This is a genomic window from Peptoniphilus sp. HCN-40583, from assembly GCF_037892835.1.
Taxonomy (GTDB): Bacteria; Bacillota; Clostridia; order Tissierellales; family Peptoniphilaceae; genus Aedoeadaptatus; species Aedoeadaptatus rachelemmaiella.
Genome location: NZ_JBBKBU010000017.1, coordinates 1 through 49,143, shown reverse-complemented (window position 1 = coordinate 49,143; position 49,143 = coordinate 1). Strand labels below are relative to the sequence as shown.

The window sequence follows — 49,143 nt, the reverse complement described above, 5'->3', positions numbered from 1 at the left end:
AGGCGCCGACTCTCGGCGCCTTCTTTATTGCTTGTATTTCCTTTTATCCATTTACTTTCACGATGCATTAAAAAGATCGACACCGTTTATAAGAATGGAAGCCGCAGTCAAAACCCACAAGGCGCGACTCAGGGTGGGCATGGTGTCCATCAGTCCGCCCCAATCACCGTCCGCCACCCGGGCGGCGCCGTCAGCGTAAAAGGCGCAGAGGGCCAGGGCCGTGAGGGATAAACTCGCCCAACGGAAGACTTCCCGTTTTTTTCCGGGCTTCCGTAAATTCATTAGGGCGAAAGCCGCGGCGCCCATGCCAAACACGAGCCACATGGCCTCAGTCCTTCCCTTCCGTCATTTGTTTCTGCGACAATTCTTCCAGGGCCTTTACGTCTCCTTCCCGCACCATCGTCTGCGGTATATCCATTGCGAAAAATTCATCTTTAGGCTTTTGTACCTCGCCCTTTTCGTTCACCCTCTTTTCCGAAGCGAGGTCGATGGCATAGGCGGTCACATTTAGGCCCTCGGCATCCATGATCTCCTGCGCCCGTTGCAACACGGCCATGGCCTCTTTCGCCGTGACCTCGTCGCCCACGCCCTCGATATCCACTTGCAGTTTAAAGGGCAGATGCTTCATGTCCACGGGCTGATCCACCGTCAAATACTCCGTGGGATCCACCTTGTCCCAATAAGACAATGTTATTACATAGGGAAAGTCGTAGGCCTTCTCCAGATCGTGGCCGTGCTCGCGAAGGGCAGCGTCAAAGCGCATCATCGTGTTGTTGATGCGCCACTTGTAAGTATCCTCCCGAAGGCGACCGAGGGCATCGAAACACAATTCAAAGGCCGAATCCTCGCTGTTCTTGTCTTGCAAATGCACCACGTACTCGGGAGCCTTAAAGTTATAAAACACCTTTTCGCGGGCCAAATCCAAATCGCCGTACTTTTCTGCGATCACCTTGTCCGCCCCGCGCTCCGCCAAGGCCTTCGAAATGGGATTGCCGAAGATCGCGTTCACCACCGCAAGAACAAGGAGAACAAAAATGGTGAGGACAATCTTTTTAACGCTTAATTACATCGCAAGCCTCCCAAAAAACTTCCCAAAAGGGCTAAGACGCCATAAATTGCCACGTAAATCAGGGCCGATTCATTGTAGAAAATCCAAATGGACGGCAAGAAACACAAACTCACCGCCGCAGGATAGAGCAGGTGAAAGCCCCGCATCCTGCCGTAAACAATCGAAATGGCGAGGCACAGGACGGGCATGGCGAAAAGCAAGACCATCATCGCCCCCACCGTGTTCCGCATGACAAGGGGCAAAAGATAAAATGTTGCGAGGATGCCCGCGAGATATGGAATCATGTTTTTAAAAACCTTCATAGCGCCTCCCAAAATTTGCACAACCATACTCTCTTTCCTTCATTATACCCGCCGGAGAAAACCAATGCTCGACCCTGCGGCATTCTTAGACGAAACACCCACATTGTAAAGAAATTGTTCCCAAGAAAAAAGGCACCGCCACCGGTGCCCCTGCCTTCATCCATTGTTCGGCGATTACTTTTCCGCCTGCGCATCCCTGTCGATGGCGGCCAATCGCATCAGCCACTTTCTTATGCACCCTTCTTCAAACATTCGGAGCAGAAAGCCCTCGCAAAACCTTTCGCCCCGCATGCTCGCCACGATGAGCGCCATAACCGCTTGCCCGTCCAGGGATTCCGGATCCGTCTCGGCCATGGCCTCCGTGCTCCTCTCGATGCCGAGATCTTCGAGGATAGCGTAGTAATTTTTGAGCCTCATCTCTTTGTGCGCGTCCACAAAAGCCATGATGTCTTTCCTAAACTTGCCTATCGCCTCAGTGTAACGCACATAGGGAAAGTGAACTTTGTTTTCATCGATAACCCACTTGCCGTAGCTCTCTTCCTTAAACACATCCAAATACTTCGTCAAACTTTCGTACATGGTGTACTCCTTTAAAATTCAGTTAAGTTACGCCACATTGCCGTTTAACGCTTTTACAATAACCGCGATGTTTACATTGAAAAGCCATTTATTAATGGCACTTCCCGGCACTGTATCTTCCCCGACCTCCACGGCAAAGAGCTTTTCAAAACGAGCCTGCTCCTCAGGGCTCAACTGATCGTAGTGGATCCCCTCTTCGGGAAATTTCAGTTTCACTTCCCGGGTGCGATAATCGACCAAATAACCATTCTTTACCTCCTCTCCCATTTCGTAAAAAAGGTGGGATCCCCGACTTCCAAGCCGAAAATATCATACGTATATCGATCCAAATCCTCCCTAGGTGTTGACGTCAGGCCCACGATCTTCGCGTCAAAGTAATCGAAAATGGTTTTGTAGCGCTCGTAAATGGAGCGATGGGCCTCGTCAATAATAATCAAATCGAAATAGCCCACGGTGAAAAAGCGCTCCTTGCCCTCTAAATGCAGGCGGTCCATGGCATTGATCATGGCGGGATAAGTAGAAAAGAGCATGCGCGCCGTGGCGAGCTCCTCAGGCCGGGTTTTCCCCTCGCCCACCGATGCAATGGACAGATCCGGCAGCAATTGTCCGAAGGTCCTCATGGCCTGCTTCACCAAAGCTACGCGATCCGCCAAAAACAAAATCCGCGTCGCCCGATTGGCCCCCATCATCATGTCCACAATGCTCGCCGCCGTGCGCGTTTTGCCCGTTCCCGTAGCCATGACCAAAAGTGCCGCCGGGTAATTGGCTTCGAAGCGCTCCATCACCGCCTTCACCGCCATAATCTGGTAGGGCCTGACGGCAATGGAAGCCTTCGGCTGATCCACCGTCAAATCTTCTGCTGGATCGATCTTGCCCCATAAAGTAATCTGATAGGGAAAGTCGTGGGCCTTCTCCAGGCCGCTACCGTTATCATGAATGGCGCGGTCAAAGCGCTCCACTCATGTTGTCGATGTGCAAGTCGTACGTATCCCTTTGCAGGCGGCCGAAGGCATCAAAACGCAATTCAAAGGCCGCATCCTCGCTGTTCTTGTCTTGCAAATGCACAACGGACTCGGGAAGCTTAAAATTATAAAACATCTTTTCGCGAGATAAATCCAAATCGCCGTACTTCTCCGCGATTACCTTGTCCGCCCGCGCTCTGCCGACGTCTTCGAAACATGATTGCTGTATAAGATGTTCAGCACAACAAGAACGGTGGCAAAGAGGATGGAGAAAGCGATCTTATCAATATGTCTTTTCATCGCAAAACTCCCCGAAAAATCCCCTAATTTACCGACAGGTTCCCGTTAAACTTAGAATTTTAATTCAGTGATTCAAAGGGGTTTGTAATCAACTATCTCTTGAACAAATTTTCGAGCTTCTTCAAGTTTTGCCTCAGTTGCTAAATCGTAGTTTTCTAATACATGATAAACCCAATCTTTCTTTTCTTTATTAACTGTTTTATCAAAACATTCCATTTCACCGACCGGAACTACAAATAGACCGGCGGATTTACACGCCGCTTCAACCTTTTCATATGCTGCAGGTTCATTACCGGTAAATCCCAACTTACCCACTTTCTTTATCTGATCCCAGGCATTATCTGCAAAACTGTTTTTTGCATTCATACTATCGTATATAATTTTCATATCTGCAGATAGTGTCACGTTCCAATCTATTCCAAAGGCAGCTGTAATTGGCTTAAAAATATTGCTGGAGTTTAATAGATCAAAATCACAAATAGCCGCTACCGGAACATTCACTGCCTTTAGTGCAATAACAACATCTTTAATGCGTGTTTTCCCTCCGCAATGAGTAAACAATATATCCGGTGCAATTTCATTTTTATGTTCATACATTGCATCTATAATTGCCTGATAAAATAAACAGTCATAGTCACTTTCGCAAACGACGACTTTTTCGTGGAACAAGCCGCTCAGTATATTAGAATATCGCAGAATAGGATTACTCCATAATTTCTTTATTTTATTGTTTTGAAGTACACTCATTCTGTTAATGTTACTATCTCGATTGATTCTTATAACTGTAACATTCTCACTATTGGCGTCGAGCAAACCTTGTAAAAAATCCTCACTGTGTGTGGATATTAGCAACTGTCTATCGGTTGGGTTATTATTGGCAAGCATCTTGCCCAGTAGCCTAGCTTGAGGCGGATGTAAAAAAGCCTCCGGTTCATCAATTAATGTAATAGAATACTCAGATGTAAATGTATCAAGTAAGATGCTGGCAAAACTACGCATACCATCCCCTTGATCTTGGAGTTTAGGCAATTCATTAACCTGACTGTAATACTCATCCTGTTCTGCAATTGTAAAAGCTGTTTTATCAGGAGCCTGTCCGGTATGCAGCGGAATTGTTTGCATATCATTTCGGTTTACAACTAAATCAGAACCAAATGCTTGACGAAAATACTCCGACAACTTCTGTGCAAGGGATTCATTCTGATTCAATTTGTAAATTGGATTTCGTTCAGGATTGTCATTTCTTCGTAAAGCATTTGATGAAGTTAATCGACGCTCTGTACTCAGCCTCTTTATGAATAATAGATGCAAACCGTTATAGAGTGTTCGATTTTTCCAGAGACTCTGTAACGTGCTTTTATCAAAAATACCGCCAAACTCGAATGTTTTATAATGTCCCTGCTGATTCACATTAAAGTGCTCTCTAAAAAATGTTGTTTCATCTATCTTTCCTAAAAAAACATGTTCAGTATCTTTTATCACAATAGTTGGAAATGAATTTGAGCCATCCAAACCTGTCTCGACATCCCTTAGTACTTGGCTCTTTCCACTATTATTAGCACCGGTAAATACAATAACGCTATTATAATTAAGCGATAATTTTGTATCGTCATTAAATGTGATGTTTTTCAAAAATACTTGGGGCTTTTGTATAGCGGTTGTTTCGTTAACTTCTAGATTCATACGCATACATTCCTCCAATGTTCTACTATTGATTCTCTATAATCCATATAACACGGAATCGACAAATTCTAATTCATCTATTTATTACTTAAAATAATCATTTCTACTCCTTTAGTTTTTTAATACCACTATCACCAATTTTTTCAAGTGATCTCAATTGTGTTATGGCAAGTTTTCTAAGTTCAATCATTCTTTCTTTTTGATTCATACCTTTACCAATAAGGACTGCATTATAACTTTCCATATTTGCAAGCACTAGTAACTCATTCAGGCTTGCATAATCTCTCATATTACCTTTTAAACCCGGATTTTCTTCACGCCACTGTTTAGCTCTTTTATTAAATAAAGCCACATTGAGCATATCTGCTTCGCTTGCGTATTTATAAGATAACTGTTCATTGGTAAGATCCTTTAAAATATACTCTTTAATTGCATCTGTATGAATTTTATAGTTGATTTTTGAAATTTCCCGATTAAGATTCCACCCCAGTGACAATCTTGAATTTTCATCTGATTTAAGTCTTTTATAATCTTGAATAATGTAAAGCTTAAATTCCGGTGAAATCCAGGAAGCAAATTCCATTGCTATATCGCTATGGGCAAACGTGCCTCCATATCGTCCTGACTTGGAAACTATACCTATTGCACTTGTCTTCTCAATCCATTTTTTTGGTGATAGTGTAAATGCATTACTACCGGCTTCATTTTTTAACCTATCGAATTCGATAGGTTTAAAATCAGGATTATGCAATGATTCCCATAAACCTAAAAATTGAATGTTATCCTTGCCCCTTAACCAGTTATTAATAACTATAAATGGTTCATCACTTTTATATCTTGCAATATCCGTTAGACTTATATAGTCGTTCTTAAAATCTTCAGTATAAATCTGAATAGCAAAGCCCTTTGCTTCAATCGTGTCTTTTTTCACCTTAGACATGTGAGTTCCTCCTTTATACTGATATATTATTTACAGCATTTATTTTCGTAATAACTGCTCTAAGCAGCACACCAACGACTCATTTTTTGATTTTATACTTTAAATGAGAAAGCGGGCATCTTTCATGTAACGGGAAAAGGCCGTGTCCCCTTCGTCGCCCTGAAGGTTTTGAATAAATGGGAAAATTTCTTCGCTGACGAGGCGATATATGTCTTGTGCCGGCAAATTTTTGAACTTACTCCAACGGTAATGCTGTTTGTCGGCGGGAAAGATGCTCTCCACTTTCATGCCGAGGAGCTCCCCATCTTCTTCTTTTGCTAATTCGATTTCGTCCAGATTTTTCATAAAGAGCAAATAGGTGATTTGTTCAATATTGGTTAAGGGATTGGTGGAGCCTTCCGTCCAAAGGGTGGTCCAAATCCCGTCGATTCTGTTGCGCGTTTCGCCTGTGAGCATGGTATTTCTCCTCTTTCCTTGATCTTTTTATCATATCACAGGATGAATACGTTTTTCCACGATCGCACCCCACAAAAAAATCCACCGGGTTTCCCCGATGGCTTTACTTCTCCCTTACCCGGTAGATGAAATCGCCGCGGTAAAAGATGTCCATATAGATTTCCAAGTCTTCGTCGCCGCGGCTCAAGAAGCCGGTGATGAAGCAGTTTTTGTAGCCGTGGTAGGTGCTCATAATGTCCATGGCTTTGAATTTTGAATGGAAGGCGTCGAGGAAGGTCGCCAGGGTCATTTTTTCGCCGACGAAGCCGCCCACATTCCCCGTCAAGACGTTTTTGTATTCCATGATATAAATATAGGAATCTTCCGGGGGCACGCCGGTGACGATGACCTCGCCGTCCACCATTTCATCGGAGGCGGTATCAACGAAGCCGTATTGGGGCACGAGGCGCAGCTCGCCGCTGTCGTAATCGACGTCCATGGCGATGATGTGGGCATCGTGAAGGCTGAAGCGATCCCCCGCTTCTTTTTCTCTCTTGTAGTCGGTCATCTGTTTTCCTTTCTCGTCCTGCGATCCATTATACATGGCTTTTTTCGGCGACTAAGCTCTATTTGCACCTGCAGACGCCGACGGCCATGTGGTGTATCATTTGTTTTCTTCCCCACGCAAAACAGCCACAGAGGCGCTCTCCGTGGCTGTGTTTTCTCTCTACAGATCCCTGACTCCCACCAGTTCCGATTTCACCAAGAGGCGTTTGTTGTTTTTCGGATAGGGGTGGCAGCTCATAAGGTAGAGCTTGGTCTTGTCTTCTTCGCGAATGAAGCGGCTCCAGTCGTTGGGCTCCACCACTTCGTCGCCCATGACTTGGTAGTAGAGGACCTGCTTGTGGGTGGTGATTTTTATTTCGTCGCCGGGTTCCAGTTTGCCGATATGCAAAAAGTAATCCAACCCTTTGCCCGAGCCGCGGTGGCCGGCCAAGACGGTGATGGTGTTTTTCGACCTGCTCGGGGGATCCGTGGTTTTCACTACGCCGGCGCCGAGGAGGAGATTTTTTTTGCTCGTGTTGTCGAAAATGGGCAGCACCACGCCGATTTTATCGATGCGGATGACACCCAGGGCGTTCTCGTAGGTGATGGCATCTTCCTGAGGGGCGTTGGCAGGCTCTTGCCCGCCTTGGGCGCTTTTTGCCGCCTGCGCGGCTTTTGCGGCTTTGTCTTTTTCCGCCGCTTTGAGCATCGCATCTTCCAGGGCCATGGCGACTTTTTTCTGCTTTTCGTTTTTGAAATGCACCTTAATGGGAATCGCCGCTCCGATAAGGAGAAGGGAAATCCCCAAAATGATTAGGAATTTCCCTTGCCTGTTTTTGTTTTTACTTGATTTCATCGACGGATTGTCTCCGCTTTTTAATGCCGATGCCGAGAACCACAGCGCCTACTGCGGCCAGGCCTGCGGCGTAGACCACGGGGCTGATGCCGTCGCCGGTCTTGGGTAATTTGCCGTTGTTGGCTTGGGTGCCTTGGCTTGTGCCTGTAGCCCGTGCGCCTGTGGCGGTGACGGGGTCGCCGTAAACGGTGATCTTGCCGTCTTTTGCGGCGACGGTATCGCCGGATTGGATCTTGCCCAGGGCGATGCTGCCGTCTCGATTCACGGCGAAGTTAAAGTCGCGGGCCAATTGATAGCCTTGGGGCGCCGTCTTCGTGTGGAAGCGGTAGCTGCCCGGTTGCAACTTCACTTTGTAGCTTGTGGTGGAAGTGGTCCAGCTTGCGACGGATTTTCCGTTTTGGAGAATTTCCACGGTGGCGCCGGAGAGTTCGACGCCGCTTTTATTGGCGATGCTGAATTCCACCCAGACGTTTTGAACCTGTGCGCTGCCTTTCGTCTTTCCTTGTCCCGGTTTGTCCGCCGGCTTGGTTTCCGGCTTCTTGTTGGGGTCTTCCACAGGTGCACCGGCCGATTCGCCGACGACGATGAGGCCGCCTTCTTTCAGCTTCACGTTTTCACCGGCTTGAACATTGTTCAGGGTGACGGTGCCGTCTGCTTTCATTTCAAAATCAAAGTCTTTGGCGACTTTGTGGCCGATGGCGGCAGAGGCTTCGTGGTATTTGTAGACGCCCGGTTCCAGTTCCAGCTTGGTGCTGTCGGATCCGCTCTTCCAAGAAGCGATTTTGATGCCGTCTTTGTAGATTTCGATTTCGTTTCCTAAAAGGGCCTTGCCCGAAACGTCCACTCGGCTGAATGTGACGACGCGCTTGGCGTTTTTGCTGACCAAAGCCAGTTCTTGATAGGGCCCGAAATCGGTATGGCCGTAGTTGGCTTTGACAATTTTTTCTTTTTCAACGGTTTTAACGGTGAAGCGAATGGGCTCTGCCGCCGTGTATCCGTAGGGCACCGTGGTTTGCGAGAATTCATAGTCTCCGTCGGGGAGGTCTTTTACAGCGATCGCTTTCCAGGTTTTTTCGCTAAACCATGTCGCTACGACCTTGCCGTGGCTGTCTTTAATCTGTAGTTCCGGCCCGAAAATATCCCTGCCGGTGCTGTCTTTCAGTTTGAAGATGATTTGTTTTTCCAGGGGATCCGCTTTTAAGAACAGGGTTTCGTTGCCGTCCTTTTTATCCAGATATTTTTCGTCTGCTTCGGCGACTTTAATTTTACCGTCTTTATCGACTTCAAATTCAATGGATTCTTTTTCAAGCTTATAGCCGTCGGGCAACTTGGTATAGGTCAGTTCATATTTGCCCTCAGGAAGTTTTTGTTCTCCCGGCGTTTTCGGAATGTTCCATATTTTTGCCGTCGTAATCTCGCCGGACTCATTTTTCTCCGGTTTTTCTACGATTTTCAGTTCTGCTCCGGCCAATTCATTGTTGTGGATATCGCGAATCCCGAAGAAAGTCTTGCTTTCTTCTTTTTTGATCGTCATGGTCAGGAGATACTTATCTTTCTTGGTTAGCTCTTCACCATTTAAAGTAACCACACCGGATTTTCCAATATTAAATTCAATGGCTGCCGGCATTTTATAACCGTCGAGTTTTTCTGCCAACTTAAATTCATAATTACCCGGCTCTAAATCCAACTCTGACTTTGCATCTTTATCGTCCCAAATTTGTTTCGGTTCAACATCTTTTCTTACAATTTGAAATTTTGCCTTAGTCAATTCTTCTTTGGATTCGTTAATTAAACTAAAGGCAAATTTAGCTTTTTTAAATTCGTCTTCAGTCTCCTTGTTTCCTTTATCGGTGCCCTCACCGCCTGTAGGTGTGTCCTGTGGATTCGGTGTCACCGGATTGGGATCGGCGCTTTGGTGATTCGCATCTTTTGGTTGCGTACCTTCGGGTTTCGGATCCGTATTCGTCTTTTTATCACTGGCCACTTCACTGCTCGTAGTGAACAGCGCCGTAAACGGAGAAGCAAGTTTCCCAAAGAATGCGCCTACCCTCGACTTCTCTTTCCTCGGCTTTTCCACAGAAACAGTCGCGGTCCTATTTCCCGATTCCTTCGCCGGCTTGGCCGCCAATGTCGGGGAGACTGTGGCTAAAACAAAAGTCATGGCTAACAGTAGGGCTGTTAATTGTCTCTTCATTTTGTCACTCCTTCTTCAATCATGTAAGGCTCAAGGACGCCGATCGCAACGGTTTTCATCTGCCGCCTGAGGCTATGTCAAGAAATGTTCCTCTCCATGGTGCACAGAAAAGAAATCCCCCATCCTTCTATTTCATCAAAGCCTTTGCTAAATTCCTTATTTAACATGTATATTATATCACGATTTATTGATCTTATGGGGAAAATTCACCGAAATAGGCGGCGATCTTTGCATCACATTTCCCTTTCGGCGGTTTTCGGGCATAAAAAAAACGCACCCTTTCAGGTGCGTCATTTGGTGGACAGTACTGGACTTGAACCAGTGGAGATATGGCTTATAAATGGCTAAAAATACACATTTACAGAGTTATCAATGGAAAAAGTGGGGAGAAAAAGCGGGGACTGTGATATAAAAAAGGCGGTTATCATTACCGCCTTTTGTGTTTATTTAAAGTATTTTTCTAACGCCCTGATAATGACGTCGCTCTTGCTCACGCCTTGTTTTGACCGTTCCACCTCGATCTTGTCATTGAGCGCTGCGGGAATATACGCGTATACTCTGACCACGCTTTCATCTTCTACGACTACGCCAAATTCGCTTTCGTAGGTCTCGGCGGGGAGATGTTCCTCCGCCCACTCCTTGGCCTCGTCGTAGGTCAAGGGCTTGATGATCGCCAAGCCCTCGCGGCTCGAGTCACCGTATTCCCGGCTGTATCGGCTTCCGGGCCCACCATCGCAAAAAAGGAAGTACTCGCCTGTTCTTTTGCGGTACAAATCCTCATCGTAGCCGTACAGCCGATCCTCGGGCTTGTAGCAGTACGAGCTTATATAAGTTGCGGTGTTGGTGTCGTAAACTTTATTCTTAATGATCTTTTTCATAATTTCCTCCTGTGGATTTTAGAAGGGGCCCGAAGACCCCGCCAAGTTTATTTTGTGAATCTTGCGAATGCGTCACCTTTTTCTATTTTTGCGATTCCTTGTTTTATTAGATAGTCGTATATTAATTCTGTATATTCGTCCCAGTACGTTGTATCCCAATCACTGCACCATGATTCCTGTATTATATCGACGTAGCCAACTGTTACATGATCCCAGCTACATTTAAATGTTGGGCTTAATGCTATCGTTTGCCCGCCGTATAAGTCTGTCGAGAGATAGACGCGTTCTTTTTCGCCGTTTCTTTCGTTTTCGTCCCAGTAGATTTTGCCGTAGTTGGTCAAGGATTTGTTTGTCATATTGTGTCTCCTTTTTTGATCCTCGGGCGTTGCCCTTATTTCTATCTTGATTACATTATATACTAGAGTTGGCGGCAAGTCAAGTCTTTTTTAAAACTTTTTTTGACTTTTTTAAAAAAATCGGGTATATTAAAAGCGTAGCGAGGCGGGTTTGTCATATTGTCTTGCCTCGTCAGGTCTAAGACCTGTGGATTTAAAAATATTTCTTAAGGACAGCGATCGGGGCTATGCCCCGCGGATTGAAACATATTTTTATACGATCGCGATCAGGGGTTTTGCCCCTGCGGATTGAAAAGTGTCTGTATGCGATTGAGATCAGGGGCGTGACCCCTGCGGATTGAAATGAGTCAATATGCGACTGTTCTAAGGCAAAAAGGGGAGCTTCGGCTCCTCTTTTTGTTTGCCCTCAACTCTTGCATTTTTTGCAATAGTTCGATTTTCTCACGATTCCGCGCCCGCGTAATCCGCGAAAATGGCCGTTTTTTGATTTTACACGCACGATTAGCTCACGATTAGCACAAAAAAAGAGGCTTACCGGGGATTACCCGATAAGCCTTTTTGTGGATTAAAGTATCGTTGTTTTTTATGGAGCGCTTTAAACTCCTCTTCCGAGAGTAGACGTTGGATCGCCGTTTTGTACTCCCGGCAGTAAGGATATTTGCCCGCATCCACGATTTGACGCACGCGCAGTGCGTCTTTTTTTGTGTGCATGTGGGCGTGTTGGTCATAGCTGCCGCCCTCGCGCTTTACGAGCCACGGGCGATCACCGCATCCGGGCTTATACAAAATGGTCAGCTGCATAAGCTATTTTTGCGCGTGATCTTTAAAGGCCTCTCTCTCTTGTGGGCTGATAATGCCCTTGTCTCCAACTCTCGAGCCGCTCTCGTAAAGCCCGACCGCCGACAGGCCGATCACGATGCCTGTCACGATATGCTCGGGAGAGATCCCCGCCACGGCGACGTACATCACCGCACCGACGAGGATCGCAACGATCGGGGAGTATTTAGCCGGGAGGCCCGCAATTTTACAGGCCTGTACGATACCCAGAGTTGCTGCCGTCAGAACAATTGCATTTTCCATTTTTTACCTCCTTGATTGCCCTTACCAACATAGCCGCCACTTCGGCGCGGGTAGCATACCGTCTCGGATAGCTTCCGTCCGTGATGCCCAAGCGTGTAGCTTCTTCCCACTCTTCCTTCGCCCAGTCGGGCGGGGTCATGTCCTTCGCCTGCTCCTCGTAAAGCTCAAATTTCTTTTCGATTTCTCGCATACTTTCCTCCGCCTCCTCGTATTGATATTTTTTCGCGGGGTCATTTTTAACCATCGCTTCCCGTCGTGCGATCTCCGCCTCTTGATCCACAGACACAGCTGTGGACGACTTGGACAGATCGACCTTTAATTTGATCGGCCCCTGGATGTCTTTTTTAAATTGCGCCCACGCTTGCCATCCGCTTTTGCGCATATGATTGGGGCACAGCTTACGGGACGCGTCATAGTGCCGCACTACCCGCTCAATCGGGATGTTAAATTTGCGCATGATGTTTTTGGCGAGTTCCACGGTGTGGTAGTACATTTTTGCATAGTTGCCGTCCGCATTGATACACATCTCAATACCAATGGAGTTGGCATTGGTGATGCCGTACCGCCCTCTCCCGTCGCCTACGTGCCAAGCGGAGAGAGAGTCGCCGACGAGCTGCACCACCTGCTTATCGTCCACAAAGTAGTGGGCAGACGCGTTGCGATTGCCCCCGTTAAAATAGCGGTAGTGCGCCATGGTATCTGCGCCCTTGCTAGCATTGCCCGTATCATGGATCACCAAATATTTAATCGCCGCACCTTTGCGCCGCGAAAAGTTGTATTTAATCGGCTTATAAATAAAGTCCATTTGCACCTCCTACCTCATGACCGCATCAAGGATCTTGTCGCTTTTGTCGTCGTGCTTATCAAGCTTTTTGCGCAGGTCTTTATTGTAAAAATCCAGCCGGCTGACCGTGTCCGCGACGATGCGGTTAGTCGTCGACAGCTCTTTTACAGTCTCGGTCAGTCCTTGCATTAGGTTTTTAAAGTCCACGTCGTTGGTTTGTAACTCGGCCAGCTTGTCCACCAGGCGGTCCATCTGCTCGGCTCGCTTTTTTTCCGACGCGATAACCAGGTAGGTAAAAAGTCCTAAAAAGACCACCACGATGGCCCCCGCCACCCCGACGGCAAGGTATAACTCCTGTATTGTTTTATATTGCATATATCACCAGTCCTTACTAATACCTGATAATGTTTACGCCCGCGTCAAAGGCTTTGTCTGCGACTGTACAGTTTTTGGGGATTTTTACCTCGATCAGTTGGTTGTAACGAAAAGCCTCGCCACCGATACTCGTAACGCTCGGGGGGATTGTTACGGCCGTAAGTTTGTTCCAGGCAAAAGCCTTGCTCTCAATGGTTGTCACGCTCGGGGGGATTTTTACCTCGATCAGTTGGTTGTAATAAAAAGCCGAGTAGCCGATGCTCGTAACGCTCGGGGGGATTGTTACGGCCGTAAGTTGCTTGTTTTGATAAGACAAATCCTCGATACTCGTCGGCTTGCCATGCACGACGGGCCACTCGCCCGCTTTTTTTGTTACAAGGCTTTCGCCCATTAAAATGTCATATAAATATTGTTTATCCAAGACCTCCGCATTTACCGCCTCAATGTTCGCCCGGATCGTTTCATAATCCTTGTTAGTCCAGTTGCGGGCGACCAGATCCGCTTTCTTCCACGCTTTCTGCTCTCCCTCTACGCCCCGCTCGATGGTAAATCCACCATCAGAGCGCGTGGAAGTCACGAGCACCGTTTCGGCATCCGCCCCACCGCCGATCACGGCGAGAGTGGGGATCTCCCCAAAGGCGGCACCGTCGGCGACGTACATCACCGCGCCGTCTTTGGCGAGATCCTCTTTTAAAAATGTATCGGGCGAGTTTGCTACGCCCGGATACATCGTCTGTAATTGTGTCATGTTATCACCGCCTTATTTGATAATTTTGTAGGAGTTTTTCGATTCTTGCATAGACACTTTCGCAATTCCGGCTGATCCGCCAATCAAAACATCGCCGTTTGAGTCTATGGCAAGTGAGTTGATGTCCCCCGTATACCCGGAAAATTCAAAAACTTTGTTCAGGTCAGAGGAGCGCTTGATGACAGTTCTTCCGATCGCATAAGCAAAAGAGCTATCGCGGCCCACGGCAAATGTATTGCTCTTTAAATTGTCTACGTAGTACTGCCAACTAGGTCCTTTTCTGAGTCCGTCCTTCGTTATTGAGCTGTTACTTCTCACCATGTACAAATAACCATCAGGACTCCAAGCAAGCGCCTTAGGCTTTATCGAATTTTTCCAAGATAACGTGCTAATTTGTTTACGATATTCGAAGCTAATTATCGCATTGTCGTCTTTTCCTGCGTAGGCAAAAGAGGAATTCTTTACCGTAACCGAATTACGCTCACCACCGAATCCAGTTTCCTTTAATAGTTCTTGGCCACTCGGAGAGATTAATCTAAAGTTTTTTGCAGAATCACCAACGTACATATATCCGTCGGAATCTACGGCAAGGGACATGACATTAGCTCCAATATTAAAACGGTTGGCATATTGACCTGTCTTTGAAATTTTAATAAGGCTACTGTATTGTCCACCAAAGTAAACGTATCCGTCTTTGCCGACATCAAGCGCATAAGTACTCCCGGAATACGGCGCGCTATATGTCCAGACCTTATTGCCGCTCGATGATATTTTGTGTATTTTTCCGGATGAATTACCACAATACACATTACCGTCGGAATCGACATCCAAGACGACGGCATCTGTCCCTGTGTATTCCCATATTTTTTTCGGCCCGGCTGACTCGCGCTCAATTACTTTTACGCTCTCCTCGGGCAGCACATCTCCGACACCGTAGCCAGTTTTAATCTTTGATATTTTATCGGCTAAAACGCCAAAACTATCGCTCTTTGTCGCATCAACGCCTTTGCCGACAATGGCGTCTGCGATAGACTTTTTGCCATTATCGGCATACGTAAAAAGCGTTTTGCCTTGCTCCGCACTTAAGGCTTTGTCAGCTCCTCCGGTGGTTAAGTCATTGATGACATCGGTTTTATCGAGCTTTTGAGATTCCAAGCGTTTTATATCCGCATCATGGACCGTCTTTACGTTATTGATGTCAGCAGTGAGTGCGTCTTTTGCCGTCTGGATGTCTTTTGCGTAATCGGTCTTTACGCTCTGCATGTCTGTCGCGTGAGCCGTCCGCACACTGTTGATGTCCGCTGCGTGATCGCTCCTGACTTTTACAATGTCGGCTTTACGCTCCTCTCTCTCTGCGGATAGATCGGTCGCCTTTGCATACGGCGTAAGATCGGGCACGGTGTCTGTGTATTTAGGATCAGGCGGGATAGCATCTACTTTCGCCTTCGCCGCGTCGGTGTAGTCGTGAGTACTTAGGCCTTTGCCGCTCACCTTATCCACCTTGCCGTCGTTAATCGCCGTAATGTTGGATCTCAGGGCCTCATAGTCCTTGTTTGTCCAATTGCGAGCCACGTTTGTGGCCTTAGCCCATGCTTGCCGTTTGCCCTCCACACCGCGGATGATGGTATACCCGCCGTCGGACTGTTTGCCCGTGATCTGCACGGTCTCCGCGAGCTCCGCTTGTCCGATCACGGCGAGAGTGGGGATCTCCCCAAAGGTGGCACCGTCCGCGACATACATCACCGTCCCGTCGATGGTCAGCCCCTCGACCAAAAAGGTGTCAGGACTGTTGGCCACACCGGGATACATTGTTTTAAGTTGTGTCATTAGTAATCACCACCTCCGCGAGAGTTTGTAAAAAGTTGTATAAAAATAGATGCGTTTATGCGTGTCAGGGCATCCGGCACGATCGCTACCGTATGCCATGTGCCGCGCTCAATTCTTCCGCTCCCGTCTTTAGAGAGATACGGGACGAGATCGACTTCGTGGCTGTAGTTATACACGCTCTTACCGTCAACTCTTAAATAACACCGGTTGGCGCGGCCGCCCTCGTAAATTCCGTTGATTTGATCGTGGGAGTGCGCGCTGATATTTATGTTGTGCGAGTGCTCCGGCACGTTGATCGTTACATCGTGTTGATGTGAGTTGATTGTAAAACTAATTGTGTGCGTGTGATCCCCGGACTCAATCCAAGTGCCGCCGTAACGCACCACGCCGTCATAAAGTCGCGCGATGTTGATCCCCGGCTCGATGCCGTGATTGTGGCCATGGCCGCCCTGGATGTAGTGATCCACACCTGTGGACTCGCTAAAGCTTTGATAGCCGCCGCTCGACGTCGATTGCGTTTTATACGTCCCTCCGCCCGAGCCTGTGCTCGTCGATACATAACCCGCAGCCTTCGCGCCGCGGGAATAGGAACGGAAGGCCTCGATCGTGTAATTGAGGATCAGTTTATTGATCCGCACCATTTCGTGGGGGATGTAAAATTTGAGCTCCAAGGGATAGCTGTACTCCGCGTTATCGGCAAAAGCGAGTTGTTGCAGATTGGTTGCGCCTTGAGAGTAAGTCTCGCTAATGCGTGTACGGCTCTGTAAGTCGCTGATGCTCCCCGTTACATCTCTCGACTTGTTGGCCACCTCAAGCTCAATGTCAAATGGATTGCCGCGGACATCTCTTTTTGAGACCTTGATGATCGGCGCGTTGAGATTGATGTTGGATTCCGTGTCCCGGATCCGTACATAATCGCCGGGGACAAAACGGGCGTACTTTTTGCTGTCCTTAACAGCAAGATCAACGGTCTTGATCTTGTACGATAAAAACGGCTGCGAGAGCTCGTCCAGCGTCTTTTGGGCGTAGGCTTTGAGTGTCTCCTCACTCTCAAAACGCCTGTCCACGAGGATTGACGACTTGAGCCCATAGGTAGACACATTTTTCTCTAAGTACGGCTTTCCGCCGTTGACTTTGCGGATGTCCAGTTGATTGTCGCCTTCGCCGTAGCCGAGGGCATAGAGACGGGTGACCAGATTCGTGGGATCTTCTTCCTTCTCGATCCCTTGCATATTTTTCTTGTACTGGATGTCGGCTTTATAATCGGCATCCAGTTTTTTTAGGCTCAAACTCCACGGGTAGGATTCCGTGTTAAAACGCCACGCGTAATCCTCCACAAAGGGATTGGCGATGGAAAATAGCGCGGCGAGGAGATTTTCATTTTCCCACTTGTACTCAAATTGTCGCTTAAAGTCGCACTCGGTGAGTTGCCAGCGTTTGGTCGTCTGTTGATCCAGCACATAACGGATGACCCGATCCGTGTATACGCCATAATTGCCGATCTGATGGTATCTAAAAAGCACGTCGTCCAACAATGTGGCTAAAACGTGCTCGCAATCAAAGACGGTGTATGATTTGTCCGCCTTGGTAAAGGTGCTTGGCATGATCCTAAAGAGTTCCACGCGCTCGCCGCCGTCAAAAAGCTCGACAAAATTATAGGGTTTGCAATGCTTAATCTTCGGGTCGTCGTTTGGCATGGTAAAGCTGCATGACCACAGCGCATTGAGCGTCAGCTCGTAGCTGATGTCGTACGCGTTTTCCAAACGCGCGAGCTCCCTCATGTTTGTGTCGTAGATCTTGATATTGTATTTCATTATAGCCACTTATCTTTCCAAAACGTATCCACGGCCACAGCGCCTGCGCCCGTCGCCTCGATTTCGATCTCATTCGCGCCGGGGAAAAAGTCGAAGAAGTCGCCGTCATTGGAGAGCAAGTGCATGACGTTTTGGCCGTTGATCGTAGCGGTGAGGGCGCAGGTGTCGATTTCCAATTGCTCGCCCGGCCGCAGCGTGATGCCGCTGAGCTCGATGTACTCCTGTCCGAGCATGGACGATACGGCCGACGCGTCAAAGACGACATCGAGCGTGACGGGATCGGGCTTTGTGATGGTGGAGTAGACAATGCTCGTATCATAATTAATCTCGGTATCCGCCGACGTTGCCCATTTGTTGACGCGGGGCACCAATTGAGAGCCAAAGACGATAGGCGAGGAGACACGTCCCGAGTATTTGTTGACGACTTGATCGCCCGCGGTGTCAATGGTGATGTCCAATGCCACGGGATCGGCAAAACGCCACATCATGACCGTGTGGGCGGACGCTTGGGCCTCCACCTCGATGGAGGATGTGCCCGTAAGCATGATTGCCGCGCCCGACTTTACGTTAAATTTGCCGCGGTTAAAGTGAGTCATGCGATCACCTACGCAATAGAGATTGTCAGATTGCCCACGTCGATGATAAATTTATTGCCTTCGGACACCGTCGTCGGCTTGTTAAATGCGCCATGGACGAGGAGATGCCCGCCCGTCGCTGCATCGCGGATGCCAAAATAGGCCACGTCGCCCCATGCCGCCGTCGCCGTGGGAAATTCCACGCGCTCGGTGTTGCTGATCGTCGCCTTGTCGGCTTGTTGCACCGGCGCGGAAAAGTTAATTTGTTGCCGTGCGTAGGCGCCGCCCGTTACTTCGGAGCCCGTGTCCGCATCCGTGGGGTTGGTGATGTAGAGGGCCACATAAAAGCCTTGGGGCTGAGATACGGTTTGCCCGCGTAAAAAGTAGTTTAGAGTGGCCTCTTCCAGGTAGTTACTCGCTTTGCTCATTCTGTCACAACCTTTCTTAAGATTTTGATACTAGTGATATTCGTTCTTCCCGTGTTTTTGATGATAAAAGTTCCACAGGTTAGCATGTTGCCTTTGTTTTCGATTTCGAAATGCGTCGTTCTTCCGCCCGCGGCCTGCTCTCTGCGCAGGTCTGTGGACGTGGCGAAGGGCTGACACTCAAACTCGATCTCCAGCACTCCGCGGGGTTGCAAAAGTAGCTGATCGATGCCCACAGCGCTGTAAACCGAGGCTTCGTAGGCTTTTTCCGGCTCGTCGTCAAAGATGAGAGGGCCGGAGCCGGAGAGCCAACCGGCCACATCTCTGATTTTGTGGCGGAGGTCGGGAAAACTGTCGATGTACATAACGCCGATGTTGCCTGTGATAAACCTTTTTTCATACTCCGTGGAGTCCAGTTCCAACGTTCCCGAGCGGCCGAGGATGGTAAATTCCTTCTTTCTCCGCTCGGGGATCGCGGTCCGATCCACAGAATGAAAGCCGATGTTAAACTCGGAAGAGTGACGGCCTTTGAATTTAAATCCGATCATGTGGTCACCATCCCTCTGCTGCGATTTGTCTTTTGCTGTAATTTGTCTAATTCCTGCGCGATGCGCTTAATGTCCGCCTCTTCGCGGACCACAAAGGTGTTGCCGGTGATTAAGACGCCACCGCTTTGGCCGCCGCCTTTTTTCTCGATGACTTCGGCGACGATGGCTTTCAGGTCGTCCAGTGCGCCGACAAACTCCGGACGCTTCTCACCAACCCCAATAATCGAGGGGCGAGAGAAGATCCCGCCCTTGTCGTACCACGAGACGTCAAAGTACGGCACGGATGGCGGATCGAGGGAGAAGCTGCCGGAGATGCTAAAGTGCGGGAGCCTGATGTGCGGGAAGGGAAGCGATCCGCTCAGTAAAGATTTCATGGTGTGGATCGCCCGGCTTACCGCGTCCTTCGCCCGATTAATCGGGCCCTCGATTGCGCTTTTGACGGCGTTCCATGCGTTTTGTGTGGCGTTCTTGATTTCGTTCCACACGCCCGTGACCTTCGATTTTACGGCGTTGGCCGCCGAAGAGACGAGGGACTTAATCCCGTTCCAGATGTTCTGGATGGTATTTTTAATCCCGTTCCAAACATTGGATGCGGTATTCTTAATCCCGTTCCAGATGCCTTCCAGTGTGGCCTTGATCCCGTTCCAAATGTTGGATGTGATGTCTCGGACCGCGTTCCACGCCGTCTCGATCACAGCTTTAATTGCGTTAAAGGCTGCTGTCGCCGTGGACTTAATCCCGTTCCAAATGCCTTCCACAATGGATTTGATTCCGTTCCACGCCGTGGTGGTGATTGTTTTGATTCCGTTCCAAACGGTTTCGATGACGGTTTTTATGGCGTTAAATACGGTCGTGGCTACGGTTTTTATGCCGTTCCAGACCGTCGTAACGACGGTTTTTATGCCCTCCCACTCCGCAATTGTGAGAGCCTTAATCACATTCCACACGCCGCCGATAACATCGGAGATGCCCTCAAAGACGGTACTCGCAACATCTTTAATGCCTTGCCAAATACCCTCGAGTGTGGACTTTACGCCATCCCAAAAGGCTGTCCAGGCTTGCGTGATGCCGTCCCAAATGCCGGATAAAAAATCAACGATCGCAGTCCAGACCTCTTCGGCTTTGGCTTTGATCGTATCCCAGTTTTTGTAAAGTAGTACTCCGATGGCAATCGCCGCAGCGATGGCCGCGATAACTGCGCCGACGGGCCCCGTGATAAGTGCAATGGCTTTGGCAAAAAGGCCCGCACCTGCGCCGCCCTCGCCAAAAAAGACCATAGCTTTACCCACAGTCATGGCTAACTTGCCCATGCCGACGAGCACAGGGCCGATGGCCGCCGCGATGAGGCCGATTTTGACAATAAATTCCTGTGTCTCGGGCGTTAGCTTGCCAAACCAATCAGCAAACTTTTTGAGTCCTCCGATGGCTCCCTCGAGCATCGGAAGCAGGACGGTCTGTAGCGATGCGCTGAGATCTGCACCCGTCAGCTTTAAGTTGTTCACCGCTTGTTTCACAAGGTCGATCGGGTCAAGCATACCTTCCCACGTATTGTCCACACTGCCTGCGGCATCTTCCATGGCGTTGGCAAACTCATCGGCGTTGAGCGCTCCGCTCTCGAGGACCTCGAGCATAAATGCTCCGCCCTTCGTGCCAAATGCCTCAGCGGCGATGGCGAGTTTTTCTTCGTGCGTCGTTGCGCTCGCCATTTTGTCCTGCATCTCTTTGAGGCCCTCAGTGACGGACTTCCCTTCCTTCGCCCAATTTGTTTGGGCACGGGTGAGGTAAGAGAGGGCCTTGTTGGAGTCTATCCCTTTTTGCTCCATGCGGCCCATCATCTCTGTGGCCTGTGCAAAGTCGAGGCCCAACTGTGTAAGCTGTGGACTCCCTTTTGTGACGATGTCAAAAAGCTTGTCAGTCGACACGCCTGTGTTTTGGGCTGTTTTAGTCACGGCATCCAAGACCATGTCCAGGTCTTTTGCGGACAGACCGTACTTTTCGATGGCCTGCTTTGCGCCGATCGTGGATGCCGTCACGTCGGCGTCGTTGATCTGTGCAAACTTAATCATCTTTTCGGACGCCTGCTCAAGGCTCTGCCCGGTGAGCCCGAATTGTGTATTGACCTCGCCGATGGCGTTTCCAACCTCATCAAAGGACGCGGGCATGTTCGATGCCACGTTTCTAAAACTTTCTTCGAGGCCTTTCGCGGCTTCGCCCGTTGCTCCGGTCTTGGAGATGACGGTATCCAAACCCGCGTCCACTTCGTTAAAGGCGGCGACGGAAAGCCCAGCAACGGCCGCGATGGGAGCGGTAACGCCTTTGGTCATGCCCTCGCCGACCTTGGTCATTTTGTCGCCGGTGGTCTGTAATTTTTCGCCGACTTCATTCCATTTGCTATTGGTTTTCGCTAGCTCGCCTTGTAGGGATTTTAGCTGGTTTTCGGCCTTGATTACTTCGCGGGTAAGGGCGTCGTACTCGTCCTGGCCGATGTCGCCACGGGCCAAGGCTTCCGCGGCTTGTTCCTGCGCCGTCTTTAGGGTCTCAAGTTTTTTCTTCGTGTTTTCCACAGATTCGGCAAGTACGCGTTGTTTTTGCGCCACCAATTCCGTGTTCCCCGGATTAAATTTGAGGGACTTTTCGATGTCCCGGAGTTCCTTGTTCAGATCCCGCGAGTTTTTATTGACGTCTTTCAGCGCGCGATCCAGCTTTGTTGTATCGCCACCAATCTCGATCGTGATCCCTTTGATGTTTCCCGCCATGTCTCACCTCCATTCTTCGCATCAAAAAAGGACCCCGAAGGATCCTTTAAAATCTGTCAAAGTCTTTTTGCGATGCGATTTTGGTTTCTTTTGCCCGCTCGTCCGCGGGCTTGTTGATCTCATTATAAGTTTTGCAGTAGTCGACGACCTGGCCAATGGTCATGGTGTCAAAATCCCGCAGCATTAATCCACGGGCGATGGCACCGGCCATAATTACTTCGATGTCGACTTTTTGACCGTTTTCATTGGGGCGATCGTCCCCTTCAACTTTTTTTTTGAAAATAGAGATTCGAAGAGCATGGGAAAGGCCTCCACGGCCACATCAAAGATTGGAAACTCATCGAACTCGCTGAACCACTTAAGAGGATCGGGGATCTCGTCATCGGCGCACTTGGCCATTGTCCACAGTAGATTCATCACGTCGATCAGTTCTAAGCTATAGACGTTTTCCAACATCTCCGAGAGGGCGGACGGAGTAAGCTCCAACGTGCCCTCTTTGAGCGTTTTGTCCGACACGATATCGTCCATGCTGCCCAAGAGCTCGGAGAGCAGGGGCATGATGATGGTCAGGATGTCGACGTTAAAATTAGCCTTGTAAATAAGCGGAAAAGAGGCGGTCGCTTTAAAGCGCACTTCTTTGCCGTCAATTGTGATTGTTTTTTCCATGGTTTACGCCTCCGGATTGGGGACGACAACGTAGGGCTTTTTGAAAAATTCGTCGTAACCGGTCGCGCCTTCATTGATCTTCGCCTTGACGATTTTTGTATCCGTCGCGGGGATGGCTTTAAGGCTGATCTTATCCGTTTTAGGATCGGTCTTATCCTCTTTGGTTTGTCCTTCCACAGACGGGCGAGAGGATGTCACGTGGTAAAAGATGTGACGCGTTTTGTTTTTGTCGCCGTCAAATTCAAATGCCAAGGCGTAAGGTACGGACTTGGCATCCGCTTTTTCCACGATGGCGCCGTTTTTGTCTTTCATGCTTCCGAGGATCTTTGTTTCAAACTCTTCGGGGATGAGGGCGATCTCTAAATCGCCGGAGTATCCGTTGTTGGAAAACTCGGACCAGTAAATCACGTCGTCGGCGTAAAATTCGTTAGAGTCGCCTTCCGCGTCCAGCGAGAGATTGACCGCGCCGGGCACCTTAATAACATCGCCAAACGTTACGCCGCTCTCCTTATCATCGGTGATGGGAAAAACGTGTACGTTTTTGAGCCCAAATTTTACTTTGTTTGCCATTTTTTCCTCCTCAAATGTAGTACGGGATCATAAAGACTTTTTCCGTGTCGATGTACACGTCGTAGCCTTTTTCCCAGACAATTTCCGCAGCATCCAAGAGATCTTCCAATCTCTCCTCCAGCGCCACGTCTTTTTTGCGTACATAAAGCTCGATGTTCCAATGGGCTTCTTTGTCATAAACCACGTCGTCCGCTTTAAAGTTACGGGAGCCCGTGCCGTAGTAAACGATAAAAGGCACGATGCCCGGTTCGGGATTGACAAAGTAGCCCACCGGCTTTCCGAGCGGTCTTAAAAGTTCCACAGGATTGATTTTATCCATGCTCGATCCCCCTTCGCAGTTCATCTTCAAAGGCCTTGATCGCCTTTTGTTCCGCCGCTCCGATGTGTGGACGAGCGGGGACGTCGCGGCCGCCGTTGACTTTGGCGTGGCCGTGCTCTAAAAGATGGGTCAGGCGGTAGTGCTTTTCATTCCACACCACCGCTGACTTGCTTCGTGTGGCGGTTTTGCCTTCTTTCGTGGCCCAACCTTCGGCGTAATGACCGGACTTTCGAGGGCTTGAGCTTTTTAATTCGTTCACGGTCTCCTTCGCCACCTTGTCCACGGATTTATTGACGGCTTCGTTCGCCAGATCCAGCTGCTCTTTCATCGCCTTTTCAATTTCGGCGGCAACATCAATCGACATTTGCCACCTTCCTTTCACAGACGAGTTCCAACCGGTCAAGTGTGCGTTGGTACGTTCGGATGATGGAGTATTCCACGCCGTCGCAGATCAATAGATCGGCACCGTTAAATTCCGCTGCGTAGATCTCAAAAACAAAATCGGGCTTTAGTCCTTGATTGCCCGCCCGATAAAATTCATTTTGCCCGACGGACATTCGCTCCGCAAAGACTGTCCATTCCTCCGCGACAGGTACGGGGTTGCCCCAGTCGTCAGTTGCGGTTCCACTGCGTTTTATGAGCTTAATCTCTACTGGCTTTTTCATGGGGCAACTCATCTCCGTATTTCTCACTCAGTGCGAGATGGATTTTCAATGCGTCGTAGCATTTGATTAGGCCTTCGCGATCGGGGTTTTCGCCCCCGAAGTGGGCCTTAACGTAGATCCCGACGGCCCGCTTTACAAGCTCGTCGTCCATCTTTTCCACACCGCTGAGGGAGAGATCCAAAAAACAGGCCTCGATGAGGGTTTTTATTTCCTCATCAAAGACTTGCGTTTTGGCTTGTCTCAATAAAATCTTGCAGTACGGCAACAGATTTTCAGGTGTCATTTAATCACCTTTTTTCTTTGCTTCTTTCTTTTCCGGTGCGTCATCGACGACGACGCCGGCGTCGAGGTATTTTTTCAAGTTCTTGTTCTTGGCGTCGATAATGGTGTGGATGTCATAAAAGGCGCCGGTTTCGGCGTCTTGGAATCCACTCACTACTCTATAAGTCATTTAATCAGACCCCTTTTACGAGATAAGCAAAGGCCTTTTCGTCGATTACGCCGCCGTCGTGCACTTCGTAGCCGACAAAGTCGGTTGTTCTTTGCTTGGCGTGTTGTTCGGTAACAAGTTTCATGGGTTCACTGACATTTTCCTTGTAGCCGGCGCTCATGTTGGCGATGAGGATTTCACCGTCGCCCATGGCGTCCTCTTCCACAACGGAGATGCCGAAGATTCGACCGACACCGCCGGAAGTCACGTCGGGGATAAAGAGCGGACGTTGTTGACCGTCTAAAATGTTAGCGAGAGTGCCCCAGACAGTGGCGTTATTGGCGTAGATCTTGGCGCCGTTGACGTAGCCGGATTTGATCTTCGCCATGGCGGCGGTGATGTCTTTGTAGGTCAGACCGTCGGCCTTGTAGGATACTTTTTGCGGGGTGCTTGTTTCGGCTTCGATTGCAGTGATGACGCCTTGGGGATATTTGGCATCGCCTTTACCTTTGACAAAGGCCTTGGCTTTAGCTGCGCCCATGCGTTCGCCGAGCTCGCGAGTGATAAAGGGGATAAAGTCAGCAACTGCCATGGCTTGGAGTTTCCAGGTGACGGTAACGGCCTTGGAGAGTTCTTTTCCGTTCAAGGTCAATTCGCCAAACTTGTTTTCTTCATCCGCGGTGGGAGTGGCTTCGTCGTAGTAATCCGCATCACCGGCGGGGATTCCTGTTCTCTTAACGTATTTTACGGTGCCCTTGATTCGCGTCGGGGTGACATCGGCTAAAATCGGGTGGAGTTCTTTCATTTCGTCGATGATGCCGCTGATCACGGTTTCAGGGATGACGATTTCGGTGTTGGTGGTGTTGTGCGTATAGACGTTTTCGGGGTTCATTTCGTTAAAGAGATTCACCTCGTCGGCGTCCAGGTCTCTTTGCAGTGCCACTTTGGCAAAGACTTCTTCGTAGTTCACGGCGGTGGTTTTTTCGACAATTTTGTCCATGGGCTTAAGTCCTCCTTCGCTGATAGACATATTTTTCATGTCGGATACGGTTTCTTCTTCCACATTGAGTGCATCGAGGTTCGCTTGTTCTTTAGACGCTTCTTCAAAGTCGGCATCCAGTGTTTCGATCTCTTTTCGTTTTTCCGCTGCAGCTTCAATGTTGCCGCTGTTGATGAGCTCTTGGGCGTCATTCAACATGGTGGCGCGTGTTTCTAAGTATTTTTCTCTGTCCATGTCATCTCTCCTTTAGCTTTAGTAAGTTGAGTTGTTCTTGTTCCTTCTCTTGCTTGAGTTTATCAATAACGGCTTGCGGGATTAGATAATCGCTCGCCGCCACTAACCTAATATCGCTGGGCGCACTGTCTCTGGATAAGATCTCGTCAATAAGTCCATATTCAAGGGCCTCTTCCGGGATAAACCATGTTTCAAAGTCCATGAGTTGCAGGATCTCTTCGCGGGTTTTCCCTGTCTTGAGCATGTAGGCGTTGGCGATGGTGTCGTTAGATTTTTTGAGTTGCTCTGCGTAATGTTCAAAATCTCGATAGTCGCCACTTCCTGTTGCGCTGACATTGTGGATCATGATTTGTGCCGTGGGACTCATGGAGACCTTGGTTCCTGCCATAGCGATCACCGATGCGGCGCTTGCCGCGCGCCCGGTGATGGTTACATTGACGTTGCCTTTGTGCTGCATGAGTGCGGTGTAAATCTCCGACGCGGGGTAAATGTACCCACCCGGCGAGTTAATCTCGATGTCCACATCCTGGCCGTCGATTAGGTTTAAATCTTTAGGACAAAAGGCGTCCATCTCGCACCAATCGTAAATCCATTTATCGTCGTTGGAGACGATGGTTCCGTTAATTTTAATCGTCATTTTTTGTCACCTCCTCTGTCGTCTATTTCTTGCGTATCAAGGCGTCGGATATATGCTTGGCCTAATCCGTCGGGGATCGGCGCCATGTTGAGTATCGCTCTTACTTCGTCGGGGTTCATGATCCCACGATCCACAAATTGGACGAGGCTCAGTTTCGTCTGCATACTTGCAAAGTTTAAATTGGACGATTCAAAAATGATTCGATTCCCAAAACCGCGTTCTCGCCGTGTAAATATCTTTCGCGTAAATTCGTTCGACATCTGGATCAGTACCGGTTCGATCTCCGCTTCGTAATACGAGATCCACTGATCCTCGTTGTAACTCGATTGGATGATGTTTTCGTTGGTATTAAAAAATCCATAGATCCGATCCACCGTGCCCTTCGTCTGCGTGGAGTTGGGCACGTAATTTTTCGGATCGACCTGTTGCGCGTCAAACTTCGCGTCAGTGGCTGCGGCTCCGCTTGCCTCCGAGTCGATGCTTAAAAAGCTGTCGACAAACTCTTTCGTCTGCCGCTTCAAATCCTCTTCCCGGAGGACGGTGTTAAATTTCAGGATCCACTTGATGATGTTACTGTTTTTAATCGCCTTAACAATGCCTTGGTCCGTCGTGCTCACGATCTCCATCAACTGAGTGAGGGCGGGCGCCGGGCTCTCCCCGAAGATGTCGTTGGCGTTAAAGTCTCGCCGTAAGTGGATGACGTCGGCGTATCTAAAGGTGTAATATTTGCCCTTAACCAAAAACCGCAAAAAGATTTCGCCGCGGTCATTTTCCAAGGCTTCCACAGAGGTGGAGTTGATCGGATAAATCGCCGTCGCCAGTCCGTTGGCGTCCCGTTCGATAAGGGCAAAGGCGTTATTGTTCAATGCCAGTTGATTGGCCAGTTTTTCTTGGAGCATTTGTCCGCTCATGTACGGATTCGGTTCTTCGAGCAAAAAGCGGATGTAAACTTCCGGATTTACTTGTGTGTTCACCGCGTCTTTTCGGATGTGCTTCGCCTCGGCTTTCCCGATGGCTTGTGTTTTCGGGCGGATGCAGGATCGCACAATGTCCGAGGCATAAAGGTTGCCGTTGTAGGTGTAAAATCCTTCGCCCTGCTCCGTGACCAGCTTGTATTTAGACACCGTCACCGTCTCATTGCGTCTGTTAAAAAGTCCCATGTCACACCTCCTTAAATCAAATTAAGATAATCTTCCAGATTGTCCTCCATGACGATGAGTGCATCCATGAGTGATGCCACGCCGTCAATCCGCCGCCGATGATTGCTCGTCTTAACCAACGCGATGTTGTCGTTGGTGTCCGTTTTGATCGCGGCGTTGGAGAGGTTCCATTTTGTAATCGGGTTGTTATTGTAGTTGATTTTCTTCGCCCGCAGATCGCTTTCCAGTCTCTTCATCGGTCCCGAAAAGGTCTTTGCGCCTTGAGCCACAGGGAGAGGGACCGGCTTCCCAAAATACTGGACGAGCTCATCCACCAGGTAAGTGGCGGACCATCGGTCATAACCGATTTTGTAAATGTAGCAATCCATTTCGTTTTGGACCTCTAAAAACCATTTCGTGATGTCTTTATAATCGACCTTATTCGTCCCGGATCGCCGCAGCAGTCCTCGATCCTCCCACACGTCATAGGGGATTTTATCTTCCCGGCTCCGAAGTTCGATGAGATCGCCCGGAAGCCAGTACATTTGCTTGACGTATGTCGTGTCGTCGTCGGGCACTCTAAAAGCAATCGTTGCGCAGGTAAGGTCGGTCGTCGCCGAGAGGTCGATGCCGCCGATGCAGTATCGCGGTTTTAGTTCCGCCATGTCGTAAGTGGCCCGGTTGTCCAGTGTCTCAAACGTCAGCCATGCTTGCGCCGTGGTCTCCGGCACGTCAAAGTCTTTGGTAAGTAGGTTCTTAACCAGCTTGCTGTTAGCTTTCGCCTTATTAACCTTCTCTTCCAGTGCCGCCACTTTTTTGATCGTGCCCAATCCGGGATTAGCCTGCATCCACATTTCGGGATCTCGCCACGTTTTACGATCGTCCAACTCGTAGACCAAAAACAGGGACCGCTCGTCTTTGTAGCCGTCGGGATCGTCGTACCCGTTAATCGTCCGCTCCGCCTCGTCGTAAATGTCGTCATAGACATTTTCGCGGACTGTTCCCGCCGTAGTGGTGACGAGTATAAGCGGCTGGTCTCTTGCGCTGGTGCCGTCGACGATGACGTCGTAAAGATTTTTATCGGTCCATGCGTGGATCTCGTCCATGGTTGCACCGTGGACATTGAGGCCGTCGAGTGTGTCGGAGTCTCTTCCCACAGGCTTATACACGCCGTCATTTAGATCGCATGTCATTTCTGCGATCAAGGGTTTAATCCGTTTACTGAGCACCGGGGACTTTTTGACCATGCGCTTGGCCTCTAACCAGATGATTTTGGCTTGATCCTTCTTCGTGGCACATGCGTATATCTCTGGACCGGGTTCGCCGTCGGCGATAAAGAGATACAAGCCTTCCGCCGCAGAGAGTGTGGACTTCCCATTCTTCCGCGCAACGATGAGGACTACTCGCTGATACTTCCGTTCGCCGGTGATCTTGTGGACGATGCCAAAAGTGGCGGCGACTTTTGCCTTTTGCCACGGCTCAAGGATAAATGGCTTCCCGCCCATCTTTCCCTTGGAGTGGCGGCAGTACCGCTCGATAAAGTTGATTGCGTGATTTGCTTTCGCCTCGTCGTATTCCCATTCGGATTCCGGATTTTTCAAAAAGTTTATGATGTGTCGGTATGTTTTAAAGATCTTCGTGCTGACTTTGATTCGGTTTTCATTCATCCACCCCCAATAGATTTCTATTGGATTATTTTTCGTTAAGGAAGTCGTCAAAGCCATCATCCACTTCTTTTTGCTGTGCTTTCGGGAGTAGGTCCATCAACTGTTTAATGATCCCGGAATACCGCTGCACCATCGTGTTGTAAGACTTGAGGGCGGGATGCTCTCTCAAGATGGAGTACTTCCCTTGGGGCATATCGTCGATCGGGCCATGTTCGTCGATCGATTCCTTTAGCTCTTTCAGCGTGGCTTTCATATACGCGGCCTCTTCGATTAGGTTTTTCGCGGTTAGCCGTCTTTCTCGATCCACGTCTTTATATAAATTTGTAAGTCGCGAAATCTCTCGCTTAACGTCTTTATCTTTTTCCGTCGCCATTCATAATCACCTACCTTTGGCCATTTAGCGGGGGTTATGTAAAAATGTCCTGCGCGTTTTTTGTTTGTACCCCTCTCGGTCCCTAACGATAATCGCTATCATTATTATCAAGGGGGGCTAATTTTGTTGATATTGCCTTCCGCGTCAAAAAACAAATCATCTCTCGTGCTTTTGTGCTTTTGAAACGTTTTTGTGTTATGACACTCCAGGCATAAATACTGTAAATTGTCGTGATTAAGTGTAATCTCCGGGTCGTTGACGTTGCCCGGCTCAATCTCCACGATATGGTCAACGATGTATCCGCGCTTGCGTCCGCAATGCTGGCACAATCCGCCGTCGATCGTCTCTCGCTCACTGATAAAAGCCGCGCGACACCGCTGCCACGCTTGGCTCTTATAAAATCCTTTTGCATAATCTTTTGCCATCTAATCCTCCACACTGAGGAGTGGGAGTTGAACCCACAATACCCTATCCTCAGATAATCGCACGGGCCGAGGTGTCCCATATGGCATAATTGAAAGGAGTAAACATTGTATGTCGTCGAAAGTTTGCCCGTGCGAAGCAGTTTAAGGACATGCTCAGGTCCTATGTAACGTGGCAATAAACCCACCCCGCGCGCCTAAATAGACCATGTACCGCGCCCCGCGATCGACTGCTTGAGCATCCCACATAGAGACGTAAGAAAAAGACAGACCGATAACGTACACAAGCCGATCGCCACCAAATAAAAAGGCCGCCCTCTCGGACAGCCTCTCACTGATACCATAATAGCATGGTCCGAGGTATCATTTGGTATCCACATCATAGAGCCGGCGCAAAGCCTCACCGTGCAATTTAAAGACGTGCTTATAACTAAAGTGCAGCGACTGCGCCACATTGCGCCAACTCATACACTCCAGATACCGAAGCTCCATCACCGACTTATACTTTAAGTCATCATCCAGCTGTGCAAACAGCCGGCGCGCCTCCGCTTTAAGATCAATCAGCCGCTCGATGTCACGCGCGATCTCCTCATCCAACTGCACAATCTTAAGCGCGATACTCGCCGTCGGATCACCCACATTCCCTGATTGTACCGACTCTCGGCCGTCATACGTCGGCAATCTCCCGCGATACTTCCGAAGCTGATCCAGCTGTCTGATCTTACTGTTAATCAGTCCGTCAAGGTACGGGATGTTTTTCAGTTCATCTTTTGTCATCGTCACTCCCTGCCAATAAAAACTCCGCCAAATCCCACCATACTGCCGCGTCGCACTCCATGCCTAAGTTTTTGCACTCCACAATCTCCCGTGCCATCAGCCGTGCCGTCTCATCCGTCAGTAAGTCGCGGCTCTCTCGGATCGCACCGGCAATCGCCGGGACCATATAAGTGCTGCGCCCCAACGCATACCTAAACGCCGCGATGTATAACAATTGCGTGTCCGTCTTATCCATCGTCCACCTCCTACTAGTAACTTACTAGTAACTACTACGAACTACTACTCAACACTGCCTCCTAAGTGTCTGCTAATCGCCTTGGCCACCTCAACGATCGAGTACAAGTCACTTTTACACGGCTCTCCCGCCTCTGCGCTCTCCGGCTCTTCTTCCAGTTCCACAAGCCGCTCGATGTAATCCAGAGCCTTTTTTAAATCATCAATCCCGCTCTTTAATTCGTAGCGGATCAAATATTTCAGCGCGTTCCCGCGAAGGAAGCCCTTGAACTGCTCTCGTCCAAGGATCTTTGCGACAACATCCATGCTGTCCGATCCGTCCTCCAAAACATAATGCGCCGGTGTCATAAAATCAGTCATTTTTCATCTTCACCTCAATTCCCAAAGGCTCCATCGGAATAATGTAGTCGTCAATGCTGAGTGTTGTCCCTGTTTCGTCTTTCGTGATTTGCACCCAAAATTCTCTTTCGACAAGTCCTGTGCCCGTGGTGCGCAATCCTCTAACGATCTTTTTGATCTTGATCCGTTTATTCTTCTTTGCCATTTTTTACCTCCTCAACATGTCGGCAATCCCGACATGTTTTACTTCATCCCCGTGCTTCCGAAACCGCCATCGCCGCGTTTCGTGTCGCCCAGCCCGGCGGATCGCTCCAATTCCACATGCAAAAACGGGATAATCACCATCTGCGCCACCCTTACACCCGGCTCTATGGTGATGACATTATGGCCATGATTGACCAGCTTAATTCCTATTTCTCCCCGGTAATCACTATCTATGATCCCGACGGAATTGAGCATGGACAGCCCACGCCATCCGTAGCCCGATCTAACTACCAACATCCCGAAGCATCCGCCGGGGATCTCTACAGCGAGATCTGTTTCCAACTCCGCCAGCGCACCCGGCCCGATCGTGATCTCCTCGTCGCCGTTATAATAAATATCGATTCCCGCCGCGCCTTCGCTTCCATATCGCGGTTCCTTTGCGCCGGGCTTTGTCATTACATATCTCAAACCTTACCTCCAGTCATAATAATCATCGGGATCACGTCTCCCTCAACCTCGTCAATTTTAAATTCGTACTCTTCGCCGTCCACAAATCCAAACACGGATACCTCATCATCCGGCGGAAAATAACTCAATTCATGAATTAAATCCTTAATCTTCACCGCACAATCGCCTCCGCTTCCTCTACACTTCGCGCGATTCCATGGAGCACGTCGTAACCGTCCATGACCTCCATAAAATGCGCCTGTTCCTTTCTCACACGGCCCTTCGCCGTTTTCACCTCAATAAACACCATCTTCCCGTCCCGCTTTCGAAACCCGAAGAGATCCGGGAAGCCTTTTGGAAGTCCCGTCGAGATGTAGCCGCCATAGTCCGTGTAAAATCCGCCGACGTTGCCCCGGAAGATCACACACGTCTCAGACAGCGCTAAACGGATGTCATTCTGCAAATTCGTTTCTTTATTCTGCAAATTTTTCACCATCCTTTACAATCAAACTTGTAAACCGTTCAGAGCTATTCATTTATAAACTTAGTATTTACAATACTTCCGAATAGTTCCGAATAGTTTAATATAGAATTGATAAAGTCCCTATTACCATAAAAGTTATAAGAGGGGTTTATGAAAAACGGGCTAAACCGTTCGAAACTATTCAGAGCGGCCTAATATTCCACCGTAAAACTGTTGACCCCTGCCACTTTTATGCCTCGATAAACATATTGTCCGACGCCATTTCTCGCTTTCGGAAACTTACTCCCAAACTCTCGCCCAAACTTGGTCGAGCTCATGACGTACTGTTCATTGTCCTCGGCCCACGCCTTGTAAATCTGGTAAAGCTGCTTACTCCGGATCTCGTCGTAACTTCGTCCCGTCACCTCGAGGCACTCGGCGATAAAAGTCGCCACAACGTCCATTTCGTTTCGATATTCCTTCGTTGCGTCGGCAATAATGGCCGGCGCTTTGAGTCCCTCTCTCTGCCACATGAGGGCGCCCTGCACCGCCCAGTGGAGGATGCCGGGGAGCTCGCGTCGCAGCTTATATTTTAGGTACTTGTCCACCTTATCCTCGGGGATCTGCACCCCGAAGGGGATCAAAATCATCCGTCGCCAGATGCCGTCGTCTCGTCCTCGCACGATGGGCTTGTGATTGGACGCGATCCAAATTTTAAACTCCGGCGTAAACTCAAATTCGTTGGCGTATAAAAAACGCGCCGTGATCTTATCTCCGCCGGTGAGCTGCTTAATCAGACCCTCGTCAAAGCGCATACCCTCATTGGGCTCCGTCGTCGTCACAAACCGCGCGCCCTGCAAACGGGCGATGTCACTATTTGCCTGATTGCCCCCGAAGGCGCCCTTAACCATAATGGATTGCGGCTGGATGTTACAGGCGTAGTCGCCCATGATCTCATTGATCAGGTCCAAAAACACGCTCTTGCCGTTGCGCCCATTGCCATGGAGTATAAACATACACTGCTCCGCCGTGGAGCCCGTGAGACTGTAGCCGATCGCCTTTTGGATGTAACGGATTAGCTCCGCGTTGCCGCCAAAGATCTGATCCAAAAAGCGCATCCACTGTGGACAATCGATCTTGTCCGTATAGTCCACCCGCGACTCCTTGGCAAAAAACAAATCCGCCCGATGGCCCTTTAAAGATCCGTCCCGCAGATCGATAAATCCGTTATGGCAATTAAAAAACTCCCGATGCGCATCAAATTCCCCCGGCAAAACAGGGAGCAAGTGCTGCGCTTCCCGAAGCATATTGGTTTTGCCCTTGTTGCTGCGGGTGGACTTAATGTGTTTACTCAGTGCTTTCTCCTGCTCCTCGTCCACAACGAGGGTATATTCGGCGCGCATCTTGCCAATGACACTATCCGCCATCTTAACGATATTGCCGATGTTGTCGTAAACCCACTTGCGGCCATTGTAGTAATACCAGCACTTGTTGACGTAGCTGTAACGCGCCACGTCCTTATACTCTCTCTCAAATCTCCCACCGTTTCCGGTGTCGTCAAAACTCAATAATTCCCGCGGCGTCTGCTCTTGATCCAAAACGTGGATGCAGTACTCGCCTGTGGATGCTTGCGGATCGTAAAAGCTCTTGCAGTCACGGATGGCTTTACTTAAGGTCATCACGCCGTAGGTCGTGGCCCCCGTCTTGCGGTCCCACTTGTCCCGCATCAGTCCCGAGCGGCGGAAAACGCTGTCCATCGTCGCCATGTCCCCGGCGCACCAAAAGGCAAGCATGTTGCAAAAAGCCATATCGGCGTCGGATTGAGAGTTATAAAGCCCCTCCCAACTGCCGCCATAAAGCAGTTTAAAAGCATCGCCTCTCTTGCTCGCCATGGCCCGCTCAATGATCTCATCCACAGTGAGAGAGGGCGCGGCGTTGTCCTGCTCGATGTACTTTGCGTGTAAATGCTTGATGGCCGTCGTCGCCTCGCTGATCTCCTCGTAGGGAGAGCAGGCATTGCCCGTCATGATAAAATAGCGCCCGCTTTGGTACATCTCCACATTATCCTTGCGCCGGCCACCAGCCGGAAGCTCGCCCTTGCAGATGATATGGATCCCCGTCCCCGACACACTGAGCTCCGCGTAACTCTCCAAACTGTGGACAAACTCTGAGACAATATTGTCCGTCTCGCCGTCTTGATACTGTTCGATGGCATCGGCGATGTCGTCGATGTCCACGCCAAAATAAGGCGGCTCAAAAAAGTAGCCCAAGCCGTGGCAATTAAATTTTGAGACAGCATTGAGGGCCGTCTCATAATCGGCCCATGTGCTGTTGTCATTGCTTTTGGCGGGATTGCCCGTGTACGCATTGATCGGGATCTTCCGCGGTTTTTTGTCCTCCGGCCCTTGGACGAGCCGGTAAATACACCAGTTTTTATTAAGTTTTAACTCTTGTGGTATCCGCTCGTACATAATTAAAACGGCACGTCATTGTTGTCGACTGGGTAGTATCCCGGTTGCATTTGCTGTGTCACCTGCGGAAATTTTGTCTCGTGCCACTTGACGATCCGATTTGACCGCCATAATTTATTTTCTGGGCCGTAAGTCGTTTCGTCGACCGTTACCTCGGCCAGAAAAGGCTTGTAAAGCATGTCCGCAAAAAGATCTACGATTGAGTTATACTGCTTGCCGTTGGGCAACTTGATCGCCTTGGCCATGGCATTTAAAAGCCCGCCGGGAAGTTGCCCTGTCGCCTTTTTTGTCCATAGCGTCTGCTCAAATACGGCACCCGACGCCTCCTGCTGCACATCGTCCCGCACCCGCACCTCCATGTGGTAGCCGGCCGTGCCCGATTTGGCCGTGACAGGCTTTACCGACACGATCATACACTCGTAATTTCCGGGTCCGATCAGATTAAAACCTTGTTGTGCCGCGCTGTAATCAACTGTAAATGTCATTTTTTAAATCCTCCTAAATAAATCCAAGCATCTTGCCTTGATAGTAAGCCCATCCTCGCTTATAGCCCCGCGCATCCGCCAAGGCGTAAAGCTCGGCCATGGACTCACAGTCCGAGGGCTCCTTGTAACTCACTGTAAAACTAAACGTATTTTTGATCTCCTCGAGATCACCCTCCACCACTTCCACCGGTGTGGCCTCCGGCTCAAAGGCCGCGCCGCAATAAGGACACTCCGTTGTCCCCGCCGGCACCGTGGCAAAGCAGCTTTTACACATCTTGACCTGCGGACTGCTTCCGCCGGAAGAGGCCTTAACCTCGCCCTTGAGGCTCCACACCCGATCGGTGTCCGGGAAGCCGTGCCGCTCCACATTGCCCACGTGATCGATGATCTTACTGACCTTACCGGGCCGATACCGCATTCCTCGCATCGATTGTTGGATAAACAGAGAAAGCGATGCCGTCGGCCGTAGCATAATCACCGTGGAGCAGTCCGGCACGTCAAAGCCCTCGCCGATTAAGTCCACGTTGCAGAGCACGCGGATCTTTTGGTCCCTAAAATCGCTGATGATCTTGTCCCGCACCGCCTTTGCCGTCTTGGCGTCAATGTGTGCTGCGGGGATCCCCGCAGCATTAAAAGCCGCCTTTGCCGCCAAGCTCGCCTCCACACTGTGGCAATAACAGATGGCCTGCTCGCCATCTGCCAGCCGCTTGTAGTGCTTAACCGCATCGCCGTAAATAATGCGGGCGTCTTGCTTAATGGCGTCGTCGATTGACTTACTCGTAAACTCGCCACGTCGCTTTTTGAGGTGGCTCAAATCCACACTCGGCGGGGCAAAGTAACGATACGGGCTGAGATAATTGTTTTTTATCAGCCACTCCACGCTCGGGCCCATAATCAATTTGTCATTGACCTCACCGAGTCCCGCCCCGTTGAGCCGGATCGGCGTCGCCGTAAAGCCCAACCGGGGCACGTCCTCAAAGTAGTCGTAAATCTCGCGATAGGTCTTGGCCAGCGCGTGGTGATTTTCGTCGGTGATAATCAGCGCCGGGGGCTGCGTTTTGTCCAATCGGTTCACCACTGTTTTCACCATGCCCACGGTAGTTAGCTCCATATCCACCCCCGACCGCTTAAAGGTGGCTGCGATTTGATCCTTTAACTCTTTTCTGTGGACCAAAAAGAGCACCCGATTACCCTTGTCCGTCGCCTGCTTGGCGATGTGGGCAATAACCACACTCTTCCCGCTCCCACAGGGAGAGACCACGCAGGGGGCTTTTAGCCCCTCGCGGTATGCCTCTCGTACTTCCTCAACTATTTTTTGCTGGTAGGGGTACAAGTTCATTTTGTTTCGCCCCTTTCCTATCGTCGATTTGGTTTTTTGCGTAGATGGAGTTTGTCGCCTCAAGGACAAAACCCCGCTCGTCGTCTTTGGAGATCATCATCTTTCCGACCACGTCACAAAGCCCCAGAACGTTATTTAAGACCTTTTGATTAATTTGAGGGTACGTCCTATTCCATTTTTGCCCGGAAGCGTCCACATACTCGTCTGTGGACTCCCACGCCGTCCATACGACGCGCTTCCCAAGCGATTTAAGGTAACGGAGACTGTCCACCATCTTAAATTGCATGTATTGATAGTCACCCATGGCGGGCACACCCCGATTTTTCCCTTGCCGTCCGAGGTCCGCCAAAAAGCACCGCTCGAGCTCCGAGACATTGTCCACGGCGATGGTCTCGTAGGCCGATAGATCCATCTTGCCCAATTCCGCGAGGGTCTCCGTCCAGCTATCCCACGTGTGGACATTGTCAATCTCGATTACGTCGATATTGGCCGATCCCTTGAGCACGTGGGACGTGCGATCCACATCCAAAAGCAACGTTTTACCGGGCAGATACTTAAGTGTCGTCGTCTTGCCCATGCCCGGCGGCCCGTAAATTAAATACGTCCCCTTAACCTCGCCAAAATCCTTGGCGGACTTAATATTGAGTGCCATTTTATGCCTCCTCCTCCGTTAATTGGCGGTATAACTCGCCGATCTCCTCCATCAGCTTGGGCTTTTGCGCCTTGGCCCGCTCGCCCTGCATAATCTGCTCATTGCACTGTTGTAGCCGATTTAACGCCAATGTTAAGGCTGCTGCAGTCACTTGATCCTCTTCGTACATAGTTGCCTCCTATCTCAACCGCAGGTGTTTTTCCCGCACGATTTCCGCGCCGTCGATGGCTTGCTCCGCCTCGATGGCCTTTTTGATCTCGCTCTTAATCGGCTTGCGCTCGATTACAAAAAACTCTTCGGGGATCAGGCTCTCGTCAGTAATGACCAATTTCGGCGGGCTATACTGCAAGGACCACTTAAAGATCCCCGCCTCCACCTTGTCCTTGCCAATGGCCTCCAAGTTGTCTTTGACATACCTTTTGAGCCCGTCGACACGCTTTTTTGCCGCTTGTTTTTTGGTCCGCAGCCGTCGCTCCTCGTCCTCATACGCATCCGCCATGGCATCCAGATTCTTAATCACCTTGGCGATGCTCTCGAGCTTGTCCTCCAACGCCCCCTCCACATTGGCGAGAGCGGAAGAGACGTCAACGTCGTCCTCAATGGCCTCCAAATTAGCGTAGGCCTCCGTAATCTCGTAAAGTCTCATCCTCTAAACTCCTTATAGATCTCATCCATGAGCGGCAAAATGGCCGCCTTGTCTCTCTTCGCCTTTTCTCCGGCGGCGATCATGCGATTGCACCGCTCAACAGTGTAAAAGCAGCTGTTTAACCGCTCCGCCACCGTCTCGCCTTCGATTTTCGGGGCATCCTCCGTCGGCTCTTCCTCGATAACCTCTTCCACCTGCTCCTCCACGACATCTTCCACCGGCTCCTCGGCGGTTTCCTCTTCCGCCGGCTCGTCAATCTCTCTCACTGTCGTCCGATCATTAATTAGGTCGTTTTTTAAAACGGTGATATTCGCTCCGTCGTCGTCAAGGTGGTAAAAGTGACGGTACTCGCCCTTTACGGTTCCCTTGAGTAGCGTCGTCACCTTACCGTCTGGACCGCCTTTAGGTACGCGGATTTCGTAAGTTCTCCCGACTTCCAACTTCTCAATCTTTTCTTCGGGTTCTTCTTCCGGTTCTTCTTCCCAGTCCTCTTCGTTATATGTGATTCTTTCGTAAATTGCTTCGATTTTTTCCATCGTGCCCGCTTGTGCGGTGGCTGTCTCGTCCTTTAGCAGTCGATCCAGCGTGTTGTAATGCACTCCGATCTCGTCCGCTGCTCGCGTGATCGAGCCGCAATAATCCACAATGGCGTGGACCATCTCATTAAGCGTCTTACTCATGGCGTCCATCCCTTCCTTCTCGGATTTCATCCTGCCACTTAATCGTCAGGTCGCGGATTTCCATTTCCAGCTTTCTAATGTGCTTTTCCAACTCCTTTTCAAAAATCCGCAGTTCTTCTTTTTGTTCCCACGCATCAAGCTGCATTTCATAAGCTCGGTCCAGCTCCGCGTCCTTTTCGCGGAGTAATTCAGCTGCTGTTTTCATTTAGCACCTCCCGTGCTATGATCATGGTGTGTTACTTCTTCTTAGTCCCGTGACGGTTGCCGCCGTCGCGGGATTTTTTTTATCGTAGCTGCGAAGAAACTCATCAGTCAGCGTTTTTATTTCTTCCGCCGCGGCGTTACGTTTTTTTAGCGCTCTTTCGCCAGCACTAATGACTCCGTTGTAAGTGATCACGTCATAATACAACTTAATCAACTTCCTGGCACAGTCATCGCCATCAAACGTGCCTTCGCAAACCGTTGTTGTATCTGGGTATAAGTGATGTTTGTAAATCGTTTGTTCTGTTCCGTCATCCAATCGCATATCATAAAAAAGCTCATAGTCTCCGGTAATAATACCTTCGTAGGTTTCCCCCTTATGTTTTCCGGCGATGTAGGTAACTTTGTAGCGACGGCCGATTTCCATATGGGCCGGGTGGGCGCTCAAATCATTCATACACGTATTCTCCCCTTTCCTTACTCCACTGCACCGCCCATGTGGACTTTCCGTCCAATTGAGTGACGCATGCACTTTCAGCCGAGGCATCAAGCCACAGGACCAGCGCGCCGCCGAAGGCGATCAAAAGAGCTGCCATGACGACCACGGCTGCCTTGCGCCGCTTAACATACTTCGGGGCCATGGACATGTGGATAACCCTATTCTTCATCGCGTCCCACCTCCTTCAAGCCACGCATCCAACCATTCTTTTTTAAATAGCCGGGCACTTCCGTTCTTCGCGCTTCGGATCTCGCCGATCCGGGCCAATTGCTGGAGCCGATCGTACCCAATACATAGATACGCCGCCGCCTCCTTCGGCCGAAAGACCTCCTTCGGCACCTTCACCAATTCGATAATTTCATCGAGTTTTTCAGCGACCTTCAAATCTTCCACATCACACCTTCTTTCTTGTTATAATCACCTCGAAGGGAGGTGATGAAATGAATAAAATAACCGAAGTTCAAATCAGAAACGCAGTAGAGTCTTTTGATTTCAACGATTTTTGGGATCCGGACAGAGTGGCCGAGTCCTTGGAAAAATATGCATCGGAAGATGACCCTACAAAAATCGGTCAACAAGGGCGACTCCTCGCGATGTTAGATCTTTCGTCTGCTTTTGCTAAAGAGCTCGTCTATTTAACACTCTGTGAATTGCTCATTGCAGACGAAATAGATTGTACAAAATCTGAATAGTCTACAGAATTTGCTTGCTCCGTGTTATGTGCGATAATGCGGAGCAACTCTTTTATTTCTCGTAATTCATTAAGTATTTCTTCCATTGGTGCCTCCTTTCTGTTTTTACTTAAAATCGAGATGATCCAAAATAAGCACTTTCCGGGCTTTTTTCTCGGATCGTTCTGCGGTGTACTTTTTTCGAATTAAAATTTGGGTGAGGCCGTAATCCTCGCCCTCTACATACTCGCCGCCACGACGGATTAACTCTGAGATCAGTGCCGTGGCGGAAACTTTTGATAAGTCCACGTTAGTATCCATTTGGCCTCCTAATTTGCTATAATCACTTCGAAAGGAAGTGAACAAAATGATTCTTTATCATGTTGATCGTTCAAACACTCTACAAGTCGGTCAAAATGTACAAATGTCAAATTTACCAATGCCAACGCAAGCACTTGTGAAAACACTGGAAGAGCTTTATCCGGAGGGCCTTTCACATCACGGCATTAGTTATCTTGTAGATCCTGACACACGCATGTATATAAACACAAATATCGAACATATATTTGAGCTTTATCGACAGCTCTATTTCCCCGACAAGCCGTCACGTTTTCAAAGTTTCTTCTGCTTTGTCGCACTTGAACAGGCGATCAAGTTTTATAATCAAAACTCTTGTTGGTACAACGAGGCAAAGATTTTAAAAATAGATACAGGCGATTCGAAAATCCACATCGGAGATATGGATTTACTTAAAGGCGATACCATACTCCAATGTCACGACAATGCCATGAGATACTGGAGCGGTGACCTTACGCCTACCTCCACACAAGAAGCACTCGTTGTTCCACCGGTTAAAGTCGTTGATCTCCTAACTCTTTAAACGGATCTTCATTGTAAAGATACGGCTTAATGCTGACACCTTCTTCAAGCTCTGTTGGATTTTTGAAATAGTGATAATGTTCCGGGTTGAATCCGATTGTCGATAAAATCAACGTCAAATCGTGAGTTTTTAAATTCCGCTCCTTTACCAACTTCCTGAATGCGTTGATTCGCCATTCATTGTCCGAAATATAGCGAATTTTTCCAAATTTCATCGGGTCACTCCTTGTTACCTATTAGTTAACTTCTTTTGCAAAAAAAATTTCAGACGGGTTTTTTATGTCTAAAATATCGATGAGCTTATACATCTCGTCAGAGTTAAACACGCCTCTTTTTAATTTACGCGTCAGCGTGTTGTCTGTGATGCCAAGCAGCTTTGCGACATCCGACTGCGTGTAGCCCTTTTGGACCATCATTGCGCGCAAATCATTTACAAGTATCATTACTCCCCTCCTCTCTTTATCGTTACCTATAGGTTAACATCGTTTTTGTTTACTGTCAACTAAAAATTTTGGATTTTATCACAATTTTTGTTGATTAGAAGTTAATTTTTTGGTATACTCTATAGTACAAAAGGGAGGAGAAAAAATGGAAAGGACAATCGGAGATCGCATCAAAAACATGCGGAAGCGGAAAGATCTCACTTTGGAAGAGCTCGGAAAAATGGTCGGCGTCAGCAAAGTTACGATCTTTAAGTACGAGGGCGACAAAATAAATATCCCGTCCGATCGCATTGAGCGATTGGCGGACGTCTTAGGGTGCACGCCCGGCTACCTTATGGGGTGGGAGACAGATCCAAATGAGGCGGATGTCTACGCGTTTAGCAACATCGAAAAAATCGGGAAAAAGGAAATCCCGCTGATGCTCACACCCGTGCATTGTGGGGAACCCACCTACGCCGACAATCACGTTTCCGCCTACTATCCCGTTGGCGAGGATCTCAATGTTGATTTTTGTCTTACTTGTGCCGGGGACAGCATGACAGGCGCGGGCATCGACGACGGTGACATTGTACTTGTCCGCCGTCAACCGGATGTGGAAAGCGGCGAAATTGCCGTCGTGTCCCTTGGAGACGAGGCCACACTTAAACGCGTGTATAAGCACCCGGAAAAAGGGATCATCGAATTACGACCCGCGAATCCCGCATACGAAAGCATTATCCTCCTCCCGGAAGATGCGGAAAATGTCAGAATCCTTGGTAAGGTTATCGTCGTTATGAAATTTGTATAAAAAAAGCCCCTCACCGGCTGAACTCGGTAAAGGGGCGAGGCGCCGTCACCATCGTCGGCAAAGTCGTTGAGATAAGACGTAAGTTGTAACTGCCGGGTTCCGGCCCGGCCCTGTATCATAGAAAGGAAAAAGTCATGTCAGCACGTACCAAAAAGTGGAGTAAGAAAAAGAAGGTCATCGTCGGCGTTATCGTCTTTTTTGTCTTGGTAAGTATAATTACACCGAACAAAAAAAAGGACACCACGGCGAACAATGCAAACGCAACGAAAACGGAAGAAACAAAAAAACAGGAAAAAGAAAAAAGGAAAAAGAAAAAAGACGACAATCTAAGCAAAGACGAAGCCATCGAAGCGATCGCAGAAGCCGAGTCGCCACAAGAAAAATTTGACATCGCCGGCAAATTCGCCTTTGGAAAGAATTACACATCCACCGAATTTTTTGGCGAAAACGGCATCGATCGTGTCAACGTCGAGTTTGAACTAGCCCCAAATCTTACAACAAAATTGGCGAGGGAAGGATTTTTGCAAGACTGCGGTGAGTTTATGGAATTAACAAAAGACATCCAATACAATCAGCTTTTTATGGGTGCCAAAGCTAAATTTACGGATAAATACGGCAACGAATCGGAAAATTACGCCATGAAACTAACGATCCCGAAGAGCGAGATCGATAAAATCAATTTTGAGAACTTTAACTCTCAAAACTTGGCAAATATCGGTGAGGAGTGGGTACACCCTGCAATGTTCAAATAAATAAACACAAAAAAAAGCCACTTACCGGCTGGCACTGGTAAGTGGCAAGGATTGAGGCGTGATATACCAACAATCGCAACTAAATTATATCACAGCCTCCGCGAAAGGAGGCATTTTTTATGTCATGGAAAAAAATAGGAAAAAACAAGTACAAGTTGGATGTTGAGCGGCAAGCCGACGGGAAGCGGAAACGGAAAACTAAGACCTACACGACGGATCTAAAGGGCCGTGATCTCACCCGCTTTTTGCAAGTCAAGGAAAACGAGCTTTACGACCTCCTCGGACAGAGCGACGAGGCCATGGATTATGCGGACATCACTTATGAGGACTTCGCGGCGCTCTTTATCGCCTCCCGCTCTGTGGAGGGTAAGACCGTCGACTTTTACGAGGATTGTCTCTATGGTCATTGTATGGACTACTTCCGCGGCGCAAAGATCAAATCCATCTTGCGGGCGGACGTCGTCGCCTTTGTCAAAAAGCTACAAAGCTACATCTCCAAGCGCACCGGGCGACACCTTGCGCCTAAGACCATCAAGCACCACCGGGATTGTCTCCGCGCAATGTTTAATCACGCCATCTACTTGGAGATCATCGACAAAAACCCGGCGGAATACATTAAACTCGATCCCGTGCCTAATCAGGTCGAGGGCCGCTACTACGAGCCCGAGGAGGCCGACCGCCTTTTATCCACACTCGAGAGAGAGGGCGATTATAAGTATTACGTCTTTTTTTGCTTACAACTCTACACCGGATGCCGCCCCTCGGAAATTTACGGCATGACGTGGGAGCAGATCGACTTTGAGCGGGAGCAAATCACCATTGACCGGGCCCTCGTAAAGAGCAAATCCGCCGGCGGTTACGTCATAAAAAAGACCAAAGCCCACGACGTACGGACAAAGACCTTGCCCGCTGCCATCGCCGCGATGCTCTTAAAACTCAAGTCGATTAGTCTCGGCGTGACGGATTACATCTTTACAAACGCCGACGGAAACCACCTCGGCGAGCGGGCCTTCCGGGAGTACCTCCGCCGCTTTTGCGATCGGCGCGGCCTGCCCTACATCCCGCCCTACGGCATCAGGCATACCACCGGCACACTATTGGCCGCCCGAGGCATCCCAATCGTTAACGTGGCAAAGCAGTTGGGCCACGCATCGCCACAGACCACCACAAAATACATCCACGCCACCAAGAGCGTGGACGGAGAAGCCGAGAACATTTTGGCCGACATCGCAAAACCCAAACTGCGCATTATCAAATAAAAAAGTGGGGAAAAAAGTGGGGAAGTGGGGTAAAACCAGACGTAATGAGAGGCAACTAAATGATAATCGGAAATGAAAAACGGCTGAATTGCAACGCTAGAAGCAATCAGCCGTAATCAACTATGGTGGACAGTACTGGACTTGAACCAGCGACCCCTACGATGTCAACGTAGTGCTCTACCAACTGAGCTAACTCTCCGAACCATTTCGGTAGCTATTAGTATACCAAGCTTTTACGAAAATGGCAAGAGAATTTTACAGGGCAAGCTTTTTCGCCGGCGATTGCGGCGAAAAGCGCCTCTTTTTACCCCACGGCGTCCACGTAGCGGGCGTTATCCATAATAAACGGCGGCGCCACGCCGGGATCCAGGTCGTCTTTAAATTTGTCTTTTAAATAAGCGTAGCAGGCATCTTTCGTGGGAAATTTCAGGGCTTGGTAGGGCTCCTCAAAGGAGATTTTTTCCACAAACACATAGCCTTCCTCGGCCTTCACCAGCACGCCGACGTGGCCGATAAACAGATAATTGCCGTCTAGATTGTCGTGAAGCACCACGGAGACCATGGAGGCGCCGGCGGGAAAGGTGATTTGCGACAAATACTTTTCCATGACTTGGCCCTGGTGGGCGGCTTCCTTGCTGTCGTCGGTTTTTACGCGGCTGAATAATCGAGTAAAGGCGGCGGTTTCTTTTTCATCGAGCAGGGGCCGGGCGGCGAGGGATTCTTTGTCCATAAAGAGCATGGCGTCGTCGCTGTTGATGTTCTCGGGAACGACCAGGCCGTCTTTTAAAAGGACAAAGGCGTTGATTCGGCAATTGGTGTCGGGGCCCTTTTTCTTGTTTCTGTCCCGCGCGTCCATGATTTTGCCCACGTCGTTTTTCGGCGCACGGGGCTTGTCGAAGGCGGCGTGTAAAAGGCCGTCGCCGACGGAGGCATTGTAGTCGCGGACCAGGTCGAAAAACAGGTCCACGTCTTTTCCGTTTAATGTGGTTTTTAATGCGTCTTCCACTTCCCGCACATCTGCCTTTGCCACCAAGTTGGATGTAGGCGCAGTGGCGGTGTGAGACCCTTCGGGGGCTGTCGTTTCATGCTCTGTAGGCGGTGCGGCGCAAGCGGTGAGGGCCGCAACACACAGCCCAAAAATAGCGATGATGCGTCGATTCATAGTCTCTACCTTCTTCTCTTTTATTTTATCGTGACCGTGAGGTTCGTCGGCTCATTTTCCACCTATGATCTTACCTGTTTTTGCCCGACAAAAAAAGCCCCTACCCGTGGGGTAAGAGCTTTTTGAAACGAAATGATTATTAGACTTCTTCCTTAGCGGCTTTGGCTTTCTTGTATTGTTCGATTAATTTCGGCAATACTTTGTTCAAGTCGCCAACGATACCCAAATCAGCTACATCGAAAATCGGTGCGGCATCGCTCTTGTTGATGGCGATGATAAGGCCCGATTCTTCCATCCCTGCCAAGTGTTGGATGGCGCCGGAAATACCCAGTGCGAAGTAGATGTCGGGGCGGACGGTTTTACCCGTTTGACCGACTTGACGTGCTTTTTCGATCCAGCCTGCATCGACGGAAGCACGAGAGGAGGAAATTTCACCTTCCATGGCTTCTGCCAATTCAGCCAACAAGTCGAAACCTTCCGGTCCACCGAGACCGCGACCGCCGGAAACCAGGATTCTGGCTTCGGTGATGTCGAGTTTCTTCTTTTCTTCTTTAGCTACTTCGATGATCTTAACGTTCATGTCAGCATCTGTTAAGCCGACATCTTCCATGATGACTTCGCCCTTGCGGTCGTTGTCGTTTTCCATGGGGGTCATAACGCCGGGACGTACCGTAGCCATTTGGGGACGGAAGTCTTGGCAAACGATGGTAGCCATTAAGTTACCGCCGAATGCGGGACGGGTCATGCGAAGCAATCTGGTTTCAGCGTCGATTTCAAGGCCGGTACAGTCAGCCGTCAAACCGGTGTGGATACGAGCGGCCAAACGGGGTGCCAAGTCGCGACCGATGGAGGTTGCGCCGAAGAGCACGATTTCCGGTTCATATCTTTGAACGATGGTGTAAATGGACTTTGCGTAGGGCTCGGTCACATATTCTTTTAAGAGAGGATGATCGACGACGATAACCTTGTCGGCACCGTGGTGGATCAAAACGTCAGCTTTTGCTTTGACGTTTTCGCCTAATAAAATGGCGTAGACTTCTTGGCCAAGGTCATCGGCTAATTCTCTGGCCTTACCAATCAGTTCCGTCGATACTTTTTGTAATTCTCCATCTCGCTGTTCAGCGATGACAAATACATTTTTACTCATTTCATTCACGCTCCTTGTTTGGCCAATGTTAAATCAGGTACTTTTCTTCCAACTTGGAGATGATGGCGTGTGCTGCCTCTTCGGGAGACAGATCTTTCAGTACGATACCTGCGCCCTTGCCTTGTTTTGCTTCGGACTTCACAACCTTCGTCGGGGAGCCCTTCAAACCTAAGTTGGATACATCTACATTGTCTTTTACATCTTCTAAAGACCAAACAGTTACGTCTTTTTCGTATGCATCATAGACGCCTGCAACGGTCATGTAGCGCGGTTCGGCCAATTCTGCCAAAGCGGTAATGACGCAAGGTGTCTTGATTTCGATTAAGTGGTAGCGGTCTTCGAATTGACGTTTAACACGGATGGTGTTGTCGTCAACTACTTCTAAACCTTCGGCATAAGATACTTGAGGCAGGCCCAAGTGTTCGGCCATTTGCGGACCGACTTGTGCCGTATCGCCGTCGATGGCTTGACGACCGGCGAGGATTAAGTCGTAGTCGCCGATGGTCTTTAAGCCGGCAGCAATGGTTTGGCTGGTAGCCCACGTATCGGCGCCGCCGAATGCGCGGTCGGACAAGAGAATCGCTTCGTCAGCGCCCATAGCCAATGCTTCTCTTAAAGCATCTTCCGCTTGCGGCGGCCCCATGGAAAGAACCGTGACCTTGGTGTCCGGATGTTCATCCTTAATACGCAAAGCCATTTCGATGGCGGCTTTGTCGTCGGGGTTGATAATACTCGGTACGCCGTCTCTGATCAGTGTATTCGTCTTCGGATCCAAACGGACTTCCGTTGTATCCGGTACCTGTTTTGCACAGACAATAATTTTCATGGTAAACGCCTCCTGTTATTTAACGCCCATCCAGCCAGCAATAACCATACGCATAACTTCCGAAGTACCTTCGTAAATTTCGGTAATCTTCGCATCGCGCATCATACGTTCAACCGGGTAGTCCTTAATGTAGCCGTAACCGCCGAGAAGTTGAACCGCTCTGTTGGTGAGTTCAGATGCCGTTTCAGCTGCGAATAATTTTGCCATGGCTGCATAGTGACCGTAGGGAATCTTCTTTCCTTTTGCATCGGCTGCGCGGTAAACCAAAAGTCTGGCTGCATCGGCCTTGGTTTGCATGTTGGCCAAGGTGAATTGCGTGTTTTGGAATTGAGATAACCGCTTACCGAATTGCGATCTTTCCTTCGTGTATTGAACCGCTTCGTCGATAGCGCCTTGAGCGATACCGGCTGCTTGCGATGCGATACCGATACGGCCGCCGTCTAAGGTCTTCATAGCAACGGCAAAGCCCTTGCCTTCTCTACCTAAGAGGTTTTCCTTGGGAATGCGGCAATCTTCCATAATCAATTCGCAAGTGGAAGAAGCGCGGATACCCATTTTGTTTTCTGCTTCACCGACGCGGAAGCCCGGTGCGTCGCGGTCAACGATAAATGCGGAAATACCGTGGTTGCCCTTGGAGCGATCGGTCATGGCAAAGATAACAAATACATCAGCGATGCCTGCGTTGGTGATGAAAATCTTGGTACCGTTCAATACCCATTCGTCGCCGTCTAATACAGCAATGGTTTGTTGACCGGAAGCGTCGGTACCGGCATTGGGTTCGGTCAAACCGAAAGCGCCCAATTTCTTGCCGCTTAATAAATCCGGTAAGTATTTCATCTTTTGTTCTTCTGTACCGTTTTCATAAATCGGTGCACAGCACAGAGAAGTATGTGCGGATACGATAACGCCCGTGCTGGCGCACTTTTTGGAAAGTTCTTCGACGAGCATGGAATAAGCGAGGTAATCGCCGCCTTGTCCGCCGTATTCCTTCGGGAAAGGTACACCAAAGAAGCCGGCCTTGGCCATCTTCTTAATGTTTTCCATGGGCGGTTCACCGGTTTCGTCAATGTCACCGGCGATGGGTTCTACTTCTGTTTCTGCAAACTCCCGATAGAGTTGGCGCAACAGTAGATGTTGTTTGTCCATAATAAAATCCATATTCAAATCCCCCTTGTTTCGACAAGATTTGTACAAGAACATCGTACATGCAGTGTGTGAATCATTTCGTTTGAAAGATGTCCTCGGACACCGCTTACCTCTATTATAAACGATTTTTTAACAATGTTAAGACCTTTTTGTCAGATTTTTCACTTTTATTTTTTTCTTCGCGTCTGAAAACCGCTACACCCGTTGAAAATACAGGCTTTTTGGCGAAAAAATAAATTTAAAAAGTTTTAAAAAATTCACGAAAAAAATCGAAAAGCATCCTTTCGCCCGCTTTTTTCGCTCCGTGAAAGTCTCTGAAAACATTTCGATGGACAAAAATTTTTCAAATTCACACCGACCCCTTTCGCCTTTTTGAAACCACATCGGTATTCATTTGTATCCTCCGAAAAATTGCCCCGATCATTCCAATAAAATGAAAAATTACAAGCCCCTTTTCCAAAGGGCTTTTCGCAACAAAAA

General features: G+C 49.2%; 70 protein-coding genes and 1 tRNA gene. 5 read left to right on the top strand and 66 right to left on the bottom strand.

The window, feature by feature from the left end:
* Positions 1 to 57: 57 nt before the first annotated feature.
* The 58 genes from WKT05_RS06595 to WKT05_RS06310 form a co-directional block, all read right to left on the bottom strand.
* A complete protein-coding gene (locus tag WKT05_RS06595) occupies positions 58 to 324 on the bottom strand; it encodes a hypothetical protein (RefSeq protein ID WP_340413449.1) in 267 nt (88 codons plus the stop codon).
* 4 nt (positions 325 to 328) lie between these two features.
* Positions 329 to 1,048 carry a YfjL-like protein gene (locus WKT05_RS06590; protein ID WP_445323186.1) on the bottom strand — a complete coding sequence of 240 codons (720 nt, stop codon included), beginning with the start codon at positions 1,046 to 1,048 and terminating at the stop codon, positions 329 to 331.
* An 11-nt stretch (positions 1,049 to 1,059) separates the two neighbouring features.
* Entirely contained in the window at positions 1,060 to 1,371 is a 312-nt protein-coding gene (locus tag WKT05_RS06585) for a hypothetical protein (protein ID WP_340413447.1), read from the bottom strand.
* 174 nt (positions 1,372 to 1,545) lie between these two features.
* A complete protein-coding gene (locus tag WKT05_RS06580; protein WP_340413445.1) occupies positions 1,546 to 1,950 on the bottom strand; it encodes a DUF6508 domain-containing protein in 405 nt (134 codons plus the stop codon).
* Positions 1,951 to 1,977: 27 nt separating this feature from the next.
* A complete protein-coding gene (locus WKT05_RS06575) occupies positions 1,978 to 2,190 on the bottom strand; it encodes a hypothetical protein (RefSeq protein ID WP_340413444.1) in 213 nt (70 codons plus the stop codon).
* Positions 2,191 to 2,201: 11 nt separating this feature from the next.
* A complete protein-coding gene (locus WKT05_RS06570; protein ID WP_340413442.1) occupies positions 2,202 to 2,909 on the bottom strand; it encodes a DEAD/DEAH box helicase family protein in 708 nt (235 codons plus the stop codon).
* A complete protein-coding gene (locus WKT05_RS06565) occupies positions 2,896 to 3,069 on the bottom strand; it encodes a hypothetical protein (protein ID WP_340413441.1) in 174 nt (57 codons plus the stop codon). The genes WKT05_RS06570 and WKT05_RS06565 overlap by 14 nt, the downstream gene beginning before the upstream one ends.
* 215 nt (positions 3,070 to 3,284) lie before the next feature.
* Positions 3,285 to 4,901, bottom strand: coding sequence for an ATP-dependent nuclease (locus tag WKT05_RS06560; protein ID WP_340413440.1), 1,617 nt, complete (start codon positions 4,899 to 4,901; stop codon positions 3,285 to 3,287).
* Positions 4,902 to 4,998: 97 nt separating this feature from the next.
* Entirely contained in the window at positions 4,999 to 5,835 is an 837-nt protein-coding gene (locus WKT05_RS06555; RefSeq protein ID WP_340413439.1) for a KilA-N domain-containing protein, read from the bottom strand.
* Between the two features lie 99 nt (positions 5,836 to 5,934).
* The gene (locus WKT05_RS06550) at positions 5,935 to 6,291 is read right to left on the bottom strand and encodes a type I restriction-modification system subunit M N-terminal domain-containing protein (protein ID WP_340413438.1); all 357 of its coding nucleotides are present in this window, start codon (positions 6,289 to 6,291) and stop codon (positions 5,935 to 5,937) included.
* 103 nt (positions 6,292 to 6,394) lie between these two features.
* The gene (locus WKT05_RS06545) at positions 6,395 to 6,838 is read right to left on the bottom strand and encodes a hypothetical protein (RefSeq protein WP_340413437.1); all 444 of its coding nucleotides are present in this window, start codon (positions 6,836 to 6,838) and stop codon (positions 6,395 to 6,397) included.
* Between the two features lie 159 nt (positions 6,839 to 6,997).
* Positions 6,998 to 7,672: a class C sortase gene (locus tag WKT05_RS06540; protein WP_340413436.1), complete on the bottom strand. Its 675-nt coding sequence runs from the start codon at positions 7,670 to 7,672 to the stop codon at positions 6,998 to 7,000.
* Complete coding sequence (locus WKT05_RS06535) at positions 7,659 to 9,866, bottom strand: MSCRAMM family protein (RefSeq protein WP_340413435.1); 2,208 nt, start codon at positions 9,864 to 9,866, stop codon at positions 7,659 to 7,661. The genes WKT05_RS06540 and WKT05_RS06535 overlap by 14 nt, the downstream gene beginning before the upstream one ends.
* A gap of 443 nt (positions 9,867 to 10,309) precedes the next feature.
* Positions 10,310 to 10,744 carry a hypothetical protein gene (locus tag WKT05_RS06530; RefSeq protein WP_340413434.1) on the bottom strand — a complete coding sequence of 145 codons (435 nt, stop codon included), beginning with the start codon at positions 10,742 to 10,744 and terminating at the stop codon, positions 10,310 to 10,312.
* A 47-nt stretch (positions 10,745 to 10,791) separates the two neighbouring features.
* Positions 10,792 to 11,100, bottom strand: a complete 309-nt coding sequence (locus WKT05_RS06525) for a hypothetical protein (RefSeq protein WP_340413433.1) — start codon at positions 11,098 to 11,100, stop codon at positions 10,792 to 10,794.
* Positions 11,101 to 11,631: 531 nt separating this feature from the next.
* A complete protein-coding gene (locus tag WKT05_RS06520; protein WP_340413432.1) occupies positions 11,632 to 11,901 on the bottom strand; it encodes a hypothetical protein in 270 nt (89 codons plus the stop codon).
* A 3-nt stretch (positions 11,902 to 11,904) separates the two neighbouring features.
* A complete protein-coding gene (locus WKT05_RS06515; protein ID WP_340413431.1) occupies positions 11,905 to 12,180 on the bottom strand; it encodes a hypothetical protein in 276 nt (91 codons plus the stop codon).
* Positions 12,125 to 12,985, bottom strand: coding sequence for a peptidoglycan recognition protein family protein (locus tag WKT05_RS06510; protein ID WP_340413430.1), 861 nt, complete (start codon positions 12,983 to 12,985; stop codon positions 12,125 to 12,127). Before WKT05_RS06510 ends, WKT05_RS06515 begins: the two co-directional genes overlap by 56 nt.
* A 9-nt stretch (positions 12,986 to 12,994) precedes the next feature.
* On the bottom strand, positions 12,995 to 13,339 hold the full coding sequence (locus WKT05_RS06505; protein ID WP_340413429.1) for a hypothetical protein: 345 nt from the start codon (positions 13,337 to 13,339) through the stop codon (positions 12,995 to 12,997).
* A 16-nt stretch (positions 13,340 to 13,355) separates the two neighbouring features.
* Positions 13,356 to 14,087: a leucine-rich repeat domain-containing protein gene (locus WKT05_RS06500; protein WP_340413428.1), complete on the bottom strand. Its 732-nt coding sequence runs from the start codon at positions 14,085 to 14,087 to the stop codon at positions 13,356 to 13,358.
* A gap of 12 nt (positions 14,088 to 14,099) precedes the next feature.
* On the bottom strand, positions 14,100 to 15,914 hold the full coding sequence (locus WKT05_RS06495) for a hypothetical protein (RefSeq protein WP_340413427.1): 1,815 nt from the start codon (positions 15,912 to 15,914) through the stop codon (positions 14,100 to 14,102).
* On the bottom strand, positions 15,914 to 17,728 hold the full coding sequence (locus WKT05_RS06490) for a phage tail spike protein (RefSeq protein ID WP_340413450.1): 1,815 nt from the start codon (positions 17,726 to 17,728) through the stop codon (positions 15,914 to 15,916). The genes WKT05_RS06495 and WKT05_RS06490 overlap by 1 nt, the downstream gene beginning before the upstream one ends.
* Positions 17,728 to 18,324 carry a phage distal tail protein gene (locus tag WKT05_RS06485; protein WP_340413426.1) on the bottom strand — a complete coding sequence of 199 codons (597 nt, stop codon included), beginning with the start codon at positions 18,322 to 18,324 and terminating at the stop codon, positions 17,728 to 17,730. Before WKT05_RS06485 ends, WKT05_RS06490 begins: the two co-directional genes overlap by 1 nt.
* Before the next feature lie 8 nt (positions 18,325 to 18,332).
* Complete coding sequence (locus tag WKT05_RS06480; RefSeq protein WP_340413425.1) at positions 18,333 to 18,731, bottom strand: phage tail fiber protein; 399 nt, start codon at positions 18,729 to 18,731, stop codon at positions 18,333 to 18,335.
* A complete protein-coding gene (locus tag WKT05_RS06475) occupies positions 18,728 to 19,276 on the bottom strand; it encodes a distal tail protein Dit (protein ID WP_340413424.1) in 549 nt (182 codons plus the stop codon). Before WKT05_RS06475 ends, WKT05_RS06480 begins: the two co-directional genes overlap by 4 nt.
* Positions 19,273 to 22,032, bottom strand: a complete 2,760-nt coding sequence (locus WKT05_RS06470; protein WP_340413423.1) for a phage tail tape measure protein — start codon at positions 22,030 to 22,032, stop codon at positions 19,273 to 19,275. Before WKT05_RS06470 ends, WKT05_RS06475 begins: the two co-directional genes overlap by 4 nt.
* A 46-nt stretch (positions 22,033 to 22,078) precedes the next feature.
* On the bottom strand, positions 22,079 to 22,243 hold the full coding sequence (locus WKT05_RS06465) for a hypothetical protein (protein WP_340413422.1): 165 nt from the start codon (positions 22,241 to 22,243) through the stop codon (positions 22,079 to 22,081).
* Between the two features lie 2 nt (positions 22,244 to 22,245).
* A complete protein-coding gene (locus tag WKT05_RS06460; RefSeq protein ID WP_340413421.1) occupies positions 22,246 to 22,698 on the bottom strand; it encodes a hypothetical protein in 453 nt (150 codons plus the stop codon).
* A gap of 3 nt (positions 22,699 to 22,701) precedes the next feature.
* The gene (locus tag WKT05_RS06455) at positions 22,702 to 23,268 is read right to left on the bottom strand and encodes a major tail protein (protein ID WP_340413420.1); all 567 of its coding nucleotides are present in this window, start codon (positions 23,266 to 23,268) and stop codon (positions 22,702 to 22,704) included.
* A gap of 10 nt (positions 23,269 to 23,278) precedes the next feature.
* Complete coding sequence (locus WKT05_RS06450; protein ID WP_340413419.1) at positions 23,279 to 23,587, bottom strand: hypothetical protein; 309 nt, start codon at positions 23,585 to 23,587, stop codon at positions 23,279 to 23,281.
* Complete coding sequence (locus WKT05_RS06445; protein ID WP_340413418.1) at positions 23,580 to 23,951, bottom strand: HK97 gp10 family phage protein; 372 nt, start codon at positions 23,949 to 23,951, stop codon at positions 23,580 to 23,582. Before WKT05_RS06445 ends, WKT05_RS06450 begins: the two co-directional genes overlap by 8 nt.
* A complete protein-coding gene (locus tag WKT05_RS06440) occupies positions 23,941 to 24,252 on the bottom strand; it encodes a phage head closure protein (protein ID WP_340413417.1) in 312 nt (103 codons plus the stop codon). Before WKT05_RS06440 ends, WKT05_RS06445 begins: the two co-directional genes overlap by 11 nt.
* Complete coding sequence (locus WKT05_RS06435; protein ID WP_340413416.1) at positions 24,230 to 24,535, bottom strand: phage head-tail connector protein; 306 nt, start codon at positions 24,533 to 24,535, stop codon at positions 24,230 to 24,232. Before WKT05_RS06435 ends, WKT05_RS06440 begins: the two co-directional genes overlap by 23 nt.
* A complete protein-coding gene (locus WKT05_RS06430) occupies positions 24,536 to 24,703 on the bottom strand; it encodes a hypothetical protein (protein ID WP_340413415.1) in 168 nt (55 codons plus the stop codon).
* Positions 24,704 to 24,707: 4 nt separating this feature from the next.
* Positions 24,708 to 25,916: a phage major capsid protein gene (locus WKT05_RS06425; protein ID WP_340413414.1), complete on the bottom strand. Its 1,209-nt coding sequence runs from the start codon at positions 25,914 to 25,916 to the stop codon at positions 24,708 to 24,710.
* A 1-nt stretch (position 25,917) separates the two neighbouring features.
* Positions 25,918 to 26,553, bottom strand: a complete 636-nt coding sequence (locus WKT05_RS06420; protein ID WP_340413413.1) for a head maturation protease, ClpP-related — start codon at positions 26,551 to 26,553, stop codon at positions 25,918 to 25,920.
* Positions 26,550 to 27,713 carry a phage portal protein gene (locus tag WKT05_RS06415; protein ID WP_340413412.1) on the bottom strand — a complete coding sequence of 388 codons (1,164 nt, stop codon included), beginning with the start codon at positions 27,711 to 27,713 and terminating at the stop codon, positions 26,550 to 26,552. Before WKT05_RS06415 ends, WKT05_RS06420 begins: the two co-directional genes overlap by 4 nt.
* Positions 27,714 to 27,724: 11 nt before the next feature.
* The gene (locus WKT05_RS06410) at positions 27,725 to 29,410 is read right to left on the bottom strand and encodes a terminase large subunit (protein ID WP_340413411.1); all 1,686 of its coding nucleotides are present in this window, start codon (positions 29,408 to 29,410) and stop codon (positions 27,725 to 27,727) included.
* Positions 29,385 to 29,732, bottom strand: a complete 348-nt coding sequence (locus WKT05_RS06405) for a hypothetical protein (protein ID WP_340413410.1) — start codon at positions 29,730 to 29,732, stop codon at positions 29,385 to 29,387. The genes WKT05_RS06410 and WKT05_RS06405 overlap by 26 nt, the downstream gene beginning before the upstream one ends.
* Before the next feature lie 107 nt (positions 29,733 to 29,839).
* A complete protein-coding gene (locus WKT05_RS06400; RefSeq protein ID WP_340413409.1) occupies positions 29,840 to 30,157 on the bottom strand; it encodes an HNH endonuclease in 318 nt (105 codons plus the stop codon).
* 360 nt (positions 30,158 to 30,517) lie between these two features.
* Positions 30,518 to 30,931, bottom strand: coding sequence for a DUF1492 domain-containing protein (locus tag WKT05_RS06395; protein WP_340413408.1), 414 nt, complete (start codon positions 30,929 to 30,931; stop codon positions 30,518 to 30,520).
* Positions 30,918 to 31,166 (bottom strand): hypothetical protein, encoded by a 249-nt coding sequence (locus WKT05_RS06390; protein ID WP_340413407.1) that lies wholly within the window; start codon positions 31,164 to 31,166, stop codon positions 30,918 to 30,920. Before WKT05_RS06390 ends, WKT05_RS06395 begins: the two co-directional genes overlap by 14 nt.
* A gap of 44 nt (positions 31,167 to 31,210) precedes the next feature.
* On the bottom strand, positions 31,211 to 31,525 hold the full coding sequence (locus tag WKT05_RS06385) for a DUF3310 domain-containing protein (RefSeq protein ID WP_340413406.1): 315 nt from the start codon (positions 31,523 to 31,525) through the stop codon (positions 31,211 to 31,213).
* Entirely contained in the window at positions 31,518 to 31,709 is a 192-nt protein-coding gene (locus WKT05_RS06380; protein WP_340413405.1) for a hypothetical protein, read from the bottom strand. The genes WKT05_RS06385 and WKT05_RS06380 overlap by 8 nt, the downstream gene beginning before the upstream one ends.
* Positions 31,710 to 31,747: 38 nt before the next feature.
* A complete protein-coding gene (gene dut, locus WKT05_RS06375) occupies positions 31,748 to 32,176 on the bottom strand; it encodes a dUTP diphosphatase (protein ID WP_340413404.1) in 429 nt (142 codons plus the stop codon).
* On the bottom strand, positions 32,173 to 32,331 hold the full coding sequence (locus WKT05_RS06370) for a hypothetical protein (protein WP_340413403.1): 159 nt from the start codon (positions 32,329 to 32,331) through the stop codon (positions 32,173 to 32,175). Before WKT05_RS06370 ends, dut begins: the two co-directional genes overlap by 4 nt.
* Complete coding sequence (locus WKT05_RS06365; protein ID WP_340413402.1) at positions 32,328 to 32,639, bottom strand: VRR-NUC domain-containing protein; 312 nt, start codon at positions 32,637 to 32,639, stop codon at positions 32,328 to 32,330. Before WKT05_RS06365 ends, WKT05_RS06370 begins: the two co-directional genes overlap by 4 nt.
* A 191-nt stretch (positions 32,640 to 32,830) precedes the next feature.
* Positions 32,831 to 35,089: a phage/plasmid primase, P4 family gene (locus tag WKT05_RS06360; protein WP_340413401.1), complete on the bottom strand. Its 2,259-nt coding sequence runs from the start codon at positions 35,087 to 35,089 to the stop codon at positions 32,831 to 32,833.
* Positions 35,090 to 35,091: 2 nt separating this feature from the next.
* A complete protein-coding gene (locus WKT05_RS06355; RefSeq protein WP_340413400.1) occupies positions 35,092 to 35,574 on the bottom strand; it encodes a DUF669 domain-containing protein in 483 nt (160 codons plus the stop codon).
* Between the two features lie 13 nt (positions 35,575 to 35,587).
* Positions 35,588 to 36,913, bottom strand: a complete 1,326-nt coding sequence (locus WKT05_RS06350; RefSeq protein WP_340413399.1) for a DEAD/DEAH box helicase — start codon at positions 36,911 to 36,913, stop codon at positions 35,588 to 35,590.
* A complete protein-coding gene (locus tag WKT05_RS06345; protein ID WP_340413398.1) occupies positions 36,879 to 37,565 on the bottom strand; it encodes an AAA family ATPase in 687 nt (228 codons plus the stop codon). The genes WKT05_RS06350 and WKT05_RS06345 overlap by 35 nt, the downstream gene beginning before the upstream one ends.
* A gap of 1 nt (position 37,566) precedes the next feature.
* Positions 37,567 to 37,734 carry a hypothetical protein gene (locus tag WKT05_RS06340; RefSeq protein ID WP_340413397.1) on the bottom strand — a complete coding sequence of 56 codons (168 nt, stop codon included), beginning with the start codon at positions 37,732 to 37,734 and terminating at the stop codon, positions 37,567 to 37,569.
* A gap of 9 nt (positions 37,735 to 37,743) precedes the next feature.
* On the bottom strand, positions 37,744 to 38,211 hold the full coding sequence (locus WKT05_RS06335) for a siphovirus Gp157 family protein (protein WP_340413396.1): 468 nt from the start codon (positions 38,209 to 38,211) through the stop codon (positions 37,744 to 37,746).
* Complete coding sequence (locus WKT05_RS06330) at positions 38,208 to 38,921, bottom strand: hypothetical protein (protein ID WP_340413395.1); 714 nt, start codon at positions 38,919 to 38,921, stop codon at positions 38,208 to 38,210. Before WKT05_RS06330 ends, WKT05_RS06335 begins: the two co-directional genes overlap by 4 nt.
* The gene (locus tag WKT05_RS06325) at positions 38,884 to 39,096 is read right to left on the bottom strand and encodes a hypothetical protein (protein WP_340413394.1); all 213 of its coding nucleotides are present in this window, start codon (positions 39,094 to 39,096) and stop codon (positions 38,884 to 38,886) included. Before WKT05_RS06325 ends, WKT05_RS06330 begins: the two co-directional genes overlap by 38 nt.
* A gap of 21 nt (positions 39,097 to 39,117) precedes the next feature.
* Positions 39,118 to 39,549, bottom strand: coding sequence for a hypothetical protein (locus tag WKT05_RS06320; protein ID WP_340413393.1), 432 nt, complete (start codon positions 39,547 to 39,549; stop codon positions 39,118 to 39,120).
* Entirely contained in the window at positions 39,542 to 39,760 is a 219-nt protein-coding gene (locus tag WKT05_RS06315) for a hypothetical protein (protein WP_340413392.1), read from the bottom strand. Before WKT05_RS06315 ends, WKT05_RS06320 begins: the two co-directional genes overlap by 8 nt.
* Positions 39,757 to 39,984, bottom strand: coding sequence for an excisionase family DNA-binding protein (locus WKT05_RS06310; protein WP_340413391.1), 228 nt, complete (start codon positions 39,982 to 39,984; stop codon positions 39,757 to 39,759). The genes WKT05_RS06315 and WKT05_RS06310 overlap by 4 nt, the downstream gene beginning before the upstream one ends.
* Positions 39,985 to 40,031: 47 nt before the next feature.
* Between WKT05_RS06310 and WKT05_RS06305 the strand changes: the two genes are divergently transcribed.
* Positions 40,032 to 40,283 (top strand): hypothetical protein, encoded by a 252-nt coding sequence (locus WKT05_RS06305; RefSeq protein ID WP_340413390.1) that lies wholly within the window; start codon positions 40,032 to 40,034, stop codon positions 40,281 to 40,283.
* A 105-nt stretch (positions 40,284 to 40,388) separates the two neighbouring features.
* Here the strand turns inward: WKT05_RS06305 and WKT05_RS06300 are convergent, their stop codons facing one another.
* On the bottom strand, positions 40,389 to 40,583 hold the full coding sequence (locus WKT05_RS06300) for a hypothetical protein (protein ID WP_340413389.1): 195 nt from the start codon (positions 40,581 to 40,583) through the stop codon (positions 40,389 to 40,391).
* 46 nt (positions 40,584 to 40,629) lie between these two features.
* On the opposite strand from WKT05_RS06300, the gene WKT05_RS06295 reads away from it, so the two are divergent.
* Positions 40,630 to 41,142, top strand: a complete 513-nt coding sequence (locus WKT05_RS06295) for a DUF2441 domain-containing protein (protein ID WP_340413388.1) — start codon at positions 40,630 to 40,632, stop codon at positions 41,140 to 41,142.
* On the opposite strand, the gene WKT05_RS06290 is transcribed toward WKT05_RS06295, so the two are convergent.
* Both WKT05_RS06290 and WKT05_RS06285 read right to left on the bottom strand, forming a co-directional pair.
* Entirely contained in the window at positions 41,114 to 41,356 is a 243-nt protein-coding gene (locus WKT05_RS06290; RefSeq protein WP_340413387.1) for a hypothetical protein, read from the bottom strand. The genes WKT05_RS06295 and WKT05_RS06290 overlap by 29 nt on opposite strands.
* A gap of 21 nt (positions 41,357 to 41,377) precedes the next feature.
* Positions 41,378 to 41,584: a helix-turn-helix transcriptional regulator gene (locus tag WKT05_RS06285; RefSeq protein WP_340413386.1), complete on the bottom strand. Its 207-nt coding sequence runs from the start codon at positions 41,582 to 41,584 to the stop codon at positions 41,378 to 41,380.
* 145 nt (positions 41,585 to 41,729) lie between these two features.
* On the opposite strand from WKT05_RS06285, the gene WKT05_RS06280 reads away from it, so the two are divergent.
* The 3 genes from WKT05_RS06280 to WKT05_RS06270 all read left to right on the top strand — a co-directional run bounded on the left by WKT05_RS06280 (position 41,730) and on the right by WKT05_RS06270 (position 44,382).
* A complete protein-coding gene (locus WKT05_RS06280) occupies positions 41,730 to 42,371 on the top strand; it encodes a LexA family protein (RefSeq protein WP_340413385.1) in 642 nt (213 codons plus the stop codon).
* A 134-nt stretch (positions 42,372 to 42,505) separates the two neighbouring features.
* Positions 42,506 to 43,123, top strand: a complete 618-nt coding sequence (locus WKT05_RS06275) for a hypothetical protein (RefSeq protein WP_340413384.1) — start codon at positions 42,506 to 42,508, stop codon at positions 43,121 to 43,123.
* A 119-nt stretch (positions 43,124 to 43,242) separates the two neighbouring features.
* Positions 43,243 to 44,382, top strand: a complete 1,140-nt coding sequence (locus WKT05_RS06270; RefSeq protein WP_340413383.1) for a tyrosine-type recombinase/integrase — start codon at positions 43,243 to 43,245, stop codon at positions 44,380 to 44,382.
* Between the two features lie 123 nt (positions 44,383 to 44,505).
* On the opposite strand, the gene WKT05_RS06265 is transcribed toward WKT05_RS06270, so the two are convergent.
* The 5 genes from WKT05_RS06265 to WKT05_RS06245 all read right to left on the bottom strand — a co-directional run bounded on the left by WKT05_RS06265 (position 44,506) and on the right by WKT05_RS06245 (position 48,675).
* Positions 44,506 to 44,581: transfer RNA gene (locus WKT05_RS06265), tRNA-Val, on the bottom strand.
* 105 nt (positions 44,582 to 44,686) lie between these two features.
* A complete protein-coding gene (locus WKT05_RS06260; protein WP_340413382.1) occupies positions 44,687 to 45,544 on the bottom strand; it encodes a DUF4300 family protein in 858 nt (285 codons plus the stop codon).
* Positions 45,545 to 45,683: 139 nt separating this feature from the next.
* On the bottom strand, positions 45,684 to 46,691 hold the full coding sequence (locus WKT05_RS06255) for an electron transfer flavoprotein subunit alpha/FixB family protein (RefSeq protein ID WP_340413381.1): 1,008 nt from the start codon (positions 46,689 to 46,691) through the stop codon (positions 45,684 to 45,686).
* A 28-nt stretch (positions 46,692 to 46,719) separates the two neighbouring features.
* Entirely contained in the window at positions 46,720 to 47,517 is a 798-nt protein-coding gene (locus tag WKT05_RS06250) for an electron transfer flavoprotein subunit beta/FixA family protein (protein ID WP_340413380.1), read from the bottom strand.
* A 15-nt stretch (positions 47,518 to 47,532) separates the two neighbouring features.
* On the bottom strand, positions 47,533 to 48,675 hold the full coding sequence (locus WKT05_RS06245; RefSeq protein WP_215508426.1) for an acyl-CoA dehydrogenase: 1,143 nt from the start codon (positions 48,673 to 48,675) through the stop codon (positions 47,533 to 47,535).
* Positions 48,676 to 49,143: the final 468 nt, after the last annotated feature.

Coding starts and splice junctions, on each gene's coding strand:
- WKT05_RS06595 (WP_340413449.1), bottom strand. CDS start 324: ATGTGGCTCGTGTTTGGCATGGGCGCCGCGGCTTTCGCCCTAATGAAT.
- WKT05_RS06585 (WP_340413447.1), bottom strand. CDS start 1,371: ATGAAGGTTTTTAAAAACATGATTCCATATCTCGCGGGCATCCTCGCA.
- WKT05_RS06580 (WP_340413445.1), bottom strand. CDS start 1,950: ATGTACGAAAGTTTGACGAAGTATTTGGATGTGTTTAAGGAAGAGAGC.
- WKT05_RS06560 (WP_340413440.1), bottom strand. CDS start 4,901: ATGCGTATGAATCTAGAAGTTAACGAAACAACCGCTATACAAAAGCCC.
- WKT05_RS06555 (WP_340413439.1), bottom strand. CDS start 5,835: ATGTCTAAGGTGAAAAAAGACACGATTGAAGCAAAGGGCTTTGCTATT.
- WKT05_RS06550 (WP_340413438.1), bottom strand. CDS start 6,291: ATGCTCACAGGCGAAACGCGCAACAGAATCGACGGGATTTGGACCACC.
- WKT05_RS06545 (WP_340413437.1), bottom strand. CDS start 6,838: ATGACCGACTACAAGAGAGAAAAAGAAGCGGGGGATCGCTTCAGCCTT.
- WKT05_RS06540 (WP_340413436.1), bottom strand. CDS start 7,672: ATGAAATCAAGTAAAAACAAAAACAGGCAAGGGAAATTCCTAATCATT.
- WKT05_RS06535 (WP_340413435.1), bottom strand. CDS start 9,866: ATGAAGAGACAATTAACAGCCCTACTGTTAGCCATGACTTTTGTTTTA.
- WKT05_RS06530 (WP_340413434.1), bottom strand. CDS start 10,744: ATGAAAAAGATCATTAAGAATAAAGTTTACGACACCAACACCGCAACT.
- WKT05_RS06525 (WP_340413433.1), bottom strand. CDS start 11,100: ATGACAAACAAATCCTTGACCAACTACGGCAAAATCTACTGGGACGAA.
- WKT05_RS06520 (WP_340413432.1), bottom strand. CDS start 11,901: ATGCAGCTGACCATTTTGTATAAGCCCGGATGCGGTGATCGCCCGTGG.
- WKT05_RS06515 (WP_340413431.1), bottom strand. CDS start 12,180: ATGGAAAATGCAATTGTTCTGACGGCAGCAACTCTGGGTATCGTACAG.
- WKT05_RS06510 (WP_340413430.1), bottom strand. CDS start 12,985: ATGGACTTTATTTATAAGCCGATTAAATACAACTTTTCGCGGCGCAAA.
- WKT05_RS06505 (WP_340413429.1), bottom strand. CDS start 13,339: ATGCAATATAAAACAATACAGGAGTTATACCTTGCCGTCGGGGTGGCG.
- WKT05_RS06500 (WP_340413428.1), bottom strand. CDS start 14,087: ATGACACAATTACAGACGATGTATCCGGGCGTAGCAAACTCGCCCGAT.
- WKT05_RS06495 (WP_340413427.1), bottom strand. CDS start 15,914: ATGACACAACTTAAAACAATGTATCCCGGTGTGGCCAACAGTCCTGAC.
- WKT05_RS06490 (WP_340413450.1), bottom strand. CDS start 17,728: ATGAAATACAATATCAAGATCTACGACACAAACATGAGGGAGCTCGCG.
- WKT05_RS06485 (WP_340413426.1), bottom strand. CDS start 18,324: ATGACTCACTTTAACCGCGGCAAATTTAACGTAAAGTCGGGCGCGGCA.
- WKT05_RS06480 (WP_340413425.1), bottom strand. CDS start 18,731: ATGAGCAAAGCGAGTAACTACCTGGAAGAGGCCACTCTAAACTACTTT.
- WKT05_RS06475 (WP_340413424.1), bottom strand. CDS start 19,276: ATGATCGGATTTAAATTCAAAGGCCGTCACTCTTCCGAGTTTAACATC.
- WKT05_RS06470 (WP_340413423.1), bottom strand. CDS start 22,032: ATGGCGGGAAACATCAAAGGGATCACGATCGAGATTGGTGGCGATACA.
- WKT05_RS06465 (WP_340413422.1), bottom strand. CDS start 22,243: ATGGCCGGTGCCATCGCCCGTGGATTAATGCTGCGGGATTTTGACACC.
- WKT05_RS06460 (WP_340413421.1), bottom strand. CDS start 22,698: ATGGAAAAAACAATCACAATTGACGGCAAAGAAGTGCGCTTTAAAGCG.
- WKT05_RS06455 (WP_340413420.1), bottom strand. CDS start 23,268: ATGGCAAACAAAGTAAAATTTGGGCTCAAAAACGTACACGTTTTTCCC.
- WKT05_RS06450 (WP_340413419.1), bottom strand. CDS start 23,587: ATGGATAAAATCAATCCTGTGGAACTTTTAAGACCGCTCGGAAAGCCG.
- WKT05_RS06445 (WP_340413418.1), bottom strand. CDS start 23,951: ATGTCGATTGATGTTGCCGCCGAAATTGAAAAGGCGATGAAAGAGCAG.
- WKT05_RS06440 (WP_340413417.1), bottom strand. CDS start 24,252: ATGAAAAAGCCAGTAGAGATTAAGCTCATAAAACGCAGTGGAACCGCA.
- WKT05_RS06435 (WP_340413416.1), bottom strand. CDS start 24,535: ATGACACCTGAAAATCTGTTGCCGTACTGCAAGATTTTATTGAGACAA.
- WKT05_RS06430 (WP_340413415.1), bottom strand. CDS start 24,703: ATGACTTATAGAGTAGTGAGTGGATTCCAAGACGCCGAAACCGGCGCC.
- WKT05_RS06425 (WP_340413414.1), bottom strand. CDS start 25,916: ATGGACAGAGAAAAATACTTAGAAACACGCGCCACCATGTTGAATGAC.
- WKT05_RS06420 (WP_340413413.1), bottom strand. CDS start 26,553: ATGACGATTAAAATTAACGGAACCATCGTCTCCAACGACGATAAATGG.
- WKT05_RS06415 (WP_340413412.1), bottom strand. CDS start 27,713: ATGGGACTTTTTAACAGACGCAATGAGACGGTGACGGTGTCTAAATAC.
- WKT05_RS06405 (WP_340413410.1), bottom strand. CDS start 29,732: ATGGCGACGGAAAAAGATAAAGACGTTAAGCGAGAGATTTCGCGACTT.
- WKT05_RS06400 (WP_340413409.1), bottom strand. CDS start 30,157: ATGGCAAAAGATTATGCAAAAGGATTTTATAAGAGCCAAGCGTGGCAG.
- WKT05_RS06395 (WP_340413408.1), bottom strand. CDS start 30,931: ATGACAAAAGATGAACTGAAAAACATCCCGTACCTTGACGGACTGATT.
- WKT05_RS06390 (WP_340413407.1), bottom strand. CDS start 31,166: ATGGATAAGACGGACACGCAATTGTTATACATCGCGGCGTTTAGGTAT.
- WKT05_RS06385 (WP_340413406.1), bottom strand. CDS start 31,525: ATGACTGATTTTATGACACCGGCGCATTATGTTTTGGAGGACGGATCG.
- WKT05_RS06380 (WP_340413405.1), bottom strand. CDS start 31,709: ATGGCAAAGAAGAATAAACGGATCAAGATCAAAAAGATCGTTAGAGGA.
- WKT05_RS06360 (WP_340413401.1), bottom strand. CDS start 35,089: ATGTACGAGCGGATACCACAAGAGTTAAAACTTAATAAAAACTGGTGT.
- WKT05_RS06355 (WP_340413400.1), bottom strand. CDS start 35,574: ATGACATTTACAGTTGATTACAGCGCGGCACAACAAGGTTTTAATCTG.
- WKT05_RS06350 (WP_340413399.1), bottom strand. CDS start 36,913: ATGAACTTGTACCCCTACCAGCAAAAAATAGTTGAGGAAGTACGAGAG.
- WKT05_RS06345 (WP_340413398.1), bottom strand. CDS start 37,565: ATGGCACTCAATATTAAGTCCGCCAAGGATTTTGGCGAGGTTAAGGGG.
- WKT05_RS06340 (WP_340413397.1), bottom strand. CDS start 37,734: ATGTACGAAGAGGATCAAGTGACTGCAGCAGCCTTAACATTGGCGTTA.
- WKT05_RS06335 (WP_340413396.1), bottom strand. CDS start 38,211: ATGAGACTTTACGAGATTACGGAGGCCTACGCTAATTTGGAGGCCATT.
- WKT05_RS06330 (WP_340413395.1), bottom strand. CDS start 38,921: ATGAAATCCGAGAAGGAAGGGATGGACGCCATGAGTAAGACGCTTAAT.
- WKT05_RS06325 (WP_340413394.1), bottom strand. CDS start 39,096: ATGAAAACAGCAGCTGAATTACTCCGCGAAAAGGACGCGGAGCTGGAC.
- WKT05_RS06320 (WP_340413393.1), bottom strand. CDS start 39,549: ATGAATGATTTGAGCGCCCACCCGGCCCATATGGAAATCGGCCGTCGC.
- WKT05_RS06315 (WP_340413392.1), bottom strand. CDS start 39,760: ATGAAGAATAGGGTTATCCACATGTCCATGGCCCCGAAGTATGTTAAG.
- WKT05_RS06305 (WP_340413390.1), top strand. CDS start 40,032: ATGAATAAAATAACCGAAGTTCAAATCAGAAACGCAGTAGAGTCTTTT.
- WKT05_RS06300 (WP_340413389.1), bottom strand. CDS start 40,583: ATGGATACTAACGTGGACTTATCAAAAGTTTCCGCCACGGCACTGATC.
- WKT05_RS06295 (WP_340413388.1), top strand. CDS start 40,630: ATGATTCTTTATCATGTTGATCGTTCAAACACTCTACAAGTCGGTCAA.
- WKT05_RS06290 (WP_340413387.1), bottom strand. CDS start 41,356: ATGAAATTTGGAAAAATTCGCTATATTTCGGACAATGAATGGCGAATC.
- WKT05_RS06285 (WP_340413386.1), bottom strand. CDS start 41,584: ATGATACTTGTAAATGATTTGCGCGCAATGATGGTCCAAAAGGGCTAC.
- WKT05_RS06280 (WP_340413385.1), top strand. CDS start 41,730: ATGGAAAGGACAATCGGAGATCGCATCAAAAACATGCGGAAGCGGAAA.
- WKT05_RS06275 (WP_340413384.1), top strand. CDS start 42,506: ATGTCAGCACGTACCAAAAAGTGGAGTAAGAAAAAGAAGGTCATCGTC.
- WKT05_RS06270 (WP_340413383.1), top strand. CDS start 43,243: ATGTCATGGAAAAAAATAGGAAAAAACAAGTACAAGTTGGATGTTGAG.
- WKT05_RS06260 (WP_340413382.1), bottom strand. CDS start 45,544: ATGAATCGACGCATCATCGCTATTTTTGGGCTGTGTGTTGCGGCCCTC.
- WKT05_RS06255 (WP_340413381.1), bottom strand. CDS start 46,691: ATGAGTAAAAATGTATTTGTCATCGCTGAACAGCGAGATGGAGAATTA.
- WKT05_RS06250 (WP_340413380.1), bottom strand. CDS start 47,517: ATGAAAATTATTGTCTGTGCAAAACAGGTACCGGATACAACGGAAGTC.
- WKT05_RS06245 (WP_215508426.1), bottom strand. CDS start 48,675: ATGGATTTTATTATGGACAAACAACATCTACTGTTGCGCCAACTCTAT.